The organism is Companilactobacillus bobalius (assembly GCF_002179915.1).
Classification (GTDB): domain Bacteria; phylum Bacillota; class Bacilli; order Lactobacillales; family Lactobacillaceae; genus Companilactobacillus; species Companilactobacillus bobalius.
The window spans coordinates 1-56563 of sequence record NZ_MYFM01000009.1; the positions used below are offsets into that span (position 1 = coordinate 1).

66 protein-coding genes, 1 tRNA gene and 1 other annotated feature (1 of these 68 cut by a window edge) are annotated in these 56563 nt (G+C 34.8%); of the genes, 22 read left to right on the plus strand and 45 right to left on the minus strand.

The features are described from left to right. Positions 1–198 precede the first annotated feature (198 nt). The 11 genes from LKACC16343_RS12600 to LKACC16343_RS14635 all read right to left on the minus strand — a co-directional run bounded on the left by LKACC16343_RS12600 (position 199) and on the right by LKACC16343_RS14635 (position 8170). A complete protein-coding gene (locus LKACC16343_RS12600; protein WP_056950138.1) occupies positions 199–669 on the minus strand; it encodes a helix-turn-helix transcriptional regulator in 471 nt (156 codons plus the stop codon). A 21-nt stretch (positions 670–690) separates the two neighbouring features. Further along, positions 691–999, minus strand: a complete 309-nt coding sequence (locus LKACC16343_RS12605; RefSeq protein ID WP_056950141.1) for a VRR-NUC domain-containing protein — start codon at positions 997–999, stop codon at positions 691–693. A gap of 316 nt (positions 1000–1315) precedes the next feature. After that, positions 1316–3643, minus strand: a complete 2328-nt coding sequence (locus LKACC16343_RS12610) for a phage/plasmid primase, P4 family (protein ID WP_056950144.1) — start codon at positions 3641–3643, stop codon at positions 1316–1318. Positions 3644–3653: 10 nt separating this feature from the next. Then, a complete protein-coding gene (locus LKACC16343_RS12615; RefSeq protein ID WP_056950147.1) occupies positions 3654–4178 on the minus strand; it encodes a DUF669 domain-containing protein in 525 nt (174 codons plus the stop codon). Further along, positions 4179–4430, minus strand: coding sequence for a hypothetical protein (locus LKACC16343_RS12620; protein WP_056950151.1), 252 nt, complete (start codon positions 4428–4430; stop codon positions 4179–4181). 17 nt (positions 4431–4447) lie between these two features. Continuing rightward, complete coding sequence (locus LKACC16343_RS12625) at positions 4448–5803, minus strand: DEAD/DEAH box helicase (RefSeq protein WP_056950153.1); 1356 nt, start codon at positions 5801–5803, stop codon at positions 4448–4450. Further along, positions 5790–6380: a hypothetical protein gene (locus LKACC16343_RS12630; protein WP_056950156.1), complete on the minus strand. Its 591-nt coding sequence runs from the start codon at positions 6378–6380 to the stop codon at positions 5790–5792. Before LKACC16343_RS12630 ends, LKACC16343_RS12625 begins: the two co-directional genes overlap by 14 nt. After that, positions 6355–7080 (minus strand): AAA family ATPase, encoded by a 726-nt coding sequence (locus tag LKACC16343_RS12635; protein ID WP_056950159.1) that lies wholly within the window; start codon positions 7078–7080, stop codon positions 6355–6357. Before LKACC16343_RS12635 ends, LKACC16343_RS12630 begins: the two co-directional genes overlap by 26 nt. Beyond that, a complete protein-coding gene (locus LKACC16343_RS12640) occupies positions 7081–7557 on the minus strand; it encodes a siphovirus Gp157 family protein (protein ID WP_056950162.1) in 477 nt (158 codons plus the stop codon). A 240-nt stretch (positions 7558–7797) separates the two neighbouring features. Further along, complete coding sequence (locus tag LKACC16343_RS12645) at positions 7798–8055, minus strand: hypothetical protein (protein WP_056950165.1); 258 nt, start codon at positions 8053–8055, stop codon at positions 7798–7800. Next, positions 8042–8170, minus strand: a complete 129-nt coding sequence (locus LKACC16343_RS14635; RefSeq protein ID WP_256970566.1) for a hypothetical protein — start codon at positions 8168–8170, stop codon at positions 8042–8044. The genes LKACC16343_RS12645 and LKACC16343_RS14635 overlap by 14 nt, the downstream gene beginning before the upstream one ends. Positions 8171–8219: 49 nt before the next feature. Between LKACC16343_RS14635 and LKACC16343_RS12650 the strand changes: the two genes are divergently transcribed. Continuing rightward, positions 8220–8540 carry a hypothetical protein gene (locus LKACC16343_RS12650; protein WP_056950168.1) on the plus strand — a complete coding sequence of 107 codons (321 nt, stop codon included), beginning with the start codon at positions 8220–8222 and terminating at the stop codon, positions 8538–8540. A gap of 84 nt (positions 8541–8624) precedes the next feature. Here the strand turns inward: LKACC16343_RS12650 and LKACC16343_RS14385 are convergent, their stop codons facing one another. Genes LKACC16343_RS14385 through LKACC16343_RS12655 form a run of 4 tightly spaced genes read right to left on the minus strand, consistent with a single transcriptional unit; the run spans position 8625 to position 9337 of the window. Next, complete coding sequence (locus tag LKACC16343_RS14385; RefSeq protein ID WP_156638734.1) at positions 8625–8786, minus strand: hypothetical protein; 162 nt, start codon at positions 8784–8786, stop codon at positions 8625–8627. Continuing rightward, on the minus strand, positions 8783–8926 hold the full coding sequence (locus tag LKACC16343_RS14390; RefSeq protein WP_156638735.1) for a hypothetical protein: 144 nt from the start codon (positions 8924–8926) through the stop codon (positions 8783–8785). Before LKACC16343_RS14390 ends, LKACC16343_RS14385 begins: the two co-directional genes overlap by 4 nt. 11 nt (positions 8927–8937) lie before the next feature. Then, entirely contained in the window at positions 8938–9072 is a 135-nt protein-coding gene (locus LKACC16343_RS14640) for a hypothetical protein (protein ID WP_256970480.1), read from the minus strand. Positions 9073–9100: 28 nt separating this feature from the next. Beyond that, positions 9101–9337 carry a hypothetical protein gene (locus tag LKACC16343_RS12655; protein WP_056950171.1) on the minus strand — a complete coding sequence of 79 codons (237 nt, stop codon included), beginning with the start codon at positions 9335–9337 and terminating at the stop codon, positions 9101–9103. A 67-nt stretch (positions 9338–9404) separates the two neighbouring features. On the opposite strand from LKACC16343_RS12655, the gene LKACC16343_RS12660 reads away from it, so the two are divergent. Continuing rightward, a complete protein-coding gene (locus LKACC16343_RS12660) occupies positions 9405–9761 on the plus strand; it encodes a hypothetical protein (RefSeq protein ID WP_056950174.1) in 357 nt (118 codons plus the stop codon). 102 nt (positions 9762–9863) lie between these two features. Here LKACC16343_RS12660 and LKACC16343_RS12665 read toward each other — a convergent pair whose 3' ends face one another. Next, positions 9864–10640 (minus strand): phage antirepressor, encoded by a 777-nt coding sequence (locus tag LKACC16343_RS12665; RefSeq protein WP_056950178.1) that lies wholly within the window; start codon positions 10638–10640, stop codon positions 9864–9866. Positions 10641–10658: 18 nt separating this feature from the next. After that, positions 10659–10862 carry a helix-turn-helix domain-containing protein gene (locus tag LKACC16343_RS12670; RefSeq protein ID WP_054642070.1) on the minus strand — a complete coding sequence of 68 codons (204 nt, stop codon included), beginning with the start codon at positions 10860–10862 and terminating at the stop codon, positions 10659–10661. Positions 10863–10923: 61 nt separating this feature from the next. Between LKACC16343_RS12670 and LKACC16343_RS12675 the strand changes: the two genes are divergently transcribed. Further along, the gene (locus LKACC16343_RS12675) at positions 10924–11142 is read left to right on the plus strand and encodes a hypothetical protein (protein ID WP_056950181.1); all 219 of its coding nucleotides are present in this window, start codon (positions 10924–10926) and stop codon (positions 11140–11142) included. Here LKACC16343_RS12675 and LKACC16343_RS14395 read toward each other — a convergent pair. Further along, a complete protein-coding gene (locus tag LKACC16343_RS14395; RefSeq protein WP_156638736.1) occupies positions 11105–11251 on the minus strand; it encodes a hypothetical protein in 147 nt (48 codons plus the stop codon). The genes LKACC16343_RS12675 and LKACC16343_RS14395 overlap by 38 nt on opposite strands. Before the next feature lie 238 nt (positions 11252–11489). Here LKACC16343_RS14395 and LKACC16343_RS12680 point away from each other — a divergent pair, with 238 nt between their 5' ends. Beyond that, entirely contained in the window at positions 11490–11783 is a 294-nt protein-coding gene (locus LKACC16343_RS12680) for a hypothetical protein (RefSeq protein WP_056950184.1), read from the plus strand. Here LKACC16343_RS12680 and LKACC16343_RS14185 read toward each other — a convergent pair. Next, complete coding sequence (locus LKACC16343_RS14185) at positions 11743–11967, minus strand: hypothetical protein (RefSeq protein ID WP_143444271.1); 225 nt, start codon at positions 11965–11967, stop codon at positions 11743–11745. The genes LKACC16343_RS12680 and LKACC16343_RS14185 overlap by 41 nt on opposite strands. 258 nt (positions 11968–12225) lie before the next feature. Between LKACC16343_RS14185 and LKACC16343_RS12685 the strand changes: the two genes are divergently transcribed. From LKACC16343_RS12685 to LKACC16343_RS14400, 6 genes are all read left to right on the plus strand, one after another. Next, complete coding sequence (locus LKACC16343_RS12685; protein ID WP_056950188.1) at positions 12226–12561, plus strand: helix-turn-helix domain-containing protein; 336 nt, start codon at positions 12226–12228, stop codon at positions 12559–12561. 3 nt (positions 12562–12564) lie between these two features. Then, on the plus strand, positions 12565–12963 hold the full coding sequence (locus tag LKACC16343_RS12690; protein WP_056950191.1) for a M48 family metalloprotease: 399 nt from the start codon (positions 12565–12567) through the stop codon (positions 12961–12963). Positions 12964–13024: 61 nt separating this feature from the next. Next, positions 13025–13516, plus strand: a complete 492-nt coding sequence (locus LKACC16343_RS12695) for a hypothetical protein (protein ID WP_056950193.1) — start codon at positions 13025–13027, stop codon at positions 13514–13516. 18 nt (positions 13517–13534) lie between these two features. Then, a complete protein-coding gene (locus tag LKACC16343_RS12700) occupies positions 13535–13741 on the plus strand; it encodes a hypothetical protein (RefSeq protein WP_056950196.1) in 207 nt (68 codons plus the stop codon). Positions 13742–13815: 74 nt separating this feature from the next. Beyond that, positions 13816–14181, plus strand: a complete 366-nt coding sequence (locus LKACC16343_RS12705; protein ID WP_056950199.1) for a DUF805 domain-containing protein — start codon at positions 13816–13818, stop codon at positions 14179–14181. A gap of 89 nt (positions 14182–14270) precedes the next feature. Beyond that, on the plus strand, positions 14271–14414 hold the full coding sequence (locus tag LKACC16343_RS14400) for a hypothetical protein (RefSeq protein WP_156638737.1): 144 nt from the start codon (positions 14271–14273) through the stop codon (positions 14412–14414). Here the strand turns inward: LKACC16343_RS14400 and LKACC16343_RS12710 are convergent. Further along, on the minus strand, positions 14411–15022 hold the full coding sequence (locus LKACC16343_RS12710; protein ID WP_056950203.1) for a hypothetical protein: 612 nt from the start codon (positions 15020–15022) through the stop codon (positions 14411–14413). The genes LKACC16343_RS14400 and LKACC16343_RS12710 overlap by 4 nt on opposite strands. Before the next feature lie 141 nt (positions 15023–15163). Here LKACC16343_RS12710 and LKACC16343_RS12715 point away from each other — a divergent pair, with 141 nt between their 5' ends. Then, positions 15164–16312 carry a tyrosine-type recombinase/integrase gene (locus tag LKACC16343_RS12715; protein ID WP_056950206.1) on the plus strand — a complete coding sequence of 383 codons (1149 nt, stop codon included), beginning with the start codon at positions 15164–15166 and terminating at the stop codon, positions 16310–16312. 78 nt (positions 16313–16390) lie between these two features. Here LKACC16343_RS12715 and LKACC16343_RS12720 read toward each other — a convergent pair. Both LKACC16343_RS12720 and LKACC16343_RS12725 read right to left on the minus strand, forming a co-directional pair. Continuing rightward, positions 16391–16462, minus strand: a tRNA-Gln gene (locus LKACC16343_RS12720). Between the two features lie 165 nt (positions 16463–16627). Continuing rightward, positions 16628–16909 carry a hypothetical protein gene (locus tag LKACC16343_RS12725; RefSeq protein WP_056950210.1) on the minus strand — a complete coding sequence of 94 codons (282 nt, stop codon included), beginning with the start codon at positions 16907–16909 and terminating at the stop codon, positions 16628–16630. 268 nt (positions 16910–17177) lie between these two features. Between LKACC16343_RS12725 and LKACC16343_RS12730 the strand changes: the two genes are divergently transcribed. Continuing rightward, the gene (locus LKACC16343_RS12730; protein ID WP_056950213.1) at positions 17178–18092 is read left to right on the plus strand and encodes a hypothetical protein; all 915 of its coding nucleotides are present in this window, start codon (positions 17178–17180) and stop codon (positions 18090–18092) included. Between the two features lie 15 nt (positions 18093–18107). On the opposite strand, the gene LKACC16343_RS12735 is transcribed toward LKACC16343_RS12730, so the two are convergent. Next, positions 18108–19139, minus strand: coding sequence for an SDR family oxidoreductase (locus tag LKACC16343_RS12735; protein WP_056950217.1), 1032 nt, complete (start codon positions 19137–19139; stop codon positions 18108–18110). Positions 19140–19263: 124 nt separating this feature from the next. Here LKACC16343_RS12735 and LKACC16343_RS12740 point away from each other — a divergent pair, with 124 nt between their 5' ends. Beyond that, on the plus strand, positions 19264–19833 hold the full coding sequence (locus tag LKACC16343_RS12740) for a TetR/AcrR family transcriptional regulator (protein ID WP_056950220.1): 570 nt from the start codon (positions 19264–19266) through the stop codon (positions 19831–19833). Positions 19834–19876: 43 nt separating this feature from the next. On the opposite strand, the gene LKACC16343_RS14405 is transcribed toward LKACC16343_RS12740, so the two are convergent. From LKACC16343_RS14405 to LKACC16343_RS12760, 4 genes are all read right to left on the minus strand, one after another. Further along, positions 19877–20017, minus strand: a complete 141-nt coding sequence (locus LKACC16343_RS14405) for a hypothetical protein (protein ID WP_087721299.1) — start codon at positions 20015–20017, stop codon at positions 19877–19879. Between the two features lie 11 nt (positions 20018–20028). Continuing rightward, positions 20029–20274, minus strand: coding sequence for a GlsB/YeaQ/YmgE family stress response membrane protein (locus LKACC16343_RS12750; RefSeq protein WP_025084941.1), 246 nt, complete (start codon positions 20272–20274; stop codon positions 20029–20031). Positions 20275–20349: 75 nt separating this feature from the next. Then, positions 20350–20937 carry a type 1 glutamine amidotransferase family protein gene (locus LKACC16343_RS12755; protein WP_056950223.1) on the minus strand — a complete coding sequence of 196 codons (588 nt, stop codon included), beginning with the start codon at positions 20935–20937 and terminating at the stop codon, positions 20350–20352. Positions 20938–21073: 136 nt separating this feature from the next. Further along, positions 21074–21790, minus strand: a complete 717-nt coding sequence (locus tag LKACC16343_RS12760) for a GntR family transcriptional regulator (protein WP_056950226.1) — start codon at positions 21788–21790, stop codon at positions 21074–21076. Positions 21791–22017: 227 nt separating this feature from the next. Between LKACC16343_RS12760 and LKACC16343_RS12765 the strand changes: the two genes are divergently transcribed. The 4 genes from LKACC16343_RS12765 (at position 22018) to LKACC16343_RS12780 (ending at position 26123) form a co-directional block, all read left to right on the plus strand. Then, positions 22018–23340 (plus strand): PTS sugar transporter subunit IIC, encoded by a 1323-nt coding sequence (locus tag LKACC16343_RS12765; protein WP_056950229.1) that lies wholly within the window; start codon positions 22018–22020, stop codon positions 23338–23340. 11 nt (positions 23341–23351) lie between these two features. Beyond that, positions 23352–24266 (plus strand): DUF7916 family protein, encoded by a 915-nt coding sequence (locus tag LKACC16343_RS12770; RefSeq protein ID WP_056950232.1) that lies wholly within the window; start codon positions 23352–23354, stop codon positions 24264–24266. 178 nt (positions 24267–24444) lie between these two features. Continuing rightward, entirely contained in the window at positions 24445–25629 is a 1185-nt protein-coding gene (locus LKACC16343_RS12775; RefSeq protein ID WP_056950235.1) for an acetate/propionate family kinase, read from the plus strand. Positions 25630–25853: 224 nt separating this feature from the next. Beyond that, complete coding sequence (locus LKACC16343_RS12780) at positions 25854–26123, plus strand: SemiSWEET family transporter (RefSeq protein ID WP_411762970.1); 270 nt, start codon at positions 25854–25856, stop codon at positions 26121–26123. Positions 26124–26230: 107 nt separating this feature from the next. On the opposite strand, the gene LKACC16343_RS12785 is transcribed toward LKACC16343_RS12780, so the two are convergent. The 5 genes from LKACC16343_RS12785 to asnS all read right to left on the minus strand — a co-directional run bounded on the left by LKACC16343_RS12785 (position 26231) and on the right by asnS (position 33292). Continuing rightward, positions 26231–27556, minus strand: coding sequence for an FAD-dependent oxidoreductase (locus LKACC16343_RS12785; protein WP_056950238.1), 1326 nt, complete (start codon positions 27554–27556; stop codon positions 26231–26233). Positions 27557–27567: 11 nt separating this feature from the next. Continuing rightward, a complete protein-coding gene (locus LKACC16343_RS12790) occupies positions 27568–28800 on the minus strand; it encodes an oxalate decarboxylase family bicupin (RefSeq protein WP_056950242.1) in 1233 nt (410 codons plus the stop codon). Between the two features lie 192 nt (positions 28801–28992). Next, on the minus strand, positions 28993–30519 hold the full coding sequence (locus LKACC16343_RS12795; RefSeq protein WP_056950245.1) for an ABC transporter permease/substrate-binding protein: 1527 nt from the start codon (positions 30517–30519) through the stop codon (positions 28993–28995). Then, a complete protein-coding gene (locus LKACC16343_RS12800) occupies positions 30519–31451 on the minus strand; it encodes an ATP-binding cassette domain-containing protein (RefSeq protein ID WP_056950248.1) in 933 nt (310 codons plus the stop codon). The genes LKACC16343_RS12795 and LKACC16343_RS12800 overlap by 1 nt, the downstream gene beginning before the upstream one ends. Before the next feature lie 449 nt (positions 31452–31900). Then, complete coding sequence (gene asnS, locus LKACC16343_RS12805; RefSeq protein WP_056950251.1) at positions 31901–33292, minus strand: asparagine--tRNA ligase; 1392 nt, start codon at positions 33290–33292, stop codon at positions 31901–31903. 60 nt (positions 33293–33352) lie between these two features. Further along, positions 33353–33585: a binding site (T-box leader), on the minus strand. A gap of 75 nt (positions 33586–33660) precedes the next feature. On the opposite strand from asnS, the gene LKACC16343_RS12810 reads away from it, so the two are divergent. From LKACC16343_RS12810 to LKACC16343_RS12820, 3 genes are all read left to right on the plus strand, one after another. Further along, complete coding sequence (locus LKACC16343_RS12810) at positions 33661–34377, plus strand: alpha/beta hydrolase (protein WP_056950254.1); 717 nt, start codon at positions 33661–33663, stop codon at positions 34375–34377. Between the two features lie 83 nt (positions 34378–34460). Then, entirely contained in the window at positions 34461–35156 is a 696-nt protein-coding gene (locus tag LKACC16343_RS12815; RefSeq protein ID WP_056950257.1) for a hypothetical protein, read from the plus strand. Between the two features lie 79 nt (positions 35157–35235). Then, a complete protein-coding gene (locus LKACC16343_RS12820) occupies positions 35236–35778 on the plus strand; it encodes a nucleoside/nucleotide kinase family protein (protein ID WP_056950259.1) in 543 nt (180 codons plus the stop codon). A 244-nt stretch (positions 35779–36022) separates the two neighbouring features. Here LKACC16343_RS12820 and LKACC16343_RS12825 read toward each other — a convergent pair whose 3' ends face one another. Beyond that, positions 36023–37258 (minus strand): acetate/propionate family kinase, encoded by a 1236-nt coding sequence (locus tag LKACC16343_RS12825; protein ID WP_056950262.1) that lies wholly within the window; start codon positions 37256–37258, stop codon positions 36023–36025. 213 nt (positions 37259–37471) lie between these two features. Between LKACC16343_RS12825 and LKACC16343_RS12830 the strand changes: the two genes are divergently transcribed. Next, positions 37472–38275: a hypothetical protein gene (locus LKACC16343_RS12830; protein WP_056950265.1), complete on the plus strand. Its 804-nt coding sequence runs from the start codon at positions 37472–37474 to the stop codon at positions 38273–38275. A gap of 76 nt (positions 38276–38351) precedes the next feature. Here the strand turns inward: LKACC16343_RS12830 and LKACC16343_RS12835 are convergent, their stop codons facing one another. The 9 genes from LKACC16343_RS12835 to LKACC16343_RS12875 all read right to left on the minus strand — a co-directional run bounded on the left by LKACC16343_RS12835 (position 38352) and on the right by LKACC16343_RS12875 (position 49637). Further along, positions 38352–39518, minus strand: a complete 1167-nt coding sequence (locus LKACC16343_RS12835; RefSeq protein WP_056950268.1) for a MalY/PatB family protein — start codon at positions 39516–39518, stop codon at positions 38352–38354. Between the two features lie 13 nt (positions 39519–39531). Continuing rightward, positions 39532–40383 carry a DUF3737 family protein gene (locus LKACC16343_RS12840; RefSeq protein ID WP_056950271.1) on the minus strand — a complete coding sequence of 284 codons (852 nt, stop codon included), beginning with the start codon at positions 40381–40383 and terminating at the stop codon, positions 39532–39534. Positions 40384–40496: 113 nt separating this feature from the next. After that, positions 40497–42296 (minus strand): ABC transporter ATP-binding protein, encoded by a 1800-nt coding sequence (locus tag LKACC16343_RS12845; protein WP_411762964.1) that lies wholly within the window; start codon positions 42294–42296, stop codon positions 40497–40499. Then, positions 42283–44046 (minus strand): ABC transporter ATP-binding protein, encoded by a 1764-nt coding sequence (locus LKACC16343_RS12850; RefSeq protein WP_056950276.1) that lies wholly within the window; start codon positions 44044–44046, stop codon positions 42283–42285. The genes LKACC16343_RS12845 and LKACC16343_RS12850 overlap by 14 nt, the downstream gene beginning before the upstream one ends. Positions 44047–44221: 175 nt before the next feature. Continuing rightward, a complete protein-coding gene (locus tag LKACC16343_RS12855; protein WP_056950278.1) occupies positions 44222–45322 on the minus strand; it encodes a lactate oxidase in 1101 nt (366 codons plus the stop codon). Positions 45323–45761: 439 nt separating this feature from the next. Continuing rightward, entirely contained in the window at positions 45762–46376 is a 615-nt protein-coding gene (locus LKACC16343_RS12860) for a TMEM175 family protein (RefSeq protein ID WP_056950280.1), read from the minus strand. 13 nt (positions 46377–46389) lie between these two features. Then, entirely contained in the window at positions 46390–47556 is a 1167-nt protein-coding gene (locus LKACC16343_RS12865; RefSeq protein ID WP_056950283.1) for a cation:proton antiporter, read from the minus strand. A 347-nt stretch (positions 47557–47903) separates the two neighbouring features. Then, the gene (locus tag LKACC16343_RS12870) at positions 47904–49052 is read right to left on the minus strand and encodes an MFS transporter (RefSeq protein ID WP_056950360.1); all 1149 of its coding nucleotides are present in this window, start codon (positions 49050–49052) and stop codon (positions 47904–47906) included. A 54-nt stretch (positions 49053–49106) separates the two neighbouring features. Then, positions 49107–49637, minus strand: coding sequence for a PadR family transcriptional regulator (locus LKACC16343_RS12875; RefSeq protein ID WP_056950286.1), 531 nt, complete (start codon positions 49635–49637; stop codon positions 49107–49109). 157 nt (positions 49638–49794) lie between these two features. Between LKACC16343_RS12875 and LKACC16343_RS12880 the strand changes: the two genes are divergently transcribed. Further along, positions 49795–50475, plus strand: a complete 681-nt coding sequence (locus LKACC16343_RS12880) for a dihydrofolate reductase family protein (protein WP_056950289.1) — start codon at positions 49795–49797, stop codon at positions 50473–50475. 117 nt (positions 50476–50592) lie between these two features. On the opposite strand, the gene LKACC16343_RS12885 is transcribed toward LKACC16343_RS12880, so the two are convergent. The 3 genes in view from LKACC16343_RS12885 to LKACC16343_RS12895 are tightly spaced (at most 56 nt apart) and all read right to left on the minus strand, a layout consistent with a single transcriptional unit that may run on beyond the window. After that, positions 50593–52881: a glycoside hydrolase family 3 N-terminal domain-containing protein gene (locus LKACC16343_RS12885; protein ID WP_056950292.1), complete on the minus strand. Its 2289-nt coding sequence runs from the start codon at positions 52879–52881 to the stop codon at positions 50593–50595. Positions 52882–52886: 5 nt separating this feature from the next. Continuing rightward, positions 52887–54185, minus strand: coding sequence for a glycoside hydrolase family 125 protein (locus tag LKACC16343_RS12890; protein WP_056950296.1), 1299 nt, complete (start codon positions 54183–54185; stop codon positions 52887–52889). 56 nt (positions 54186–54241) lie between these two features. After that, positions 54242–56563, minus strand: the 3' portion of a protein-coding gene (locus tag LKACC16343_RS12895; RefSeq protein ID WP_056950299.1) for a glycoside hydrolase family 38 N-terminal domain-containing protein. 291 nt of this gene lie beyond the right edge of the window; the window shows 2322 of its 2613 coding nt (coding positions 292–2613); the start codon falls outside the window, past its right edge — the gene reads right to left on this strand; it ends in the stop codon at positions 54242–54244.

Here is a 56563-nt window from a genome sequence, read left to right on the forward strand (position 1 = left end):
AATGATATCGGCAACGCTATTTTGCTTACAAAAATCATTAACTTTATTCAAAACATTAGTCTCAGCCCAAATTGCTTGATCAGGAATAAATTCTTTTACTAATTTCATTTTTCCACCTCATAGCCGTATCGAATGGTGTAAATACACTTTAAATACTTGTCAATGTCTTTATTCATTGTTATTCCTCTCTCTCATTCCTTATTTAACTTTTACTAATTTGTAAACATGTTCATGCTTGTATTTTTTATAGCTGCTTAATGTACATCCACGAATTGTACTGGGACTTTTGCCTAGCTTCATAGCTATTTGATTAATCGTGCCTTCGGCAATTAGTTTGTCATCACAAAAATATTTATAATTATGAAGGTGTTTTCGATTGATATACCACTTGCTATCATCCAGGAAGCCATCTACACATAATGCTCCAAAATAATCTTTGTTATAACCAGCCTTTTCAGCAATTTTATATTTAGGAAGGTTGGTATTATCAAGTAGTCGTTGTGCCTTACGTAGTCGGTCACTTTTATATACCTTCTTGGGATGCTCAATCGGATCAGAGAAACGTCTTTGTAATGCTTTCAAGCGAGGATCATTGGAAGCTTCTTTGCAGTTAACTGTCCCATAATCAGCTTCAATAGCTTGAACCATCTTTATTACCGAATTAGTCATTTTCTATTTCCTCCACAATCATTATGATTCGAATCCATACCCGACCAGCTCCTCATCTATTATTTTCAATGCATCTTCTGAACTTCGTGCTATACCGTGAATAATCCCATGATTAGCTAACATGTAATGAAACTGTTTCTGATCTTCACGTGCACGGCCACTCGGTCGCTTTACTTCTATAAAGAATATTTTTCCATTGCTATCTTTAAATCCAGTTAAGTCTGGGAAACCGCTGGGTGGTCCAGCACGGAAATATCCGCCCCTTTTCATCTCCACGGTACCTGTATTAGTTCTAAAGATATGACAGTGATGTTTACTTACATCAATCATAATTTGTGACTGAATTTCGTGTTCTTCTGCTTTATTTATAAAATCACCTCAAATGTGACGTGTTTAGTGACGGGTAGTCAAACGTCCACGAGCCTTACGGCTGTAAGGTTTCAGACCATATTTTTTTATATGTGACGGGTGACTCAAAAACTTTTTATTCTATGCTTATATATACGTGTTTCTTATATATATATATATATTATTTTCTTTATTACTTTTAAAGAAGTAACCCGTCACAGTATATATATAGCTGTGAAACACTTACAGTACCAACCGATAGCCTGTGAAACATACACATCACAATCCCGTCACATATTTATTTTTGATCCATCCAGTTCAATCTGGTGTCACTTTTAACTTTTAGTCCTTTGTATATTGCTCCTGCACGGGTATGAACTTTCTTAAAGCGATTAGTCATTTCTCTACCAAACTTCGTATTACTCATTTGATATTGAACGTTGTCTTCAGCCCATGACTTATAAAGTTTGTATAACTGACTAGCGTTTATCGTGTATTCGGTACCTGTATCACATGATTCTGATACAAACTGACTTAATACATCCATTTCTTCACGATAACCTTCACTTGCACTCTCTATCACTCTTGGAGTGTGGAGGCCATGTTGTTGCCACTTCAATGCTCCGTCAACAGCCCAGTTGAGTATTCCAATTGATTCACGAGCTAATTTGTACTTCAAGTCTTTATCAACTTGATCATCAGGAATCTGCACCGTAAATGGAATCAATCTGATACGTCTCCATATACCATCGTCAGTACCACGGATAATAGGCTTGTGGTTAGTTGCTAACCAGAGTTTAAATTCAGGTTCAAACTCAAATTCCTTACCGTACAATTGACGTGCTACAACTTTATCTCCACCAGTCAATTGCTTAACTAATCCTTCGTCCATTCTTAAACCTTCATTTGGTTCAGAACTGGTTACCAGTCTAGCTCCCGCCAGTCTGGCAATGTCCGAATTCGGACCACCAGAGTTTTGCTTGACCATGATTGAACTTGCTTGAATAGTCTTTGCATATGTTCCTAAAATATTGCTGATCGTTTCTAGGAATACTGACTTACCATTTCGACCATTCCCGTAAAGGATAAACATAATTTGTTCTTTGATTGAACCAGTCATTGAATATCCGACAGCCGTTTGAACGTAATCAATTAGTTCTTGATTGTGGTCGAATATTTGATCTAAAAACTTAATCCATTCATCACAACTTGCTTTATCGGAATACTCTACATTCGCTTCTTTGCTAAACAATTTATTTATATCATGGTCATGTAGCTCTCCACTTGCTAAATCGATATAACCGTTACTTGCGTTTAATAGTGTTTTATCAATATCAAACTCATTCGGTGCGACTGGCACTCTGTGTTTTAATTCGTCCATGACAGCCTTTTTAGCTGAATTACTACGTGAGTGCTTAACGAATTTATCGAATGCTTTTTTGATAGCAGCTTCTTCTTTTTCCTCTGCATTAGCTGGGATTTCAATTTTTTCTTTTCCAATGCTTTCTGTCATAGCATCAATTAATTGATGTATCTTGCCTGATTGGTCAACTTCCCAATAACTGCCATTGAATATGTACCAGCACTTGTTGATATAAGAGTATTTAATTAAATCACCAAACTGATCAATTACTCTATCGGCTTCACCGGTATCGTCCCATGAACGTCTTGGCAATTCCTTGTCAGGTTCTTTCATGAATTCAAGGTTGTAATGTTTAACTGTTCTATGTTCAGGATTGGTGAAAACATTGTTTGTATCATTGATAGCTTTGTTCAGAGTTGCTACGCCGTATGTAGTTTTACCGTGTTTCTCGTCCCACTTCTCTCGATACAATACCGATTGACGGAATATAGCATCCATCTTTCCAAAATCTCTACCAGTCCAAAATGCTAGGTAGTTTGCTAGTGCCAAGTCCGCTTCTGATTGAGAGCCATATAGTGGTTCCCAACCGCCATACATTAGAGCTTTGAAATTCTGACCGCTTTTACTATCGATAGCCTTTTTAATGATCTCGAATTCCGATAGATTATTAGGCTCTAAATCTGTGGAAGTTCTTAGTGGAACAATCTTCTTCTCAGCTAAATATCTGTCGTACAGAGCGTTTATATTAGCTTTGCTTATAGTTTTACTACTACCAAAACTATTGCCTGTGAGAGCGAAGAAACGACCATTATCGTACATCTCAATGTTATTCTTACGTCTTCTGCTCCCAGGTATCTCACCCTTGATAATGATGTGAATTCCTGCGCCTGATTGACTGATTTCTGTATACGATCTGGTGGCGTTCATGAACTCTGCAACGATGTTTTCTTCATAGTCACCTTGTCTGTATCTGAGAATGTCGTCTTCCACATGGTCAATATCAATTCCGGCATATCCGTTAGCAAAAAAGAAACTCAATCCGTCAAAATCCTTATTCAATTCCAACTCTGCTCTAGCTTGATCAAAAGTGGTCCACGTGTCTGCATTATTGCTCTGGGCTTTTTCACCATTGATAGCGTTGTAAGGAATTTTAGTATTTTTCTGACGTTCGGGAACCCACTTTAGTTTGAATAGTCCCCATTGTTTTAAGTCGCGTATTTCTTGTGGTATTTGGTCATAGTTTGTTACTAACTTCTCTGCCATTAGTTACCTCCTAGAATGGAAGGTCGCTGTCTGACACTTCCGGTGCTTTCTCATTTACTGGGTTAGGATCTTTAAATTTGTGTTGAACGTCTGGGAACTTAGTTTGACTGATTCCCCATGGTGCAATTTGATTGATTTCTCGTTCTTTACCGTTGTACGTATCGGTTGTCTTTTCAACATGAACAAGTACCGGCTTTCTTGAAATGATATCCATGAAAGACTGAACATCTGGAATATCTGTACCTTCTGGAATCTTGCAAGCGTCTAAGATATATTGGAAACCTTGCATATCGTATTGATTGGTTGCTTTACGTTTCCAGTTATCCATGAATACGCTTCGGTTATGATGTTTCTTTTGCAATTCACTTGCACCATCAAGATCGTTACGAACAACTAGTTTTAATTGAAGTGATTCCGCACCGTTCTTAGTTGCTCTTTCTTGTGCTGACTCGATAATCATTTCATAATCGCCTGTTGGCAGCGGTGTATATTTCTTTTCTTGGTTCTTTGAGTAATTTGTTTTGATAAATGACATTTAATTGTTTCCCCCGTTATATTGATCGTTTAATTTATTAAGAATGAACTTTAATCCATCACGCAAATTTTCAAATTCTATTGTTCCGCGAAATACTAAATGTGTTTTTCCTTTTGAATCAACGTATGACCCAAAATTTCCGCCATCACTATCTATTGTAATTTCAGTTAAACAGCTGTCGCCATCGGATGGATATTCACTAAGTACTTCATACCCGATTTTTACCCCATTCTCTATATCTATTCTGGACATTTAATTTGTCTCCTTTGTTATTGATGTACGAATCCACGTACCTTTGCTTGAAAGAATGACCAACCAGGCTTATAACCACGGGCTTTGCCAATCTTCTGTAAATCTCTAAAACTCGTTGCATCTTTCGGGTCCATCTTGCTGTATCGGACCTTTTCATAATCAGTTTTAAAGTGAAAATCTTTACCAATTTTTTCAACTTTCACTGACTTGTCTACTTTTAATTCTTTGTTCTCTACTCCAATTTCATAGCCACATATGGGACAAGTGCTATAAGCTGCTGATATTACGGCAAAGCAATGTGGACATGTTCTGATAGCAATTGAACTATTCCCACTATTTTTCTTCTTGTCTCGTCCCTCTAAGCTCCATTTTCTAGGAGTATCAGGTAATCCGAATCTTGTATAGTTTGCAACGTGATCAATAATCGTTGCCGTTTTATTTGGACGATATCTCATGCAACGCATTGATTGTTGGATGAATAGTGATAGCGATTCGGTGGGACGTAGCATTATTACTGTTTGACAATCTGGAACGTCCACACCCTCACCGTATAGCTCAGCATTGACCAGGATTGTTACTTTGCCACTTCTAAAATCATCCATGATTTGCTTGCGTTTATCTTTTGGTGTCTTACCATCAACTTGTAATGCTTTAAAACCGGCATCATTAAATTCCTTTGCGACCTTGATACTTGATTCAACGTTGTGTGTATAGATGATAGTTTTAGTATTGCTAGCGACTCGCTTGTATGTTTTGATGACATCCCCATAGATAATATTTTTAGATGCACTATCCATAGATTTAGAACTAAAATCTCCAGTTGAATTTTTCTTCAATTTCTTATCATCAATTAACTTGACTGAATAGTATTCATAAGGCGCCAAGAAATTATTATCAATTAACCAATCAATCTGTGGACCTAGTATTAAATCATCAAACACTTTTGATAATCCTTGTCCGGATAATCTAATAGGTGTAGCTGTGAATCCCACAACGTTAGCTTGCTTAAAATAATCAAATATTCGAGTGTATGATTTAGCTAGTGCATGGTGACATTCATCAACAAGAATTAACTGCGGTTTGTCTAATTTTTCCAATCGCCTTGTTACTGTCTGCACCATACCCACATAGCAGAGAGTCATATCAACTCCGTATGCTTTAAACGTCTGCTTAACTTGTTCAACAATCTCTCGTCTATGAACAACGAATAGAACGTTGTTGTGCTTGTCAGTAGCACTCTTAGCAATAGCAGCCATTGTTACTGTCTTACCTGAACCAGCTGGGGATTGAACCACTACATTGTGATTACCGTGAACTAAGGAATTCTTTAAGTCATTGATCAGTTTGTTTTGATAGTTTCTAAGAATGAACATAATTGCCTTTACGTGGTGGTGTTAACACTGCTTTTACGGGATTCCAACCACGTTCAATTCTTGAGGGTATCAGTCCCCGTCTATATCCCTTTATAGCTCCCCACTCTTTTAAGTTGTGTGTTTCGCCATTAATAGTTATAAACTTTGGATGCAAATTGCCTTTTGTTATAGCCTCATTAACACTCATTCCGTTTTTAATTCTTCTAGCCAAAGCCACTTCGGTTACTTTTGCACTATCAGCCCATTCTGCTAAGGTTTTTGTAACTCCATTCTCATCTGTAATTAAATGGTTGTTACTTCTATTGTTTTGCTGTACTTTTTGACTGACCCATCTACAATTGTTTGGCTCATAATTTCCATTCACATCAATACGATCAATGGTTAACCCGTACGAATATCCGTTTAATATTGACCAATTGAAGAAAGTTTCAAAATTATTTTGCCAGTTCTCACATAAATGAATTCCTCTAGCACCGTAATTTTTATATTTAGTTTGATTGGGATTATTGCATCTCTGTTTCATTCCATTCCAAACTCCATAAAGTGGATGCTTACTCTTTAGATGTGTTTTCGTCATCAGTTGTTTCACCCCACTTAAACAAATCACCTTGTAATGCAAATGAACGATTATCAATTTGATTCTTAACGTAATAAGCTGGTGTCGGTGCTAGTAAGTAACCACGTTTCTTTGTCTCATCATTGATAACTAATCTAGCGACGACGTTCATAAGTCCCATGATTTTATTAACTGACTTTTCTCTAATATCAGGAATCAGTTGCGTGAACGATTGACCTTCTGGGGAAATAATTTCTCGATTGCCTTCCCAAGCTGTGTAAATCTTATTAACATTTTGCCAACTGTTAATATACTGAATCATATCGTGGAGATAATATGTGTATTGGTTGTAATCTCCTTTCTGTGGAGTTCCCATATCTTTACCAGACTTAGTTTTACTTTCATTAGCCTTTTCACCGAACCATGATTGTTCAAATTCCGAAAGGTTATCAAAGAAAATATTGTCATACTTATCTAAGTAGTTATCATGAATGTCTTTCAACAATTGCTTTGTCTTAATTGCTGGATGAATTGTATCAAGGTAAACAATATCAATATTTGGTAGTCCAGATAGGACATTGGTTGTTCTATCCACATCGATTACAAGTGTTTTACCAGGCAAATACTTAGCAGTGGTTGTCTTACCAGTTCCTGGTTGTGCATAAATCAACACTGAAAAATCTTTTCCTTTAGTAATATCTGCTGCTTTTACTATTTCCATTTATCTAATTGTCATTCGTAACGATTTAACTAATTTACCGTCACCAACAACTTTTCCTTTCAACAAGTCTTCTTTGATCAATGCATTATCAGTTTGTGGTTTCATAACGAAATAAGAACTTGGTAATGTATCTTTATTAACTACTACTTCGTATTTGAATGTTCCCGGAACACTGTAAGTGTGACTAGCAGTTTTAACCTTAGTCTGGCCACTTGCGTTAATACTTTGTGCAATTATGTTACGTAGATATGCAATGTTTTTGTTAATTGCATTTTTTCGTAATGTAAGACGTTTTTTCTCGGAGTCAATTCCATCTACATCAGATTTGAGATTAGTAATTAAATTCATTACGTCATCGTATTCACTGCCTAAGTTAAGCTTGATTGAATCAGCAGTGTCATCAAATGTGGTGGGATCAATATCATCAGCATGATTTTGTAAATCTAACAATTTTCCTGTTAATTTATAAACGCTCATTTTCGTACTCCTTCTGTGGTATAATTTAACTAAATGTTAGTTAATGTATGCGCCCATTCTGATTGCCGTCAGACAGGCGTTTTTTTGTTGCTTTAATTTTCTAGCAGTTTCGTGGTATTTCTCACGATTACGATCAGACATAATCCAATGAAACAATAGTTGCCTGTTGCGGTAGTGGATGGATGCCATAATTACACGATTTACGTGCTCACTGATTGTTACCACACTCTCACTTCCCTTCTATGAGTAGTAGTGCTCAAAAGCCCGTTTGACGTCTTCTCGTGCTTTAGCCTGGTCGTCTTTGATCATTGCTTTCATGGCGTCTGTACGTTCAATCATATTTGAATACGCTTCTTTATCGTCTAGATTATTAGCATTGTCACGTTCACTCATTACTTCAGCAATCGAACCATCAGCATATCCAACGGACTCGCTTGTGTCCTTATATCGGTTCAATGCCTCATTGATATCTAAAACATCTTGATTAATTTCTGTCATCGTTTTCCTCCATTTTTTCGTCCTCTAAGTAGTCGTATGGTTCACAGTCACCTACTTTGTCGTATTCTTCTTCTGGCAATGGCTCATTTCTTAGCCACGCATCGAAGTTATCCATGTACTCATCTTCTTTGATATAATTTTCCTTGAGAAAGGAAGTGATAATAATGGAGCTTTCTAAAGAACAAATGAAATTGTTAAAACAAGTTAAAGAAAATAGTATTAATACTGATCCGGACTACTATTACAACAATCAAATACTTCAAGATTTAATGTATAAAGATGAATTAATCCTTGCGACAATGGAATGGGATGATAATAAAGAGACACTGTATCCCACATCTTATGTACTAACCGTAGATGGTAAAAATGAATTATCTAAAGCGATTGAAAAACGTAAGAATCATTGGAAGGATAAAATTCTTTATCCAATAATAACTGGAACAGTAACTGGTGTTATTGGTTATTTACTTGGTAAATTTGGCTAGTAGATAGCCTAAAATCAACCATATTATTCCCGATATTATGCTTGGTAACACTTTGCTTAATTTATTTTTCATATGGTTACCTCCTCATAAGTGAATTTCAATTCTTTGAGAACCATCGCTTACCACGAGATCAATGGAGTTCGGAAAATGATGAAACTCCTTCTCATATGTTTTCATAATATATTGACTAACTTTATCCCAATCGTCATTGAATTCCTTACTACTATCTATTAGTTCTTTCTTCATTTAATACTCTCCATTACGGCCACTGCAATCCAGCAAAGTACTGATATTCCTTGTAAAATCATTCCTACTACTTCCCAGTCAAAATCAAAATCTCTAAGCCACTCATGTATTCCTGTGATGACTTTTTTTAATGCACTCATAACATCCCTCCTTACATATAAAAGTCTGTATATTTATGTAAAAACTTACTGAAATTATCGCCAATCATCATGTATATGGTTAAACTGACAATCGCAATTATTGCTACTGGCACCCACACGATTGCTGGTATTGATATGCTTCTCATAAAACTCGCTCCCACACTTGTTTTTTTTTTATAAATCTTTAATGTAATCGTCTATTTCATTCGGATCATAAAGCTTGATGCCATCTATTACATGGAATGGTAGCCCTGGTAAATTCTTGCGAATCGTACTGTCAGCCATGCTTAAATAGTTCGGTAAGTCTTTAGTTCGTAGCCATTTACGTGTTAAAGCTTTAATGACTTGATCTATCAATATTTGAAACTGTCGTTCGCTTAGCAACATTTCAATTGGTCTAATTTCTCCCATTGTTTAGACCTCCTTTTTCTCAATGCTATAATTTTATTAATTAACCTAAATATGAGGAAAAATAATTATGGAACAAAAATTAGATATAGCATCTATTAGAATCATGAATTACATCGTTTCTGAAACCAAAAATGGAAATAAACCTAATGCACTTGATATTAGAAAAAAATTTCCAAAATATGATGATCAATTAAATTTGGAATATTTATATAGACTTGGTTACATTGATTCCATTAACGGTTTTTTTTCTGGTTTTATGACAGCAACTGGGATATACGGGTTTCGTCCAACTGCTAAGTTAATGAAATTTTTTGAATCTTGGAAAACTACATTAGTTCTTTTCTTTTTAAAAAGTATTCTTGTTCCAGTAGCGGTAACTGTAATTACTACACTTCTTATTCTTTTATTGAATTTAAAAAAATAAGAAAAACATCATCAAAAGTAAAATTATTATTATTCCTATTTCAATAAACGGATAAAATACTATGAAAATTGCCCATATCCAGCCTTTAAGGTTATCCATTGGTTAGACCTCCATAAGTTGTTCAATCATAGGATAAATATTGTGCTGCTTAAGAACTTCATATAGTCCTAAACGACCTTTTTGAGTCCACTTAGTGTTTAAAACAGCCTTTTCAGTTCCATCTTTTCGTTTAACCATCGTTGTATCTGAATGAGTCCAACCATTATGTTGATATTTAGAATAAAGCAACCACGTTTTACCTTGTTTATATTGAATTCCAAGTTCATGAAGTTTAGCGTTCATTTCTCTACCACTCATCCCATAATCTTTAGCAATGATAGTTATAGTTACTAATGATGGATTAGCAAGAACTTTGTCATAATAAGTAACTTTTGGTCTGTCCTCTGCTACTTGTTGTTCAGCAATCAATCTGCCTTCGCGTTCAGTTTTTAGCTGTGTGGCTAATTTGATTAAGTAATCAGGATCAGTCAACGTTTGCTCAATTGCGGAATCAGTTAAGTAAGCACCATGTTTTCTGATAGTTGGTAGGACTTCTGATGTAACCCAACGTTTGAATTCTTTTGCGGCTGGTAACTTGCTGGAAAGAATCAAACTGTAAAGTCCTGATTCATTAATGACTTTCATTTTTTGAATACCAGAGGGTGTAACGATTCGTTCCTCCCTCACATCTTCGACATCAACGTGATCGCTTATGGCTTTACGTCCATTTTTATATTTCAAGGTATTTGTAATGTCGTTACCAACAAAATAAGGTGCGTTATCAATTTGTACCGTTCGTACATTGTTTCCTTTAAAATTAAACTCCTGTAAGTTATTCATTATTTACTTCCCTCTTTTTTATAGATTTAAAACTCGTGCTACTTGTTCACGTAGTTCACGTGATTTAGGTGTCATGTCACCTTTAATAGCTCTATTTAGTTGCTGTGGATTAGCATGAATCAATTCAGCTAACTCTTTTTGAGTCATATCTCGATTAAGCAATGCAATCTTAATTGATCGTTCAATGTCATGTGCTACCTTTGCAAATTGTTGTTCTGGCATGTAATCAACTCCTTTCTATTGTTATAATTTGTTTATTCCATATATATTCGAGGTGAAAAGTATGACTGAACAAGAATTTGATAAAAAATTTGATGAATTCATAAAGCAATTTAATGAATCATTTGATTCAAAAGATAATATGGATCAAATAGGTAAAATTGCTTTAAAAAATACTGATAGTGAAGAGGATATCGCCTTTAATACTGAACACATCTATCAGCAACAACGTGTAGATAACCTAGTTAGACTTGCTTTAAAGAACTTTTTAGAGCTTGATTAAGGGCCTTTATTGATTTTTCTGATTGTTTCTCATCAATCAATATATCCAAATTAAATTTGTTGAAGCTTTGACTATTAATGGTAGTTAAAGCTTTTTCTTGTTCTTCCATCTTTCTCACTCCTTTCTATTGTTATAATTTGTTTATTCCATATATTCGAGGTAAAAATTGAAACCGATTTCGAACCTTATGAAGTTAACCTATCAACTGCAGAATGCCTAACACCAGAGCAAATATTGAAAGAATGGTAGATATTCCTAACATGAACCAATACTTTTGATCATTCATCTTTCTCACTCCTTTCTATTGTTATAATTTGATTAATTCATATATATTCGAGGTGAAAAATATGACCGATTCAATATTAGATTCTGTTGCATTTTTTCAAAAAGATGCATTGAAAAAGAACAAAAGAATAATTATTGGAATTGATTCAACCTTTGTTACTGGGCTGCCATTGAAAAATGATTTAGAAAAAATTGATAACCCATTAATAAAAGAGTTTTCTGAGATGCGTGCTAAAAATTCAAATTCTAAAGATTTTATAATCTTGAACGATGTATCTATACTTGGTACTGAAAAACACTTAGATTTTCTAGTGATTAGAATCCAAAAGGTTTCTGCGATTTCTCTTGATGACTAGTATCTCGTGTATTTGAATTAACTAATTCATAGAAAAGCATTTCATTTACCAGATGGAGTGCTTTTTCTTTTGTCTCATATGATTTACCAGATCTGTTTACCACTGTTAGTAGCTGATCAACTAAATCTTTATCAGAGAACATTTCGTATGAAAGGTATGGATTCATCTTTTGATATGAATACAATTTCTTTTCCCCCTTTACTGTTATTTTTTCATCAAGTTATTGACCTCAATTAGCACAGGTGCTAATATGAAGGCATACCAAATAAGCAATTTAAACCCTATTACTACCGCAATTCTCGCCAAAGCATTGTATCGGTGGTCGTTTGTTTTTGTTGCTCAATTACTTGATGAATTAATTATTACGCACAAATGCTAATTTTGCAAGTGTATTTACGCATTTGTGCTAATTAAATTCGTCAAACTTATGGAGAACATTGTTATGACAACGTTTGAACGAATTAAAAAAGTTTCAAAAGAACAGGGGTATTCCCTAACAAAACTAAATGACAAAGCTGGCTTAGGCACAAATTCCATATATCATTGGAAAACTAAAACGCCTAGTACTGAAAGCCTATCTAAGGTTGCTAATGTTTTACACGTATCTGTAGACTACCTATTGGGTAAAACCGATGATCCGGATGTTAACACTAAGTCTAAGAAAGTAGATATCAAAGATGCGATGCAAGACGATTACACTGTTATGAGTTATGGTGGTAGAGAAATACCACCGGAGGAATTAGAAATGATTAGGCGTATCTTAGACGGGGGAAAATAATATATGAGTGATGTTACAACTTACTTACTGAATTACGCACTAGATCATCACATAGGATTCGAACTACTTAATGGAATAGATTCTGATTGGCCTTCCTTAGCTATACCAGAACGTAACATGATGTTTATTAATACGAATTGGTACAAGCAAAAGGAACTACCAATGGTGGTAGCTCATGAGATTGGTCATATGCTTAATGGTGATTCTTGCTATATGTATGACAAGTCTAGTGTGGGAAAAATTAATGCTGAAAGTGCTGCTAATAAGGTAGCCATAGATTTACTACTACAATATTGTAAAGATTATGATATCCACTTCAATAGCTATATTATGTTTCTACAGCAATTCTGTATTCCATTGAGATATGAATACATTGCCAAAAGAAAAATGGCTGTAATGTGATTTTTAATCCATCCCTTCTGATATACTTATACTGATTAAATATATATTTATGGGGGAAATTATGAATAAGTATAACAAACTATTAATCACTGGTATGGCTATATTAATGAGTGCGACGGCTAGTTTAGAAACCATATCGACAATAAATGTTTATGCATCGGATGATACTAAAACGGTTAAAAAGTTGTCACCAAATTCTGATTATCCAAATATTAAATCTAAATTTGATATAACAAACATGTCTCAATATTCAGACAATGACTTATTTGGCACTGTTACATTGAATAAGTTCTATGTAAAAGATGTAGGTGCTGATTCAATGAAACAATATCATGTATTGTTAACGCCCACTAAACATAGTAGTCAATACTTCTTACTAGTTACAAAATCCAAGAAGAAAATTCGTTTACATAATAAATTGACCGCTCAAGTTGCTTTGAATGGTTCAAGTAAAATTAACGATGCTCAAATAAATTCAGGTATTAGTGAAAGCTATTCGGACAAACATGTTATTTTAACAATGCCTGATAAAATTGCTGTCTATCACAAATGATGTTAAGGGGAGATTATTGTGAATGATGATGAAAAACGAAAATATGAAGTAACAAAAAAGGCATATAAAGATGGTCGTGCTGAATATGAAAACAAAATAAATCGCGGTGGATGCTTTCTTGTGATTGCAATATTTGCTCCAATATTTGCAATTACGATGTTCCATAGTGGACTTCTGGCGTTGGCTATATTTGTTATTTTTCTTTATCTAGCATTTAAAAAATAAATCTAAGTCTCAAGTAGGCTTTCAGTCCAAATACTGAACGACATTAAAAGCTGAAAACAAAGGGGACATTTATAATGATAAGCTCATATAAAAAATTCTGGAATAATATTTTTAATTTTTCAAGCACTAGTTCTCGCTCTGATTATTGGTGGCCAGTAATCATAAATTATATCTTGTCTGGTTTGATTATTAGCATCATTCAAAAAATGATGGGGCACCCAATTGAGGACATATATAACCTCACCGATTTGACAGCAAACTGGGCGCTTTATATTATAAGTATCATCGTTTGGATAGGAACATTTACAGTAAAGGTTCGTAGATTACATGACACCGATCGTTCAGGCTGGTGGTTATTAATCGATTTGATTCCAGTAATCGGTACAATTTGGTTCTTTATATTAATGATATTACCTTCAAAAAGAAGCCGTTGGAACTAAATAATTGTAAATAAGTCTCATGTAGGCTTATTTATTTTTACCAAAATTAAAAAAGCCACGCCATTAAGCGTGACTGGAAGGGCTCTATTATGAGCGATGATAATAATTTAAGAAAAGATATGAATACTCGCCACGACGATGTGGAGAAAAGAGCTAACTTTGGTATCAAAAGCAAGGTACCAGATAACGTAAAAAATAAACCAAGTATCAATGATCCAAAGAAAAAGGACTAATACAAATCTATTATTTTTAGTCCAAGGTCGGCATTAAATAGCTCTCTCGATTTATACTTTCTAGCATCCCTTTTTACTTCAGCATAATTCTTTTCATAATCTTCATTTTCAAAAGGAACCAATACCAAACTATTTTCTGAGAAATCTGTACTAGGAGAATACTCCAAGTATCCACATGTTACTAATTCATTTTTTAAATTAAATACATAAATTCTTTGAACCTCACTAGACTGGAAGAAATAATCATTAGCTGAAAGGGTGTCTATTTCACCGATACCCTTTCTATCTCTAATTTTATTTATAATATAATTAGCAAGCCGAACAATCCATGGGGCAATTGCAAAAGAAATTAAAAGACTTACTAAAGCCACATATAAGATATTCAGTGATATCGCTAAATAATCACCTTGTCTTACATTTGAATTAAAACTACCTATTAACAAATACAAAAAATAGTTCATTCCACCAAAGAAGACCAGTAGTATCTTCTTCTCGTCGTTATTATTTTTATAATAATTTATGGTTCCTTGTTTGAGTAGAATAACAAAATTTAAATACCCTAAACTACCAGAAACTATAAGTGATGATATTAATGATGTTAAATTCATATAGTCCTCCTAATATATTCCATATAATATTATATCACGTATAGCATGATGACTGTGTATATTTAACATCAAAATTAAGGAGGTGATGCCCTTACTTACTCTCTTAAACTCTGCTCCCACGCAAACTTAGGAGAAAATAAAATGAGTGAAATAACTAAATATAAAAAGAAAAACGGAACCACAGCATATAAATTCAGAACATTCCTTGGCTATGATGAAGTCACTGGAAAACAAGTACGAGTATCTAAAAGCGGTATTGCAACAAAAAAAGAAGCTTTAAAATTATTAACCCAAGCACAATTGGAATTTAATAATAGAAGCTTCTCTCAATATAGAAATTTATCGTTTAAGGATATTTACCTTAAATGGTTCGATCAGTACAAGTTAACAGTCAAGGAATCTACCTATTCCAAAACTGATGAACATTTTACACTTCATATTTTACCAGAAATTGGTAAAACAAAAATATCGAAATTGACTACTGTACAAATCCAACTAGCAATAAATAAATGGTTTAAGCAAAGTTTAACACGATATAAAAGATTCTATAACTACATTAACCGTGTTTTAACATGGGCTTACAAGATGCAAATAATTGAAAACAACCCAGCTGATAGAGTTATCTTGCCTGTTAATACCTCTCAAATAAAAACTATGGCTGAAAACTATTATGATCTACCCGAACTCAAACATTTCTTTGAATGTCTTCATGATATGGATAATAGTATTGCAGAAGTTTACTTTAGAGTTCTTGCGTTTACAGGTATGCGTAAAGGTGAATCTCTTGCCCTCTTGTGGACTGATGTCAACTTTGAAACTAACCAGATTAGTATCAATAAAACTCAGTCACAGGGCGAACATGGACGTCTGTTAGTTAATACTCCTAAAACACCCACAAGTATCAGAACTGTGGATGTTGACCCTAAAACTATGGAGATACTAAAGCATTGGCGTAATGAACAAAGAAAACAATTGTTGATGTTAGGATTCAATGCTACTGGCAATAATCAATTAGTCTTTTCAAACACAAAAAATGAAATGTTCGTACCAACCACACCACGTAAATGGTTAGTAGATACCATTGATCGTTTTGATTTGAAATACATTACAGTTCATGGATTTAGGCGTACTTTTGCTACACTGGCTTTTGAAGCTGGTGCAACCATTAAAGAAGTACAATCACAGTTAGGCCATAAAAACTATAAAACAACCATGGATATTTACACGGAAGTTACTTCAAAGCAAAAAAAAGAAACCGCCCAGAAATACGCGAATTACGTAAATTTCTAGCTGTGCCACAATTTGTGCCACATTTTCGGTTTCAAGCGCTGAGACCCTTGATATAATAAGGGTTTCTTGGTGTATACATTGGGCATATTGGGTTCGAACCAATAAATTGCGGATTCAGAGTCCGCTGCCTTACCATTTGGCGAATGCCCATTAATGATTAAAAGTATTAAACAACAATAAAATGTTATAAAAAAAACGCTGTAATGTCAATAGTAATCAGCTATTCCTTATAAATATAACCGTATTTTTCCCGAAAAAAAGAACATCCCTACTGAAACAACAGCCAAGATGTACTTTTTTCGGTCAAGCTCATCCTTATTTACTTTGTTTCTTAACGTTAGATTCCAAAATGTCGATGGATTTATCGATTGATTCAAAAATCTCAGTATTCAAAAGTTCGATGATCGGACTCAGTCGTTGATATTCATGCGACACCATATTTTTGTTGATTTGATCATCATTAATGCGCTTGATTTTCAAATTGTAATCCATCAAAGCATTGATTCTGATCTTCGAGTCATCCAGTTCGCACAATAAATCGTCGATATCGTCCATATCATAAGTTCTAGTTAAATCTTTCTCCTTACATTCGTCCATAATAAATACTCCCTTCAAATTTCAAGTGAATTGACATAGTTTCTATTTCCTATATGTAACTCACTTCTTTGACCCCCATTCTAATAGCTTTAAAATTTAAAACTAGTCAATTATCCAGAATGTAAAGTTTTATTTTGGTGAAGCCGTTCTTCTTCGATATTCCAAAATTATATACTATTTATTTTAAATAATTATAATTGTATGTTAAACTAATCTCGTTTTGCTGAAAAGATATCAGCTATTTACATTACGGAAGGACGAAACAAACATGCATTTAAGTACTATTGAGAAGAGAAATTATCTAATTGGATTTTCATTCATTATTATCATGGTAGCCAGTGCTACTTTACTTAACGATATGGAGATCATTTTACCCGAAATTGGAGCATTAACAGCTGGAACATGGATTTATCAAAATGGTGGCTGGATCAATCAACCATTGAAGATTTTCTTAGCTCCGTCAGGAACGGCCATTATTGGTTTTCTAATCAACCAGTTAGCTATCGGTTATGCACAAAAAGTCCTTCTGGGTCTTCTCTTGATGCTAATTTTGTTACGAGTTCTTCACTCAAATTTGGCTCCATCATTTGCCACTGGACTATTGCCGATCATCATTAACGCTACCCATTGGTCCTTTATCGTTGCTATCCTACTATTTACACTAGTTTTGACAACCGGCGTCTTCATTCAGGGTAGTTATAAGGAAACAACTCCTAGCTCCATTATCAAAAAACATCACATGCTGATTTTTGCCATCATGGCCCTTATCTGGGTTGGTGCTGTTTGGTTCTTTGGCTTTTCACAAATGGCTGCCATTCCACCGGTTATGGTCGTTTTCTTCGAAGTCCTACAAAAACCACAATACAGTTGGAAAATGGCCATTAAACATTTCATTGCTTTAGTCGGTGCAGCCAGTATTGGTGTTTTAGTTCACACCTTCATCAGTTCTTGGTTGATCTCGGCCATCATTGCTTTACCACTAGTTTTCGTATTACTACAACTTTTAAAAATCAAATTGCCAGCTGCCTTTGCTTTTCCACTATTGGCCTTAGTTTTACCTACTAGTATGTTTCACATGTTGCCACTGACAGCTGTTCTAGCAACTACCTTTTTCTTAGGTTCGATCGTTATTCTCAAAAAATATATTGCTCCTCTAAAAGTCGAAAATGACTCTCAAATTTAATTGAGAGTCATTTTTTTATTTGACGATGCCAAGATCAATCATAGATTGTGCTGTTGCAATGATAGCTGTTTTAGCAGAACGAGGGTTCCAACCTAACAACTCCTTAGCCTTCTTATTGCTAGTACCAGCGTACTTACCAACAATGGAAGCAATCATCTTAAGTTGGGGATTAGTTAAAGCAGCAGCTTTTACAACTGCATTCGGTATAGTTCTAGTTGGAATTTTACTTGCATAATCAGGAAAAGCTTCACGTAAAATGTCGGCTACACCCATCATTGATAGAGTTTCACCTGTTGTAGCCAAGAATCTTTCGCCATCAGCCTTAGGTGAAGTCATTGCCAAAATATGTAAGCTAGCGACATCACGAACATCGACGTAACCTGAATCAACTTTAGGCAAGGCTTTGATTTTTCCTTCTAACATTTCTTGAATTTGAACATTAGAGTGGGAATATTTAGCTGACAAAACTGGTCCCATAACGCCAACCGGATTAACCGCAGCTAGTTGCAAACCGTCGCCTTCCTTTTTGATGAAGTCCCAAGCGGCCATTTCTGACATAGTCTTTGATTTTTGATATGGATGTATATTTTTAGCGGAAAGATCTGACCAATCCTTTTCAGTATATGGTGTTGTACGATTCTTGTGACCTGCAAAAACGGCACCATAAGCTGATGTCAAAACAACTCGTTTAACTCCAGCATCTTTAGAGGCTTTAAGGACACGCAAAACTCCATCTACAGCTGGACGAATCATCTCATCCTCATTTTTAAAGTTCAATTTAGGAGTTGGTGAAGCCACATGAATAACATAAGTTGCTCCTTGCATCGTTTCTTCCCAATTCTTATCGGAAGTCAAATCTGCTTGTGAGAAGGATAAATCAGAAAAATCTTTCACTCCACCCGTATATAGCATTTCTTTAATAACATCTTCTTTTTTGGCTGATCGAACCGTTGTTCTAACCGCATACCCTTGTTGCAGTAATTGCAAAATAATGTGTACTGCAATAAAACCACTACCACCTGTAACGACTACTAATTGTTTTTTCATAATTGATATCTCCATTTTACTTTAACTGACGTTTCACTTGTAACGCTTATGAATGTATCCTACTATGTAAGAAACAGCTTCTCAAGCAAATCAGAAGCATCTGTGACAGAATGGAGAAAATGTAATGGCAGCGACCGAACATTCACAAAAAATTAAACAAGATTCCCAAGAATATCTCATCACCGCATTATTACAGCTATTGGAAACAAAGGATTTCAATGATATCACGGTTACCCAAGTCGTCAAACGAGCTGGTGTTAGTCGTATGGCCTTCTACCGAAATTTTGATACTTTAGAGGATGTCCTAATTGCCTATATTCAACCAAAAATAAGTGCTGGCTTTGATAATATCATTAACAGAATTCCACAAGATCAAAAAATAAATGCCTTAGGCTCCTTATTTGAAGAAATATCCTGTACCTTAAAAATGGCAGTCGACAAGCATTATGAACTGATCATCCAAAATATTTTTAACGAGAACATGGCAAAATTTTATGATCAAACAATGGATTGGAGTCAATTCACAACCATGCAACGTAAGTACTGGATCAAATTCATGGGTGCCGGTGTCTATGCCATTTGGCGTGAATGGCTAATTAGTGGCCAAGTTGAAACCATCAACGATATCCATGTCCTTTTGGCTGATTTTCAAATTTCGACTTTAAAAGCTCTGAAAAATGAAACGACAAAATAAAAGACACTATCAATTAAATAAAAATTGATAGTGTCTTTTATATTTATTCATGTAATTTTGCTTGAATTTTATCGCCGGCCTTATCGATGCCCTTTGCAGTTAAAATAGTTCCACCTACAAGAACACCTCCGACCACTAATGTACTAACAGCCATGAACTTAAAAATTGATTTAACAGTATCCATAATTATTTACCTCACGACATTTTTTTGACAACGAATGATACCACTAAGACTAAAATAATGGCTCCGATTAATGAAGGAATAATTGCCATTCCTGCAAGTTGTGGACCCCAGGCACCTAAGATTCCCTCACCTAAGGCTGATCCCACAATACCAGCTAAAATATTGCTGATCCATCCCATTGATTTACCATTATTAGTAATTGCACCCGCAAGTGCACCAATAATAGCTCCGACAATAATTACCCATAACCAATGCATAATGTTAATCCTCCTTAATAATATTTATATTCTATATATTATTAAATTCCAGTAAACTATGCACGGAATATGCTGTTAGAATGGATTACCATATTTTTTACAGTATTCGTAAAAACCATTGTCATACAATTCAATCAAAGGCTTCAGTTGTTTATCAGGTAGAAATTGAATTAATTTTAAAACAGCCTCAGTGAATTCTAAAGCGGCAGTACCGTTAGCAGTTACTAAGTTCCTATCACTAACCACTTGTTGAGGTAGGAACTGATCAGGATTATTATATTCTGAATAATTTTTCCAAATTGCTTGAGAGTTCCCCGTATGTTGGTAACCTTCCAATAAACCATTGCTAGCCAAATAATCGACAGCACCACATATAGCGCCAACCGGTTGACTATTTTTCAATCTGTCAGAAATTAATTTTTTCAATGTTTCATTCTTAACATCCCAAGAGTTACCACCAATCAGAACTAACAAATCGATCTTTTCAGGTAATTTATCGATTCGATAATCAGTTACCGTCTTAAATCCACCAATAGAAGTCACTTCATCGGAAAATGAGGCGGTCTTAACCGTCCATTCAGAGTTTTGATTCAGTTGACTAGACAAATAAGGGCCTTCCCAATCTGCATATTCGTTTAATATAAAAAATATTGCTGTTTTCATTAATAACTCCTCTGATAATTAAATTTTCATATAGCAGTTATTTAACTGTAATATAATCTCTTGTCCTTAAGCAAGGATTTACAAAAGATTTTAATGTAATACTTTTTGATTAATAACAAGGCACATACTTGATTAACTATAATGTAATATCGGCAATTAATTCACTATTTTCAAATGGAAAACGTGATTCAGACAATTCAAACGGTTGACCATCATCTAAATAACTTAATTGAATAATAACTAACACAGGATCCACTTTGTCTTTAGCTATTCCAGTTTCAAGATCAGTTTTATCAGCTCTATCAGCCTTTACTATTCGATGAGATCCTTCAATATTCAATCCCAAATTCTTCAAGTGGTCATAAATAGAATGTTCTAGTACATCCTCATTTATTGGTGCTATCGTAGTTGGCATAATTGTATGTTCGTAAGCAAAAATTTTTCCATCCATATATCGAATTCTTTGAATATCATATACAGGCGCATCAGATTCAATTAGTAACTTTTCCATTTCTTCTTCTGTTGGAAGTCTAGCCGAATAACTTAAAATCTTGCTAGTTACTTTATTAGCTTGATGAGTATAAGTGGCACCTAATGGTTTTTCTAAAGCTGAAACACTTTTATATTTTGTATCTAGATTAAAATCTTTTCTGACAAAAGTTCCAGCACCCCGTTTAGAGTAAATCATTCCTTCAATGACTAATAAATTCAAAGCTTTATGCACCGTACTTCTCGTAGTATTGAAATCTTTAGCAATTTGAGATTGATCAGGTAAGATATCCCCCGCCTTATATTGTCCATTTTTTATTTTTGATTTAATATTTTCAGCAATCTTTTTATATTTGTACTCCATAATTTTTCTCCTATATCTTATAAAAGATTTTATCATCATTTAACATTGACTTCATTTTTATTTTAAAAGACTAGTCTTATTTATAAAATGATGTGGACATATAATTACAGTGATGATATATTGTAAGCGGATACAAGAGAGGTGAATTTAAGGGAAGAATTATTAGTAAATAATCTTCAATTTACTAATTTAAATGATTATTAATACATATTCTGGGGGAATATAAAATGAAAAATGGATTTTCTGAATTTTTAAACAAGAAAATCATGCCATTTGCTAACAAATTAGCCGCGAATAAGGCTTTAATGGCCATTCGTGATGGTGTTGGATTTGCTATCACCTTAATCATTATTGGATCTGTTCCACTTATTATTAATAGTTTACCTTTTGACAATTGGACACAAACTTTACAAGGAATCAAAATTCCATACTTTGATAATTTAAGTAATCTTTTAAATATGATGACCAACATGACTTTCGGAATTATGGTAATTCCAACTGTCTTCGGTATTGCATATAGCTTTACTAAAAGCCATATTCACGATGAATTAAAGTCGATTGGTTCAGGTTTCGTTGCTTTAGGTTCATATTTAACAATTACACCCGTTATCACAAATAAAGCTGGACAAACAGGTGTCGATTTAACTTATTTAGGAAGTAAGGGACTTATCGTTGCTATTATTCTTGGCTTGATTTCTGCTAAGATCTTTTCGATGTTCATTGAACATAATATCGAGATTAAAATGCCTGAAAGTGTTCCACCTGCAATTTCCAAAACTTTCAGTGCTCTATTACCGGGATTCGTAATCATTGCTATGTGGATTTTAGTTGCTATTATTATCGGTATGTTTGGATTTAACAACATACATGAAGTTATTCTGAAATTATTAAATAAACCACTATCATTTTTAGGTGGCACTCTAGCTAGTACCCTGATTGCTGTTGGACTAAACAGTTTAGTTTGGAGTATTGGTGTTCATGGTACTGTTATTAATTCAGCTATGAATCCTATTTGGTTGATGAACTCCGATGCCAATAGGTTGGCTCTACAACATGGTAAAGAAGTACCAAATATTGTAACCAACTCATTTATGGATAACTTTACTTATATGGGTGGATCAGGTGCTACTGCCTGTTTAATTCTTGCTTTATTCATCCTTGTTCTTATGAAAAAGGCAAGTGCCGAAAGTAAGGCCATTACTTCAGTAGGTGCAGCTCCAGCTATCTTTAATATTAATGAACCCGTTATGTTTGGATACCCAGTTGTATTCAACATAGCCATTATCATTCCATTTATTCTTGTACCTATGGTTTTTGCGACAACTACTTACCTAAGTATGAAATGGGGATTGGTAGCTAAGCCAACTGGCACTGTCTTAAATTGGACAATGCCACCCATTATTTCAGGATACTTAGCAACCAATAGTATCAGTGGTGCTGTCATTCAAATTATTAATTTAGTGATTGGTACTCTAATATATTTACCGTTCGTTGCCTCAATCAACAACAAGCAAGTTTTAACTGAAAAATTAGACGAAGAAAAAGCATAGGAGAATTATAAATGTCGACAAGATTAATTAGTGCTACTGCAAGTGAAATATCTAAAATGAATAAAGAGGAACTTTTAACTTCAATTAAGGCTAGCGAAGGACGTGTAGTTTTAAGTGAAAATGTCGTCATGCATGAGCCCGTTGAAGATGGAATAACCATCAGTGAAATGACTAAAGCTTCAGGTGCCGATATGATTCTTTTAAATACCTTTGATACATTAAATCCCATTATTTTAGGAATGCCTGATCAAGAAAACGTTCAAAACGCTATTCCTAGAGACTCTGTTGTTAAGGAATTAAAAGAATATGTTGGAAGACCTTTAGGATTAAACCTTGAACCAGTAGATTTAAAAGCTGAAATGTTAGAAACAAGATTAGAAATCCCCAAGGGTCGACAAGCAAACGAAGAAACTTTAAAGCGTGCTAAAGAATTAGGCTTCGACTTCGTTTGCCTAACCGCTAATCCAGGAGTTGGAACTTCTAATAAAGCTATTACCCATGCGATTGAATTAGCAAAAAAGTATTTTGGTGGTGTTATTATCGCTGGTAAAATGCATAAGGCAGGCGGAAATGAGCCTATCTTTACAGAACAAGTTGTCAAAGATTACATTCAAGCAGGAGCTGACATTCTTCTACTTCCTTCAGTTGGAACCGTTTGGGGTATAAGAAAAGAAGATTTGAAATTGGCTGTTGATTTAGCTCATGATAATGGAATCTTGGCTATGAGCGCCATTGGAACATCTCAAGAATCTAGCCAACCAGATATTATCAAAACAATGGCACTAGAAAATAAAGAAATCGGTTTTGATATTCAACATATTGGCGATGCTCAGAGAAATAGATTTGAAAATATTTCCGAATTGAAGCAAGCTATTTCAGGTTACCGTCACTACATCGCCGGTATATCTAGAAGTGTTAAGAGATAAATATGTACTTAAATCTAATATAAAAGGAGTAACTCTTAGGTACTTAAGGGTTACTCCTTTTTAAAATTAAATTACAATTCCATATTTATTAGTCCCCATGTTATTGCAATGACACGATTCTTTATATAACATATTTAATGATGAAAGCTTCATATTAATAGAAAAGAGTGATTTCGTAATGGAAAAAACGTTGATCGTCAACGCCGGCAGTTCATCATTAAAATGGAAATTGTTTGAAATGCCATCCGAAAAAGTTTTGGCAAGTGGTACTGTAGAAAGAATTAATGCCCCCGCTTCCTTCTTCAAAATGAAATATAATGGTAAGAAGTTCGAAAAAACACAAGATAATTTAACTCAAAATCAAGCTGCTCAAATGGTCTTTGAAGAGTTACAAAACTTAGACATTATCAAAGATCTATCAGAAATTACAGCCGTAGCACATCGTGTCGTTGCGGGAGGTCAAGTTTTCAAGCATGCTGTTGAAATTACACCTGACGTGTTGCAACAAATCAAGGATCTTAGCGATTTTGCTCCCCTTCACAATCCTATGGAAGCTAAGGGAATTGAAACAATGGCCGAAACTTTGCCTAACGTTAAGCAATATGCCGTTTTCGATAGTCAATTCTTCACTGATCTACCAGAGAAAAATGCTATTTACAGTTTGCCATATGAGTTAACTAAGAAATATCAGATTCGTCGTTATGGCGAACACGGCATTTCTCACACTTACTTGACCAAAAGTGCCGCTGAATTGCTCGACAAGCCACAATCAGATGTCAACTTGGTAACCATGCATCTGGGCAGTGGTGCATCACTCGCCGCTGTTAAAAATGGTAAAGCCTTTGATACTTCAATGGGATTCACACCTCTCAATGGTGTAACAATGGGAACACGTTCCGGGGACATCGATCCAGCCTTAGTGCCCTTTTTGATGAAAGAATTAAAGCTTGATGATCCTAATAAAGTTCTAGACATTTTCAACCAAGAATCCGGCCTTTTAGGAATTGCTGAATTCTCTTCCGATATGCGTGATATCAAAGCTAAAGAAGATACTGACAAACAAGCTAAATTGGCTATTGATATTTTCGTTAACCGTGTCATTAAATATGCTGGTAGTTTCTTAACTGAATTGCATCGTGCTGATGCTCTAGTCTTTGCCGGTGGTATTGCCGAAAACAATGCCTGGTTAAGAAAACAAATCATCGATGAACTTTCCATTTTTAACGTAAAATTGGATGATAAGTTAAATGAAGCCGCTCAAGAAGGACTTATCAGTAGCCCTGATTCTGCTATCAAAGTTTTCTTAATTCCTACTGATGAAGAGTTAATGATGGTACGCCAAGTTGCTGAAATTCACAATTAAAATTTACTATAAAAGACGTTAGTCACACGGACTAACGTCTTTTTGTTTCTCAGCCTTGTGAAACATCGTATTGATTGACAATACATTTTGTCTGGTTTATTTTGTAGTTATGGTCAATTGGTGCAAATTAATTATATCAACAATGACTTTTTTTTAAGCATACATATTTTACTAACAGTAAGAATAGTTTGTAACACGAAGGGAAGTTAATTCAATTGAAGAAAATCAGTTCAGAAAAGGTAGAGAGAATCGGAACAGTCGCGAGCGCTATGTCTGTTCTAATGTACGTTTCATATATTCCCCAGATTATATCCAACCTATCTGGTAGTAAGGGAAATCCTATACAACCACTCGTTGCTTTTATCAACTGTACTATTTGGACAGCTTATGGATTACTCAAGAAAGAAAAGGATTGGCCAATTGTTTGGGCTAATATTCCCGGTATTTTTCTCGGAGCAGCAACCTTCATCACTGCAGTATTTAATTTTAGTTAAATCTAAAATTTATGACATACAATAACAATTCAAATAATCAAGTAAAAATTCACAAAATAAAAGCCAGAGCAGAAAATTCTGTTCTGGCTTTTATTACTTATCAATACCTATCTTGATTGCCAGATTCCATATAAATCACTAGCTTGACTAGGATAAGCAAATAGTTGCTGTTGTAAATCATTTGCAGTGACGTGTTGTTGGATTAGCAATGATAAATAATCAACTAATTGATCCGCATCTTGACTCAAAACCTCTGCTCCAACGATTTGTTGACTGCCTTTATTAAAGACTATCTTTAATTCAGCTAAATCATCACCATTACGAGCGTACGTTTGCCAATTCTTTATATCAATTGTTTTAATTTCTAATTCTGGTTTATTAGAAGCCTGCTGCGTACTAATTCCAACTTGTCCCAACTTAGGTATACTAAACACGGTTAAAGCTGGTGTTGGATACTTAATAGGAAATTGCACTGGTTTTTCCAAACTATTACCTAAGCATTTGCCTTGATAGATAGCGTAATTACTTAGTTTAGGAACAGAAGCATCACAGCAATCTCCAAGCGCAAAAATCTGAGGGTTACTAGTTCTTAAATTTTTATCAACCTTAATACCTTTCAAACCAACCTTAACGCCAGCAACAGATAAATTTAAATCTTCCGTATTTGGTATTCTTCCAGCTACACAATAAACTGCACCCGTTTTAAACTGACTCTGATTTGTAGTTACCTGATAAGAACCATTTGACAGTTCAGTAATCTTTTGAATAGTATTATCAAATTTGAATACTACTCCAGCATTCTCCAAACGTTTAATTAAAATTTGGACTAATCCTTGGTCAAGTATTCCTAGGGCACGCTGATTATGTTGGACAATAGTAACTTTTGTTCCTGCTTCAGTAGCTATACTAGTTAACGCAAAAGCAATAATTCCCGCACCAACAATTGTTATATTATCAGGTAAATTCGATGTTTTTAAGAAACTAGCACTATGTTCCATGTACTGACTTCCCGAAAATTCTAATTCTCTGGGACGTGCACCAGTAGCTAGAATAATTCTTTTAGCCTGATATTTTTGCCCATGGACTAAAATTGTATTTGAATTTACAAAAGTCGCATGACCCTCGATAGTAGTTATTCCTGCTTTAACTAAGTTATTGCCATACCGTTGATTAGCAGCCAGAACTATCTTGGCACTGTGATTGGCCATTTCTGACCAACTGAGTGGTGCAACATTTTCAACTAACTGGGCCATTCGGAAATGCGTTTCGGCACTGGCTAATAACGCACGTTTAGGAGTACTTCCACGATTGATTGTTGTTCCGCCCCAATCGCGTTCTTCAACAATTGCTACTTTAAATCCACGAGCTGCCAAATTCAAAGCGGTGGAGCCACCACCTACTCCTCCTCCAACAATTAGAACATCATATTGCATTTAATCACTCCCTATTTGAATACTTGTCCAGCCTTATATTGAAGATCTTGTGGCGTTTCTTCAATGGTACTTTCGTCATTCTTTTTTGAATGACTTTGATCATACCAAACAACTGCAGCTTCTTCTTTAGGGAATTGATCAACTGTTTCAGGACTAATATTCAAATGATCAGAAACCATTTGAGTTGGTAAGGTAGCCAACCACTTGTTTAGAGAAATATCTGAATAAACAGGATTCTTGAAAACTTCTAGGAAAATCAAAGGTTCATCACCGATGTTCTTAATATAGTGTCCTGCAACAATTGGAATTACACCGACATCTCCGGCTTGGAAATTAAATGTTCTTGCAAGTGAAGCTGAATTGAAGACACCAACCTTAGCATGGCCTTGAACAAAATAATCCCATTCTTCTGATTTTGGATGCCAGTGAAGCTCACGCATACCACCTGGTTGAATTTCTACAATTGCAGCCGAAATGGTTTGTGCAACAGGGAAGACTTTTGAATCAACAATCCAAACTTTACCAGCCTCAAATTCATGTGGTTTCAAGTCACTCATATGGAATGTAAATGGTGATGGCACATCCCCATTAGGATTGTTCTTTTTAACTTCAGAAATTGGACCAGGAACCTCACCATTAAAGATATATTTCTCTTTACCTGGCAAGTTAGCTAACACACTTTCGTCAACCTTAAAATTAGCGGCAATAATATCTTTTGGAGTATGTGCCAACCAATCTGTTAATAAGAAAGTATTATTTTCTGAGAAATCAGGTTCACTAAAGACTAGTAAAAATTCACAACCCTGGTCTAAAGCTTGAATTGAGTGAGGAATTCCAGCTTCAAAATTCCAAAGATCACCAGCATTAATATCATCAATAAAACTACGACCTTCAGCATCCAAAGCTGTTACTCTAGCATTTCCAGCAATCATAAAGGCCCATTCTGCCTCTTTGTGCCAATGAAGTTCTCGATATGCTCCTGGTTTCAAGCACATATCAACTCCTGCTAAATCATGTGAAGCTGGTAATTCACGATTAGTAACTTCACGTGTCCAACCGCCCTCTTCAATTCTCATATGCGCATCAGAAAAGCTAAAACGTAAGTTAGATACCGTACCATGATCCGTTATTGGTGGTACAAGTAAATCGGGATTCTGCAAATCACGTTCGTAATTTCTAGGACCTCGATCAATCCAACCTGCGTTATCAACTGTACGTTCCGGTTCAACTTTTCTATTTGACATTTTGTATACCTTCCTTTTTTAATAAATTCATGGTATAGCAAGCGATTACAAAACACAAATATAAACACATAAAGTACAAAATTATTTTATAGTTTTTATTTATTAATAAAAATAAAATAGATAAGAATAATCTATAACAAAAAAATCCCGATATAATAGCAATCAAAGGATAGCTATTATATCGGGATCTCTTTATTTCAATAAACCTTTTTTAACTAAATAATCATGAGCCACTACACTGGCCTTCTTATTCTTAACGCTGACTTGATAATTCATCTTCTGCATATCTTCCGCAGAAATCTTACCAGCTAACTTATTCAAACTCTTAACAACCTCAGGATTCTTCTTAGCAAAACTTTCATTCATCAAAGGAGCCCCTTGATATGGTGGGAAGAAATGCTTATCATCCTTCAAAACTACTAAATGATATTGTTGAACTTGCGGATCTGTCGTATAACCATCTACTAAATTAACACGATCATTAGCAATCGCCTTGTAGCGTAAAGATGGTTCCATTCGTTTAACATTACCAAAATCTAAATTATATTTCTTCTTCAATCCTAGATATCCATCAGCTTGATTGGAAAAATCAGGATCAAATCCGGCAATAACTTTATCACTTACTCGTTGTAAATCACTTAACTTTGTAACGTGATACTTCTTGGAAAATTCCTTGGTTACAGCCAGATCATAACCATTTTCGTATTCCATTGGTTTTAAGAAACTCATATTTTCTTGTTTCGATAATTCTTGTTTAGCAATTTGATAAGTTTTTTCCGGATTCTTAGGCGTCGGTTTATCGTATTTTACTAATGCTTCCAAAACCGTTCCTGTAAATTCTGGATAAATATCAACATCTTGTCGTTTCAAAGCCTTATACAAGAAAGTTGTGGCACCAAAATTAGGTTTCAAAGTAACTTGTGCTTTAGGATTATCTTGCTTGATTAAATCCTTATACATATTAATTAAGATTTCTGGCTCACTACCTAATTTACCGGCAATCGTAATTTGAACTGGTTGTGGCTTTACCATTTGATAAACCTTATTACCACCAAATCCTAGTAGTAACAACAGTATCACCACGCCACCAGTATAAATCCGACGTTTCGATGAACCAATGAATTTCAGGAGACCACTGAAGATAAAGGCTAATAGGGCCGACAAAACACCACCGATAATTAAGTAGTAATTATTATTTTGTTGAATTCCCAACATAATATAATCACCCAAACCACCAGCACCAATGAAAGCGGCTAATGTGGCTGTACCAATAATCATAACTAAAGCAATTCTAATTCCAGAAATAATCATCGGTAAAGCTAAAGGAAATTCCAAACGTTGCAATCTCTTCCACTTAGATAGTCCAAAGGCAACCGCAGCTTCCTCCAAATTAGGATCAATATTGGTCAATCCTGAATAAGTGTTTTGATACAACGGCATAATGGCATACATAGTCAGTGCTACTACTGCTGGTACAGTTCCAATTCCCACGATTGGAATCAACAATCCTAACAAAGCTAGACTGGGAATAGTCTGAATAATCCCGGCAATTTGCAATCCTACTTCACCAAAGCGACGATGGTTTCGTAATAAAATAGCCAACGGAATTGCAATTAACATGGCAATCAACAGTGAAATGAAGGAAATACCAATATGTTCATATAACGATTTTAATATTTCAGCACGTTGATTAATAACAGTCTGTAATAACATTTGCATTATTGATTGTCCCCCTCTTTTTCAAAGTAAGCTAACAATTGCTGAGGGGTCAATGAATAAGCTTTATCCTGATATCTAAATTTTATCTCAGCATGATCTTTTAAACTGTTAACTAATTCGCCAAAATGCTCCACCTCAGGATAATCAGTCGAGTTGGGAATTTCTGTTAAAACTTTAGAACCAATCAAGAAGTCCATGTTCCACCAATGCGGTGTCTTAGTACCAAAGAACTTCTTAACGAAATCATTGGCTGGGTTTTGCATAATCTCATGTGGTGTCCCTACTTGTTGAATTTCGCCTTGATTTAAAATAGCGATCTTTTGGCCCATTCGTAAGGCTTCTTGCATATCATGAGTTACAAAGACAACCGTCATTTTGTATTTATCGTGCAATTTCAAAACTAGATCCTGTGATTTACGTCTCAAAACAGGGTCCAAGGCACTAAAAGATTCATCCATCAATACTAATCTGGGACTAGTTGCCAAGGCACGAATTATAGCAACACGTTGTTGCTGTCCACCGGATAATTCATCTGGCATTCTTTTAGCGTACTTTTTAGGATCAAGTTCAACTGATTCCAATAATTCGGCAGCACGCTGATGACGTTCCTGTTTGGAAACACCTTTTTGTTCCAACTGAATAGCAATATTATCTTCAACATTTAGATTGGGAAATAAACTACTATCTTGCAAAACATAACCCATATCTAATCGTAACTTTTGTACGTCGTAATCCTTAATTCTCTTATCATCGAAATAAACATCCCCATCAGTAGGAACTGTTAATTTGTTCAGCATTCTCAATAAAGTAGTTTTACCACTACCACTGGGACCAACTAAAACAAACAGTTCACCATCATCAATCGTTAAATTGATATCATGTAAAACGACGTTCTTCTCGTATTTCATTCCAACATCTTTATAGGTAATCAATTTATTTCCCCTCTCTAAAATTGACTTACTTTAATAATAAATATCTTCCAACCTTTAGACAAAAAATTAGCATAATAATATTTATTTAAATAGCAATAACTTTCCATTTCTTTACTTTTCACAGAATAAACTATACATACACGTTACAGTCAAGCTTTTCATATATTTATAATTTTTGGGAGACCACCTATAATAGTATTCTTATAAAAAGATAAGTACATTTATTTAATTAAGTCTTCTAATCAAAAAACATTATTTTTTTAAGTGACCAAAAAAGACCAACACCATAATCATTTTTGATTATAGTGCTGGTCTTCATAATTTTTATAGTAGAAACGAGCTACTCAAGCCAGATTCCTGTGCTTTGCCTGATTTCACAAACTGTCTGCTTCGCAGCTGATTCGCAAAATCCTGCAAATTCTCAAAATCTAAACAGTTTGTTCCACTCTCTAAAATTCGGCATTACCTGGTGTTCTTGGGTAAGCAATGACGTCACGAATATTTTCCATACCTGTGATGTACATAACTAATCTTTCAAATCCAATACCGAAACCTGAGTGAACTGTACCACCATACTTACGTAATTCTAAGTACCACTTGTAGTCTTCTTCGTTCATATCAAGCTCTGACATTCTCTCTTCAAGCTTATCAAGACGTTCTTCACGTTGTGAACCACCAATCAATTCACCAATTTCAGGAACTAACAAGTCAGCTGCAGCAACGGTCTTACCGTCTTCGTTAGCACGCATGTAGAAGGCTTTGAATTCCTTAGGATAATCAGTAATAAAGACAGGCTTCTTGTAAACTTTTTCTGATAAGTAACGTTCATGTTCTGATTCAAGGTCAAGTCCCCAGTAAGGTTTAACTTCGAATTCAACATCAGTAGCTTTTTCAAGAATATCGATTGCATCAGTATAAGTAACATGAGCAAATTCTTCGCCAGCAGTAGCTTTCAAACGGTCAATCAATGTATTATCAACGTTTTCGTTCAAGAAATCTAATTCTTCTTTGGCGTTGTCCATTACATAGTTGATAACATATTTAAGCAACTCTTCTGAACAATCCATCTCATCTTTAAGATCAGCAAATGCCATTTCTGGTTCGATCATCCAGAATTCAGAAGCGTGACGTCCAGTATGTGAATTTTCAGCTCTAAAAGTTGGTCCAAAAGTATAAACATTTCTGAAAGCCAAAGCGAATGGTTCAACTTCTAGTTGTCCACTAACAGTTAGGTTAGTTTCTTTCTTAAAGAAGTCTTCATTATAATCAACTTTGCCATCGTCAGTCTTTGGTACGTTATTCATATCCAATGTTGTTACTTGGAACATTTCACCGGCACCTTCAGCATCAGAACTAGTGATGATTGGCGTGTGAACATAAACGAAACCATTGTGTTGTAGATATTCATGAATAGCAAAAGCAGCTAGTGAACGAATTCTAAATACTGAATAGAAAGTATTTGTTCTAGGACGCAAGTGAGCTACAGTTCTCATGAATTCATATGAGTGAGCTTTCTTTTGTAGTGGGTAATCTGAATCTGAAGCACCCTCTTCAACTACTTCAGTAGCATGAATTTCAAATGGTTGTTGTGCCTTAGGAGTAAGAGCAACTTCACCAACAACTTTAATTGTTGTACTGATTGGGAACTTAACAACATCAGCATAGTTGTCCATGTCACTAGTAATAACAACTTGAACATTCTTAAAGAATGAACCATCATTTAATTCAATAAAACCTACTCGTTTTGAACCTCTAATTGTACGGATCCAACCATTAAGTGTTACTTGATCACCGTCAGCAAATTCTTTTTTATATAAATCTTTAACTAAAACGTTTTGCATTGATTTCTCCTTTTCACATTTGGAATACTGTAGACGAAAAAAAGATCCTCCATCCCCAATAAAAGGGACGAAAGATCTTTCCGCGGTACCACCCAAGTTTTTTAAAAAACACCTCAAAAGTACATTAAATACTCTCCAATTATAACGTACTGGGTCACGTCTAAACCTACTCTCTAATGATTTCAGCTAGAATAACAAAGATGTTCTTCCTATATACCGACACGTTAAGTTCTCACTTGCCTTAACTCCCTGTGGATAAAGTATACAGTACTCCTTCTTTTAATATCTTTTGATATATTAATTTTCTTAAATGTAGCATAACTTTGACCAAATTGTAAAGTAGAATATAGATATTGAGGAGGAAGATCATGAAAAATTTTTTTAAATGGTTAATTGGTATCATCATCGCCCTTGTCGTCGTAATGTTGATCTCCGTTGTTGTTGTTAAAAATAAGGAATACCAACCTTCAACAGCAGCAATGTCAGCCAGCAAAGTTAGTACCACAAGTAACAACATAACTGAGTTTTCAGGAAACAGTCAAAATCCTAAAGTCATTTTCTATCCTGGTGCTTTAGTAGAACCCAAGAGTTACAGCATTTGGGCTAAGAAAGTTGCTCAAGCGGGATATTCGGTTTACATCGTAAGATTTCCATTAGACTTAGCTGTTCTAAAGGCCAACATGGCTAATCAAATTTCTAAAAATAACGGATACGTTATCGGAGGCCACTCACTAGGCGGAACTATGGCTAGTCGCTATGCTCATAATAATCCTAAGAATCTAAAGGGAGTCTTTTTCTTAGCCAGTTATCCTGAAAAAAAAGGTGATTTACGGAAAACTAAGGTCCCAGTTTTATCAATTACCGCTTCAAATGATGGAGTTTTGAAATGGAAGAACTACAATAAGGCCAAAAAGTTACTACCAAGTAATACACTTTATGAACAAATTTCTGGTGGTAACCACGCTGGCTTTGGTAGCTATGGCAAACAGAGTGGCGATAAAACGGCTTCCATTAGTAATCAGAAACAACAAAATATTGTAAGTAAATTATTAATAAATTGGCTAAATAAAAAAATTAGCAAATAAATTAAAACGTTTTCATAATTTCCCACAAAAGCGCATACATCTTTGTTATACTGTCACTAGTCGCTACAATTTTTGGGGGAAACATGACTATTTTATTTGATAAGAAATTAACCTTAAACGAGGATTCAACAACTTTTATTGAGAATTATATTAATTATGTAAGAACTATCAATCCCGAAGACCTATATGAAGGTAAAAAGGATAAAAATATTCTAAAAAACAAATTTATTTTTCGAATTCATCAATTAGCTAATCTTGATTCGGCTATTGTCAGCTTAAATATACTTGATAAGAAAATTAATGTCCTAGCCCGTATTCCCGGTTTTGAAACTGTCGTGATCGGCTCCTATCCACTAAATTCTCATCTTAAAAAGATTATGTCTCAAGAAGTTTATCCCACAATAAAAATAACCGGTGGTAGATACAAAAAAGTTGTTCCGACTGATTTTGATAAAGATATTATAAAAAATGGTTTTGAACCATATGGAATAATCCTTCAGCTTCATCAAGTTGAAAATGTTGTATATAAATCAAGAAAAATCGATGTAATTTACAAATATGTCTTTAAAAGTGAACGTAGTCTTGTCAATGTTTCAAAAATCTTAATGTTATGTTTTGCCCTCTTCGGCCTTGCATTAGGATTAGGCTTCATGTTCTTAGGTTTCTTCATGACCGGATTAATGGTAATTGTCGCCTTCTTCGGTGTTAACTCCTATACCTTGATCCTATCCGATACTTATAAACCTAAACAAGAATTGAATCAAACCCAAACAAATTAATATAAAAAGGTGTTCATATTTTGAACGCCTTTTTATTTTCCCAATAGAAGAGTTATATTACTTTTAGGAAGTGAAAAAAATGTTGAAAAGTTATGTCATTGTCATAAGTGGTGTCACTGCCAGTGGAAAAACCACATTAGTTCAAGAACTAAATCATAAACTACCTGATAGTACCGTTATTTCTTTTGACGACTACAGTATAGATGCCTTACCCTCTGCACCACCTATTGACACACCAATTCAGGAAGCTGTTAACCAGTATGATATCAGTATGTTAATGGATGATTTCCTTAAAGTTTACAATAAACATCATTTCATACTAGTCGACTTTCCATTTGGTTATAGGCATGACACATTGAAACCCTATATCGACAAAGTTATCTATGTTAAAACACCCCTAGATGTTTGCTTTGCCCGTCAAATCCTACGTGATTACACAAACAATGATGGTGAACAGATACGTGATTGGGCTAAAACTTATTTAGATTTTGCTAGACCAATCTTTGTTAATCACGACAAATATATTAGTAGCGATGCAGACTTGGTTGTTGACGGTCTCTTGTCACTGGACAAAAAAGTTGAACTAATTCTAAATAAGTTTAAACTGTATAATCTTTTCTAAGCTCTTTAAAAAATAATAACTACAATCAAAATAATTTTCTTCTTCAGAAACTAAAACGGCATCCATTTAGGAGTGTAATTATATACACTTATTCTAAATGGATACCGTTATTTTTTAAAATTCAGAAGGAAATAATAAACAGAACCGTTTACCAGTCTGGAACAAAAGTTGAAAATGCAGTCAGCCGCGCCCACAGCGTTCCACCAGCATTTTCAACTTTTGTGGAAGACGGAATTTCTTACTATTAAAATGTGCTTACTGTTTCTTGATACTTATCATTATGAACATCCTCATTACCAGTTAAACGAACCACGTCCCTTAAAATCATTAACTCCTCATTAGTTGGAATAACTAATACATCACTTTGAGAGTCTTCTGAACTGATTTTACGAGTTCCTTTACTATTTCTATTGGTATCATCATCTAACTTAATACCCATATAACGGAAATGTTCCATAATCATTGATCGAATATCCGGATTATTTTCACCAGTTCCTGCAGTAAAGATAATTGCATCTACACCGTCCATCAAAGAAATATATGAACCGATATACTTAACTATTCGATTTATATACATATCTACAGCTAATTTAGCTCTTGGATTTTCATCTTTAACTGCCATTAAATCTCGAAGATCAGGTGATATACCTGAAATGCCTAATAAGCCGGATTCGTTATTCAAGATGTCTGTCATATCATCAGCGTTAGTAATATTTAGCTTCCTCATAAGGTATGTTACTAGTGATGGATCAATATCCCCTGCACGTGAACTCATCATTAAACCTGACTCTGGAGTAAAGCCCATCGATGTATCTATTGATTTTCCATTTTCAATAGCATCTATAGAAGCTCCACTACCTAAGTGGCAAGAAATAATTCGAAGTTTATCTATTGGCTTTCCTAAAAATTCAGCAGCTTGTGTAGATACATATCGGTGACTAATACCTTGTGCCCCAAACTTACGAACGCCGTACTTCTCGTAATATTCATAAGGAACTCCGTACAAATAGTTTGCCGGTTTTAGTGTTTGATGGAATGAGGTATCAAACGCTGCAACTTGTATAGCATCTGGCAATAATTTTTCAAATGCTTCAATTCCCGCAACTTGACTAGGATTATGTAATGGTGCCAATTCCGATAATTCACTAATTTGCTTTATAACTTTAGAATCAACTACAACAGAATCCTTAAAAATAGTACCACCGGCAACAACTCTGTGTCCGACACGTGTGATCTCATCATAACTTTTAATTGCTTTTATTTTAAGCAAAGTATGCAACGTTTTCGTCACGGCAGATTCATGCGTTGGCACATATTTATTTTCGCTTAATTTCTTTCCATCAAATTTTATTTTAAATACGGAATCTTCTTTACCTAAACGATCGACCATACCCTCAGCGATACATTTCTCATCTTGTAAATTAAATAGCTTCCACTTAAATGTTGAACTTCCTGAATTAACAATTAGTACCTTTGACATTTATATCACCAACCAATTACTAAAATATTATATTTATTCATCAATTAATATATTATATATTGTAACCGTTGTCAACGATTGGAACGTACCATTTAATCATGTGGTTATAACCATAGTTAATTTATACTTATTATTCCAAATATACATTTAATATATATTCTCTTGATAATATTTAAGAATACTAAGCGTTCTTATTAACGAAGGAGCAACATATTGAAAAAAAAGTTTGTTTTGAGTTCCATTCTTTTTATTTTACTTATCACCGGCTTGACTCCTTTTTATATCCACAATAAAACGAATAACAGCGGCCATAGCACTTTAATCAAAAACAAAATAGTCAATAAAACTAAAAATAAAGATGCTAATACTTTAAAGAATGCAAAAGAAATCAATGACAAATTTTATAGTCATAAAAAGATTAATCAAAGTGCCGAAAATGCTTTAGTTGGCTATCCCTCGACATTCTCAAGATTGATTAACATAAGTCAGTTAGTCGTTGTTGGTCAAGTAACTAACCTCCATAGTTTTGTAGACCGAAATATGCCCAATACTATCGCAGATACAAAAATTAAATACGTTTTAAAAGGCGACAAAGATCAAACAAATAAAACTATAAGAGTAATGTTTCCAGGAGGAAATATAACACGTAAGGCTTTATTATCCACCGTTTCTGATAAACCATTTATGAATATTTCACCTGAAGAAGCTAATTCTGAAGAAATTGTAACAGTAAATAATCCTGACATGCCTCTACCAAAAGTTGGTGAAAATTTTGCATTCTTACTTACTAAAGAGCCCTCCGAAGCCGACAATATCCCAGGTGAATTCTGGTCAATTGATTTCGCCAGCAAAGGATTATTTCCTGAAAATGCACAGGGAAAGTATGAAAGAATTGTAAAAGAACCTTCTATCAAGGATTCTTCTGGAAAACCATCTAGAGACCTTTCGCAAGAGGACGATATTAAAATGAACCGTGGAATGAACGAATTGATTAATAAAGTACGTACTGACAAATAACTTATTAGACATAGAAAAAGCTACTCCGAAGAATACGGGGTAGCTTTTTCTATTAACTGAATATTAAATACTTTTTCTATTTATAATCATTTATACCTTTTTGCAGACGATTCAAACCATCCTGAATCATTTCTGTTGGACTTGCAATATTCATACGAATAAAGTGTTGTCCGTCTCCACCATAAACATCCCCAGGCGTAACGATCAAACCAGTATCCTTACGAATGAAGTCAGTCAATTCATCAACATTTTTCGTAATTTTAGAAACATCGAACCAAAGTAAATATGTGGCATCGCCTTGAACCCATTTGATGTCTGGAATATTCTCAGCTAAGAAATCTAAAACTAACTTTCTATTTTCCAAAACTTTTTGTTTCAATTGTTGTAACCACTCATGGCCTTTTGTATAGGCCGCAATTGTTCCAGGAATGGCTACCAAGTTAGGTTCTGCTAGTTCTTCACTATTCAAGCCGCGGCTCACTTGAGCTCTTAAATTAGCATCTGGCACAATTACCGTCGAAGCATGTAAAGCAGCCACGTTGAAAGTCTTACTTGGTGATACAGCGACAATAACATTCTTGAGATACTTTTCTTCTAATCCGAAAACAGGATTATAGCCTTTTTCATTGAAAGTAACATCCCCGTGAATTTCATCACTGAACAATTTAACATCATACTTCAAAGCTAAGGCTGCAATCTTAGTTAATTCATCAACTGTCCAAATTTTTCCTACCGGATTATGAGGATTACATAGAATCATCATATTAGTTAGCGGATCACTCATTTTCTTTTCTAAATCATCGAAATCAATCGAATATTGATGAGTCGCCTGATCATAAACTAAATCATTTGAAACCACATGACGACCGTTATTTACAATCGAATTATAGAAGATATTATAAACCGGTGCTTGTACCAAGACATTGTCACCTAACGAGGTTAACCGACGCACTGCCGAAGAAATAGACGGTACTACTCCGGTTGCAAAAATCATCCAATCCTCTTGTGGACGCACATGGTGCTCTGCTTCGTACCAATCAGCTACAGCTTTACGATATTCATCAGGAATCTCTTCATAACCGAATAATCCCATCGAAATCTTATCTTGCAAAGCTTGAATGATTTCTGGAGCTGTCTTGAAATCCATATCAGCAATTGTCATTGGCAATTCATTTTGTCCGACATCCCACTTAGCCGAATTACCAGCGCGTTTTTTATTCAATGTTTCAAAATCGTAATTCATCAGGCCACTCTCCTTAAACTTTTTGAGTTACTTTGATTGAGGTCTTAGTCTTATCAATTTCAGGGTCATCAAAAATAATATTGTCTACAGATTTAACTTGGATTGAACCACTGATTGGATTCTTAATACTCATAACATCAGTTGTAATTTCAGCATCGATGTTTGAACAATATTCAAAGGCCAGATCAGTTCTGAGCAATTTACAGTTAACCATCTTTAAGCCATCGATATAACAAAGGCCTTGATCACTCTCAATTGTACAATTAATCAAAGTAATATTCTTAGTGTTCCAAGCTAAATATTCACCACTAATTTTTGAATCATAAATTGTAACGTTGTCACAATTCCAGAAGGCATCTTTTGATACAAAACTGGAATTGTGGATTTCAACATTCTTGGCACCATCGAAAACATAGTTACCGACAACATTTAAGTTTTCAGCATATATATTTTCACTATCTTTACCAAAGTAATTACCGTTTACTTCAACGTCTTTCATCTTGATATCTTTACAAGTCCACATTGTTTCCTCAGCATCAGCAAAATGAACATTGTTCAATCTAATATCAGAAGCACGACGGAAAAGCTTTGGTGCTTGCAAAGCTGAATCGTTGATTTCAATATCATCGGTATACCAGATACCCGAACGTGACATTGTTTCAAAAATAGAATCATCAACCTTAACATGTTTAGCATACCAAAGTGGGTACTTCCACTTGAAAACGACATCGTTTAAATCAATATTGCGTGCTTCTTTTAGTGGAGATTCACCTTCACCAAATGTTGTATCTGTTATTTGAGCGTCGTGTTCTTTGAATAAAGGACGTTCACCATCAAAATAACCTTCATTTATTTGTTTCTTCATTTAATTGCCAAACCTTTTTGTAAAAAATTTTTCTAACGATAATAATTATTATCCATCGTCATTGATATGTTAAATACTTATTCTAAATACATAACTATACCTTTTTGTTATGACTAACTATTTTCTACTGATTGTAAGGCATATAGTTCAGCATATTTACCACCTAAAGCCAATAGTTCTTCATGTGTACCTCGTTCAACAATCTTACCTGCACTCAAAACTAAGATTTGATCAGCATCTTGAACCGTCGACAATCTATGAGCAATCGAAATAGTCGTTCGATCATCACGCATTTTTTTCAAACTCTTCGTAATACTTTGTTCAGTTTGAGGGTCAATATTAGCAGTCGCCTCATCCAAAATCAAAACTTTAGGATTTCTAACAATCGTTCTTGCAAAAGAAATCAATTGTCGTTGTCCTGTTGAAAAACTACCACCACGTTCAGTTACTGGCGCATGGTATTTTTCGGGCAATTTCTCAATAAATTCATCTGCATCAACAAACTTGGCTGCTTGTTCAACTTGTTCATCGGTAATTTTGTCATCAAACATTCGAATATTTTTGGCAATATCACCATAGAACAAATATGGTTCCTGAATAACCAAGCCTAATTGTCGACGTAATTCTTTAGTCGAGTAATCACGAATATCATGATCATCAATCAGAATTTGACCTTCGCCGAATTCATAAAAACGCAGCATAATATTGATAATTGAACTTTTACCACTACCAGTGTGGCCAACAAAAGCAATATTTTCACCCGGTTCAACCGTAAAGGAAATATCTTTCAAAATTGGTTCATCTGGATTATAGCCGAAAGTAACATGACGGAACTCGATTTTACCTTCAACAATTTTTTCTTTACTATCCTCATTTTGCTTAGGAGCATAAGAATCATTGTTGAACATTCGCATAATTCGATAACCGGCAACCAAACCATCTTGGAAGAACGACATATAATTCATTACGTTAGACAAAGGATTGAAGAAGTTTTGTTGGTATGACAAGAAGGCATAAATTACACCCGCTGCTACCAAACTATTCATACTCTTCATTCCAAAGCCTAATAACGCAACTAATTCAGCCAAAGTAAACATCAGATTGATCATTGGATTCAATAAAAACGAATTGACATTGATCATCTGCGAACGCATTTGATAATAGGCATTATTCTTATTTTCAAATTCAGCCGTTTTACGTCCCTGTTGACCAAATTGTTGAATAACACTGATACCCATCAAGGATTCATTCAATTTAGTATTGATTTGACTCAAATACTCACGTAAACGTTGATAAATTTTTGAACTAATATGTTGATAAATCCAAACAACTAAGTACAAAAGTACAACGAACAACGCCGTAAAGATTGCTAAAGGTACACTAACTGATGCCATAGCAATAAATGACGATACCATTGAGAATAACGCGATGATGATCATCAAAAACAAAGTCCAAAAGTTGTACAACGTTTTAGTATCATTAGTTACTCGTGAAACGATTGAACCAGCTGGAGTAACATCAAAATACTTCAAACCTAAAGTGTGTAGTTTATGAAAAAGTTGACTTCTAATTTTTTCCAAAGTCCGCTCCGCACCCATTGAGAAGAAAAAATTCTGAATGAATTGCACGATGGCTTGAATAATAGTTCCAATCGCATAAAGAATTGCAAAACCGATAATCAATTGCACACCGGTACTCTGGTTAGTCAAATAATGATCCATGTAATACTGCAACATTCTGGGCAACATAATATTAATAACACTCAAAACAATGGCAAAGCCAATAGCAATCCCAAATTGCATTTTAAATTCCCAAGCAAATTGAAAAAGCCATTTCAGAATCTTATTTCGATCCTTGTGCGACAATGATTGTACAGTTTTTAGGATATTCTCTTGTTCATTATTTTTCATCATTCAGCCTCCCCTCTAACTCGGCTGTCTTTTCTTGTAAATGGAAGGTATCGTAATACCAACCTTTTTGAGCCAACAACTCTTGATGAGTACCCTTTTCAAGAATAGTTCCATGATCCATAACCAATATCTGGTCAGCTGCCTCAACAGAACTCAAACGACTGGCAGCAATAATAGTTGTCGCATTCTTACGATTATGAGCAATTCTTTGTTCAATATTACGTTCAGTTTTAAAATCGACCGCAGACAAAGAGTCATCCAGAATCAACAATTTAGGATCACTCAAAATAGCTCTAGCAATTGCTAAGCGTTGTTTCTGACCACCAGACAAGGACACTCCTAATTCACCGACCTCTGTATCGTAGCCATTCGGCATCTTTTCGATATCAGCATCAAGATCGGCTACCCGACTGGCATCCTCAACTTGAGCTTGATTAGCTTCCATATTGGCAAAACGAACATTGTCTCTAATGTCAGTTGAGAATAAGAAATTAGTTTGTGGCACATAACCAATCGTGTTTAAATAATTATCAATATCATACTTACGAATATCATTTTCGCCCATCTTGATTGAGCCATCATAATGATCAAAATCACGCATCAATAGACTGATAATGGTTGATTTACCACCACCAGTTGGACCCACAATCCCTAAAGTTTGCCCTTCTCTTAATTCAAAATGAACATCATGCAAAGCTGTGGCACTATCATCGTCAGGATAATGGAAAGAGTGAACATTAAAGTCCAAATTACAATCTGTAATTGTTTCAATTGCATGTTTAGGACGAATTAGTGAAGATTTTTCACCTAATAAATCACTAATACGATCATAACTAGCTGAACCACGTTCCAAGACATTGAACAAACTACCAACAGCGTACATTGGCCATGTTAATTGAGTCATATATGTAATGAATGAAACTAATTGACCAATTGTGATCTGCTTATTCAATACTGCTAGACCACCGAAGATGATCGTAATCACGTATGAAATCCCCATGATCAGTGTCGTCAACGGATCAAATAAAGCATCCAAACGATAAGAACGACGATTGGCCTTGATGTTATCATCAACATAATTGTTGAAATCAGCCTCATCTTCACGTTCTTGACCAAGAGCCTTTAAAACTTTAATACCAACAATACTTTCCTGAGTCTTATTATTGATACTAGAAAATTCTGCTTGTGATTTAGAAAAGGCATCATGAACCTTGCCTCCTAAAATATTAGCCATAATTCCCAAAAGAATAAGTGGCAATACCGCTAGAATTGTTAACTTCCAACCAATGAATAACCCCATAGCTAGAATAGTAGAAGTTCCGGTAATTATGGAGTCGGCCAAAGTTAAAATACCTGGTCCTGCAACATCACGTACCGCATCAATATCATTGGTAGCATGCGCCATCAAATCACCAGTACGCCATTTCTTATAAAAAGTAGCATCCATCTTCATAAATTGACGATAAAGTCGACTTCTTAAATCCCTCTCTAAAACGAAAGAACTTCCAAATATCATTTTTCGCCATAAAAATCTTAAAAGATATTGTGCAATCGCTGTCCCCAAAAAGATCAACATACTTACTAATAGAAAATTACCCGTGACGTTACGTTTACTAACCGCGTCAACGACATTTCCGATAATCTTAGGAGGAATAACATTTACAATTGCGACAATGATTAAAGCTATGACTCCGATTAAATATTGTTTCCATTGGTTTTTAAAAAACCATTTGAGTCGTGAAAAAATCCCCATGTCATCTCACCTACAATCTAAAAATTACATTATTAATACCTTACACCCTCAAGTTAACTTTAAAGCAACTCAGAAAACGTTTTCTGGCTATAATTTTAATTTTATTATAAAAAAATAGCGGTATTCTCATAATTAAATAAGAATACCGCTAATTAACATCAAATTAAACTATTATCTACCAAAGCAATTCAGTGTTTTTAACATCGTTAATTGTCTTTGTACCAGCCAATTGCATAGTAATGGATAATTCCATGTTCAAGTGTTCAATTACATCTGTTACACCTTGAGCACCACCGAGGTTCAATCCATAAATGATTGGACGACCAATAGCAACTAAATCAGCACCACTAGCCAAGGCTTTGAAGACATGTTCACCACGACGAACACCACTATCAAAGATAACTGGTACACGTTGATCAACTGCATCAGCAATGTCTGGTAAAACTTCAAATGAAGCTGGACCACCATCTAGTTGACGGCCACCATGGTTAGATACCCAAACACCATCGGCACCAAACTCAATAGCTAATTCAGCGTCGTCAGGTGATTGAATACCTTTAACGATAACTGGTAGACCAGACATATCCTTAATCTTTTGAATGTCTGTAGGTACGATTCCTTGTTTAGCTGAAGCATAAATTTCAGAGATTCCCTTACCTTCACCGTCACCAGCTGAATATCCAGCTAAGTTAGGCATTGGAAGTGGGAATTGGAACTTATTAGCAACATCAGCTTCACGATAACCACCTAAAGTAGAATCAACAGTTAAGACAATAGCTTTAGCACCAGCAGCAACAGCCTTTTTAATTAGGAATTCGTTAAAATTATCATCCTTACTCATATATAATTGGAAAAATTGTGGAGCATCAGGAGCAGCGGCTGCAGCATCTTCAATTGAAGTACTTGCATAAGTACTGATTGAGAAGATAGAACCGGCAGCAGCTACACCTTTAGCTGTGTCAGTTTCACCTTTAGCATGTGCTAATCCTTGAGCAGCTGAAGGTGCTTGAATAATAGGAGTCTTCAAATCAATATCCCATAATTTAGTACTTAGATCTGCATGATCGATACCTTGAAGTACACGTGGTTCAATCTTTCTCTTATTAAAGGATTCAGTATTTTGTTTCTTAGTCCATTCATCCTCAGAACCACCACTGATATAACCAAAGGCGCCCTTTTCATTACTCATATGATCCTTCACACGAGCCTCTAGACCAGCAATATTTAGAATATCTACATGATTTTCAGCAGTACTTGCTTCATACTTCTTTTTCATTAAAAATCCCATCCTTTTTACTTGTATTTGTTCAACAGGATCAGTTTAACCTACATTTGTAAATTTTGCTGATATTTGTTCCGAAAATATCAATTTTTCTTTTAATATTGATGAAATAATTTATTTTATATTAGTGTTAAATGCCGTCTTCCACAACAAGCCCGATTGGTCTGGAACGCTGTGGACACTGATTTGAGCCAATTGAAGATCACAATTGTCTCAAATACAGGTCTTCTACTAAGTGATAAATCACTAAGTAGAATCTCACGGCTGAGACCAATCGGACTTGTTGTTCCAGACTAAATCTCTATTTTTCAATTATCGTGGAATCTAAATAATAAATAAGAACAGTCTCTATTAAGAGATTCAAATTCATTTTGAATTCCTAATGGAGACTGTTCTTTTAATTTAAAATTTCTATTTGATTGTAATCTCAAGTTTACCTATGTCCTAAAACATTACTTAATCGTAGATAAGCCACAAAATGGAAACCAATTCCTGCTAACAGGAAAAACGCTCCTAATGGAACAAAGAATAATGAGCTAATGATAGCCAAGATATAAAGACTAACACTGACTAAAGGATCATATTTATTCTTAGCAAAAGCACTATTTTCCATCCGATTCGATTTTAGTTCGTGATGTTTTCCGATATACGAGTACAAAACGTAAAACATAAACGAAATAATAAGCGCTACTAAGTCATATGTAATGAATGCTACTCTGATATCATTTAAATTTCCACGGCTCAAGGTGTCCGCCACTAATGCCATTGGATAATTAATCAATGTAATTGTGAATAACATCAAGAGATTGATCAAATTCAAATTGCGATTGATGGCTTTGAGTGCATTGAAGTAATCATGATGAAATAACCACAACGTACCCACGTAAAAATATGAAACTATATAGGCTATCAAAATTGGCCATTGATGAAACATGGCGGTTAACAGATGCCCAGATTTAAAACTTGGAACCGTGAATTCCAAAACCAAAATAGTAATCAAAATGGCAAAAACACCATCGCTAAATGCTAATAATCTATCTTTTGTCACTAAAAATTCTCCCTCACTCTATAGCTTCATCGTCTGAACTAAGAATCTTATTAAAGACAATTGGACAGACTAAACAAGTAATAATGGCCGCCAACGTGATTGCTCCTGACTGAGCAGTAGTAATCAATTTCAAATTGCGTCCAACTTGTAGAATGGGCAAAACTAAAGTAATCGTTGTGGACGTAACAATTGCAGCGGCACTGGCATATCGTCTGCCAAATCGTTTACGAAAGACAAAGTAAACAATTGCCTTTGACACGATGAAAGCTACCAAAAATACTGGAATCAACAATAGAGCCTGTTTGTTAGTAAACAAAGTTCTCAAGTTTAGATTTACTCCTGTAGTAATGAAGAAAACTGGTATAAAAAATCCATAACCCATTGAGCTCAATTTTTCTTCAGTGTCAGGCTTTGGCTTCAACAATTTCATCACAGCACCTGCCAAGAAGGAACCCAAAATACTTTCAGCACCAATTTGTTCAGCAAAAGTAACCAAAGTGAAAATCAAGAAGAAAGCTAAACGGATATCTAATTGTGTCGTTGATTTATCGATTTTATCAAAGAAGACATAGATTCGATTGAAACGATGCAACAGAACAATTGCAATAATAAAAATAACCGGCAAGCCTAATACGGAAATGTAATGCTGTTGCTTAACAGCTGAATAAATTGTCAAAGCCACCAAAGGAATAAATTCCCCGAACGCTGATGTTAACAAAATCGTTTGCCCATAATTAGTATTCAGCAATCCAGCCTCTTTTAAGAGTGAAATGATAACACCTAGAGCAATCGTACTGAATAAAATGACTGCCAAAATAAATTCACTGAAAATTCCAGTAACGTACAAAATGCCACTTAAAATCATCGACATAATAAATATCGATATGAAACCAGCAAATGAATTACCCAAAGGCGAATAAACCGATTTATCCTTCTTAGGCTCCAATAGAGAAAAATCAATCTCCATCCCACCTAAAAAGATCAGCATGATCACACCCAAATTAGCAATGTATTGAACACTGACATCTGGATGAACAATATTGAGACCAGTCTTACCAATGATGATCCCCATAATAATTTCTGAAATAGCCGTAGGCATCCGTTGCAAATGAAACCTAGCCGTAATAAGAGGCGTAATCAAAGCAGCGAATAATACGATCAATAAAGCAAATTTTCCCATAACAAAACCTCAAAGAGCGAAGCAGGCCCGCTTAGATTCTGATCATTTGCAGGACTTTGCGAATTGGCTGCGTAGCAGACAGTTCGTGAAGTCAGGCAAAGCACAGGAATCTGGCCTGCGTAGCTCGTTTCCACTATAAAGTATAGAACCATAGTTATTCTAAAACAAAACACAAAATTATCCCAAAATAAAAAATCAATTAACAACAAAAACAATAATTATCTATCAATAAAAAGTCAAAAAAACCAACTTGAAACAGAGCATAGTTTTTCCCATCTAAAAAAGTCCAGCATAGCAACCACAAAAAATGATAACTACACTAGACTTATTTTTTGTTAATTGATTAATTACTCTACTTCAGTATTCAATTTTTCAGGTTCACCAATAACAAAATGATCAACAATAGCGATAACTAAGAATGCTAAGGCTACTAGACAGACACCGATCCAACCGATACGACTCCAAGCCCAAGTTGCGGCTAAAGTTCCGATGGAGCCGCCTAAAAAGTAACTAAACATAAAGATTGAATTATTACGACTACTCTGTTGATGATTCAATGACTGTACAATTGCTTGATTAGAAACTTGACTGAATTGTGTTCCCAAATCAAGCAATACGATACCAACTATTAGACCAATCATCCAGAATCCCACTAGCCAGAAAACTACAAATCCTAAACCAGACAAAATCATACTTAGACCGATTGTTAATTTGGGAGATTTCTGATCAACTAAGTTGCCGACCCATGGTGCTACCAAGATACCAGCAATACCTAGTAACCCTAATAGTCCAGCAATACTACTGCCTAAATGATATTGAGCTGCTAAATAGAATGCCAATGTAGACCATAAAACGTTAGACATCCCAAACATACAAAAACCATTTATAGCTGAACCACGTAATTCCTTTTGTTCAATGAAAAGTTTAGGCAAAGTCTTGATTACAGCAAAGTACTTCAAATCACGATGTCCTCGTTTATCATGAGGCATGAAAAGATGCACTATCAACAAGAAAACCAAATCCACTCCGGCCGCAATTAAATATATGTACTGCCAAGGCATGATACTACCAAGCAAACCACTAAATGAACGTGACAATAGAATACCTGTTAACAAGCCGCTCAACACGATACCCAGAACCTTACCACGTTGCAATACTGGAGCTAAATATCCAGCATATGGAATAATAATCTGTGGTGCCACAGAAGTTATCCCTATCAAGGCTGTTGCCACTGCAAATATCCCAGCATTCGGTGCCCAAAACGCTAATAATAACGAAATAATCGATAAAATCATCATGAATTGAATCAAATGATAACGATCAAAAATATCCCCTAAAGGAACAATCAGTAACAATCCAAAAGCATAACCCAATTGAGTGATCATGGCTAACATCCCCACAACCGATTTAGAAATATTGAAATCAGTCGCAATCAAGTTTTCAATTGGTTGAATAAAATTCAAATTGGCAACAATAACTCCAGTCACCACCGCCATCAATAAAATGGTCTTTTTTGACAAAGTCTCTGTCTCTTCCAAACTAATATCTCCCTATTCTGCAAATTTCTTCAGTGACGAATCAACCCATTGTAAAGCAGCCTTCATCTGTACTTGTTTTAATGAAATCACCCATTGAGCATTCTTTAAATCAGGAGCTGAGATAGGTGTCTCTTTCATATCAACTATCTGTTGAGATAACGATTTCTGATTTTCTAACAAATAATTTTTATATTCATTTAAAATTTCTCGACGCAATTCAGGTTCTATTTGATGAAAATTACGAAATTTAACACTGTAAGTGAATTCCAAATTAGGATTCAAAGGTACCTTTTGTATCATTAATTCCTTAAAACGAATCCGACCGCGATCAGTAATCGTCGCCACTTTTTTCGATCGTTTCCCCACATCGACTTGGTCATTCAAAGTAATATAGCCAGCTTCATTCAAACGTTTAAACAATGGATAAATCATTCCAAAACTGATTTTTCGTTGCCGACCCACAATTTGTTGTAAAATCTGCCGCATCAAATAACCACTCATCGACTCATCCATAAGTTGTCCTAAAACAAACAAGTCATACATTATCTCACTCCCCTTCAATATATCAGTCTGATATATAATCAACTTTTCTAATATATATCAGCTCAATATTGTTGTCAAATTGCAATTTAAGCTTGACCTCAAGTCGACTTTAAGTAATAAGGTTAATTTATCAACTAATTTACTAAGGAGAATAGACATGACTAAACCCTATATTATCTGTCATATGATGACATCAGTTGACGGTCGCATTGATTGCGATATGACCGTCCAACTTCAAGGAACACAGGAATACTACTCAACTCTCAAAGATATCGAAGCTCCCACTACTCTAAGCGGTCGTGTTACTGCTCAATTAGAATTGGCACAAACTGGCGAATTCGAATCAAAAACTAACGAAGCTCTTAATAAAGAAACCTTCAATAAAAACAATGACGCCGCCGGATACGAAGTAATTGTCGATACCAAAGGAGTTTTGCTCTGGGACGAAGATTATAACTACAGTAAGCCACACATCATTATTACTAGCGAACAAGTAAAAAAAGATTATTTAAATTACCTAGATTCTAAACAAATTTCTTGGATTGCAACCGGAAAAACTCAAATTGATTTAGCTAGAGCCGTAGAAATCTTGGCAGAACAATTTAATGTCGAAAGAATGGCAATTGTTGGTGGTGGACATATTGATGGATCATTTTTAGATGCCGGTCTGATTGATGAAATCAGTCTACTAATTGGACCTGGAGTTGATGGACGCCAAGGCATGCCTGCTGTTTTCGATGGTCGTCCCCAAGACCGTAAACCAATGCCATTGAAATTACAGAGTGCCCAAACGTATGAAGACGGTGCTGTTTGGTTACGATATTTAGTTAAAAAATAACGTTGAAAACAAAAAAGAAACGAATAAATAATCGTTTCTTTTTTGTTTTACCTAAAGTTTTAATACATCGGTAATTCAATCGTAATACCACTTTCATCAATAAAAAAATCAAATTTGTTATAGTTCAATTAATCCACTTAATTCCTTTATTGATAGCTTAATTTTTTTCGGCTTTTTGCGTTGCATATCTTTATCTACGTACAACAATCTATTGCTCTCTATCTTAAAATGAATTGTTTTTATTTGATTGGGTTCTAAAGAAACCTTCTTATAGTCCATTAATTGCTTTTGACGTGGGAGTACATCGGTTCCAAAGAAGCTTGAAAATAATAATATTGTTTCCTTACCATCCTGATTAGAGATATTTTTTACATCCACGGATACACGAGCAATATTATCTTTATAATTTACTTTTAAATTTTTATAATCAAAAAATGCATAACTAAGTCCATAACCAAATCTCAAAAGAGGGGATCCGGTTTCATCAAAATAATTCTCATTTTTTAAAACTCGTCTCTGATAATAGTAGACAGGTAATTGTTCTGCATTTCTAGGATAACTGATTGGCAATTTACCATTTGGATTCATTTTTCCAAATAAAATATTCGACACTGCTTTAGGACCTTGCTGTCCAGGATACCACGCTAATAATACGGCATCCGCTAATTGTATTATCTCAGTAATATCATAAGGACGCCCCTGAATCATAACTACAATGATCTGTTTCCCAGTCTTCTTTAATGCTTTTAATAAATCAATTTGATTACCTCCGAGACTAAGACTTGCAACATCTACATTTTCTCCAGTATCTGTGTTTCTCAAAATACTTTCGTCGCTCATAGCACCATTATTTAAAAAACTCATATCAAAGTTTCTCATCGATGAACCACCCATCGTTAGTACCACGGCATCAGCGTTACTGGAAATATTCACTGCATCATTAATCAATTTTTTATCTTGAGTAACTTCTCTAATATTACTTCCTTTAGCATATGTAATATCTGAGGTATATTCACTCAAGGAATCGATGAATGAAGTGTATTGACTATTTAATTGAGGTGCAGTGTAGTCACCTAACCAATGATAAATATTTTTTACATGTGGACCAATTACAGCAAGCTTGGTTCCCTTTTTAAGTGGCAGTACGCTGGAATTTTTATCTGATGGTACTCCATTTTTAACTAAAGTTATACTTTCAGATGAAAGTTCTAAATTTAAATCATTACTTTCATTTATTACTTCTTCTATATTTGTATCATCCTCATCAACGTACGGATCATCAAAAAGTCCCAACAGAAATTTTATTGAAAGCACACGTTTTACTGAATTATTTAAATCTAGTAATAATTGAGGATATTTTTCTATTGCATCCCCGATGTGCGTATATACGTCGTCCCAAAGGCTCAAATCAACTCCAGCATTTAATGCGGCAAATACTGACTCACTATAATTGCCATAAAGATCCACTAATCGGTCCAAAGCAGTACCGTCAGCCATGACAATTCCCTGAAAGCCATTTTTCTTACGTAATAAATTATCTAACAAATTACGATTTGCATGACAAGGTACCCCATCAATATCATTATATGCGGCCATCACTCCGACAGCTTTCTTGAGACTAGAAATAAGTGGACCATACACTTCCAAGAATTCCCTTTGTCCCATTGGAACTGTACCGGAATTATGCCCACCTAATGCTTCACCTTGACCAATAAGATGTTTAATTACAACCCCAACATGTTTACGAGCATTTTTTGATACCTTCTCATCTAAAAAATTGGTATCACTAATGAGATCACCTTGAAAGCCATCAATTATTGCCTTCGTGTAGGATCCCGTTAAGTATGGACTCTCACCAAAAGTCTCTTCCGACCTCCCCCATCTAGGATCCTTCAATAAATCCAGAGAACTTACAAGTGCCAAATTTCCACCTTTAAGTTGAAGCTCTTCAGCCTGTAATTCAGCCGACCTCTGTAGAAGCTCTGGATCGAATGTATTTCCTTTACCAATATTGGTTGGATATGTTACGGAATCCAATGCCTGATGTCCATGAGGCATTTCTTCGACAATTAAAGTTGGTATTCCTAAACGAGATTTACTAATGACATATGACTGAATCATATTTGCTAACTGTGCGCTTTCATTAGCACGAATACCATTATCATAATTCTTTTTAGACCATGGATCAGCTCTAAACAATCCATAAAGAGCACCTAATCCTTGTCCCCAATTGACATGATTTTTGAATTTATTAGTTAAATTAATACCTGATGAATCCTTATAATATGATTGCCATCCATAAAGATGTTGATTAACTTGTCCAATTTTTTCCTGTAATGTCATTCTAGAAATCAAATCATTGACCCGTTCTCTAATAGTTAGATCTTTATTCTGATAAGGAAACAAGAGCGCTACCTCCCTACATTTTCATTAATGAAATCTAATGCTAACTGACAATATGTCATATTCGACCAAGAAAACCACTCTCTTGTATACTTGCTTTGATCATTCATATCAACACTTTCATGGCATTGGGACGTTTTATTATTTGTTTCCGAAATAACATCAAGTTGATGAACCTTTTTATCTAAATTATCTGAAGTCAAACCTTCTATAGCGATACTAATCGGCCAAACATAATTAACTGGTGTATGGTTACTTCCAATTCCTTGCAACACTGTTCCCGAATAATAATAAGGATTTTTCGAGCTTAGAACGAATTCACGCGTATTTTCATATAGCGGGGCATCTTTTGAACAATACTTAATAAACGGAAGCGACAAAAGGCTCGGTACATTCGCATCATCCATTAACTTATAGTTCCCCATTCCATCGACCTCATAAGCATATCCAGTCGTATCATCTGATAATTGTACAATTGCATAACGATTTATTCCTGATTTAATTTCATTCAATAAAGTTAATACTTCATTCTTTAAAGTTGCAAATCTTTCGGGAACCTTATCCAATAATGGCGTTAAAACAGAAACAACAAACATATTAGAAGGAATATGATAACCATAAACACATGCATTGTCACTTGGTCTAAATCCATCCCAAATCATACCTGTGTACTTGACTGGTGTTCCTTTTCCATCATTTGATAAAGTATCATTCGAAGGACAATCCTTGCGTTTGAAATAGTATGGTGAAGTATTATGATGCTGCTCAGTTTTGAATACATCTATAATTATTGAAAGATTATTCCAAAATTCTTCATCAAAAATATCAGTATTTCCTGTTTTTTCATATAAATTATTTGCTAAAAATAATGGTGCACATAACGAATCAATTTCAAATTTTCTTTCCCAAACGTGATCTGAAACAGGAATATTCGAATCATCATCACTCCAATGTGCTCCCGATGAAGTTTGATTAAACGCATTTGCATAAGGATCCATTTTTACAAAACGTAATTCTCTCTTTAATACTCCTGTTAATAAATCATATAAATCTGGTATTTCATTGATTAATGATACATATGGAAGAACTTGAAATGTAGCATCCCTTAACCACATAGCAGGAATATCTCCCGTTTTTACAAAATATGATCCATCGTCTTCATACTTCGTTGCTTTGGTTAAAACATCGGTTAATAGATCTCTAAACAATCTTGTGTTTCTAGTATTGTTTAATTCATGATTAGATGAATATTGATTAAGACTAACAATTACTGATTCAAGCACATTACCTTTTACTTTTTCCCTCATAATTATTCTCCATAACTAACTAAAACACCCTATATGAATAGAGTGTTTTAGTTTTTTTATTCAATTGGATATATTCCAAAAGTTCTTATTTCACCTGGACCAAATGATGATAATTCATATTCTTTGACGTTATCAACGCCATTTTCAATCACTTGATTATTGAGGTCTAAAATTTTGATGTTGCAATTGTCATACAATGAGATACTACCGGGATTTTTAAGCGTGTTTTTAAATGGATTATATAATCTTACAACTAGGCCTGTCCCATCTGTTGTTGATGTAAATGAACTTTCTACCAAATTATCAGCTTTTACATTAACCAATGATTTATGATTTAACGTTTCAATATTCTTATTAATTCTGAAATATTGAACACGCATCGTAAACTTGTCTATATCCTGATTTTGGTAGAACAAATCATCAACACTTAATAAGTTATGTTCTCTTTGTAGTTTGGAAGGATCAAATTTCTTATCAACAATGATTCCGCCTCTGAATGTCATATCTCCTTGAAGTTGACTATCAGGTGTCGGAACATATTTAGTTTGCAGACCAGATGCATCACTCGGTCTCCTTAACAGATCAGGTCTACCTAAGAATCCGACTCCTCTAAATAATGTCACAGCAAGGCTACTGAACGAATCACCAATAACTTGAAAATCCTTTTCTCCCAATCCAATAAATGAAACACTCGATTCAGAATTATGTATGTTAGTAAAATGAAGAAATGGTCTAATTGAGGTTGGCTCTTCATGATAGCCAATATCCTTCCAATCTTTCAAATGTGGATCAATCACCGGACGCTCAATTGTTCCAAATGGTGTATCTGAATAGCTATTCTTAGCATTTATATCAGTATTAATCACCATTCTTAATCGATGATCTAAAACATTATTGGCTAGATTTAATGCCACACCAATTACTGGGTTATTTTTCTCCAAAGTAAGTTGTAAATTATATTTTAACTTCTTACTCTTTTGTTTCTTACTTCTTTCTTCTAAATCCGCTGGTAATGACCAATCTCCCTTAATGGAAAGTGAACTGTAGAGCTCACCTTTAATTCCCTTAGTCTCAGAATCATTGAAATTCAATGACAGAATCCAATCCTTATATGCAGGTGAATAATCGTACGTGTCTCCTTCATCTCCACCATCTTCAACAGTAAGAAAATCATGATAAATTTTTCCGCTATTCTTATCAGTCAATGTAAGACCAGAATGATTCATTGAAATTAGATAATATTCGTTTTCAATTACATCAGAATTTTTAGGTACAATATTTTTATCAACAACATTCTCTTTTATTAAGATTCCAGTCCAATCAGTAGGCTGAATGGTTAGCACTACAGCAATTGTTGTCTTGTAATAATAATCTGGTACCATTTCTTTTTCATTATGACGCAATACTGCTCTATTAATCTTATCTTGCTTAATAACTTGATATTCTACTTTGTCCCCTTTTTCGTTAACAAGTTTGAAATCAGGATTTTGGGTAATAACATATGTTCTATGAACTTTTGTAATAGGCGAAACGGTAGGATTCCAGAAGAACAAATCCATCTTATCGGTAACATTGCTACTCAATTTGCGAAGAAGATAGCCTTTCAATGACAATCCTAGTTGTAAGGCGACTTCTCCTCTATGATAAATGTCACGATTAGTTTCATCACTATTGCATCCCCCCGCGGAATCGTGAGCCTGACCTCTAAAAATGGTCTTCCAAATTTGAGAAATTATTCCTGGCTTTGTTTCAATACCATGATATTGTGCCATAGCCATTAATGGTTCTACCTCATACGTCATTAACCTTTCTAATCTGTCATACAACATCTTAAGATCGGCTCTGGAAGAATAAATTCCTCTATGTATTTTAGAGGTACTAGGATCTACAAACTCACCAGAATAAGTAGGTAACTCCTTTTCCTTAGAAAGTTCTTTAAAGTATTCGGGGTATGTTCCTTCTACCAATTTAAATTCATTTTGTGAATCGTTGGCTTCCTTTATTCTTTGCTTTAAATTAAAATCAACAGGTCTTTGATCGCCACCTACAGGAAGTACTAAATTATTGACGTTAGTATCTGTACTAATCTTATGTAACAAGTCAGAATAGTTTGGAGATTCCATTAAATCAACGCCAACAGGATATCCATTTCTTAGATTGGCAACTAGAACCTTTGAATTATCATCACTTGTCCAATAGAAGTATCTAACCGATTTTTCTTTAGGCATTCCTCTCCAGAAAACAGCATTCTTAATGCCAAACCCATTATAAATTTTTGGTATATCATGATTTTGACCAAATGAATCGGGCAAATATCCAATAGGAACACTTCTACCCAGTTCAGATGAAAGTTTAATTCCTTGCTGTAAATTACGGAC

What these genes read in the sequence shown, in the direction of transcription:
- LKACC16343_RS12600 (WP_056950138.1), bottom strand. Translation starts at nt 669, where the DNA reads ATGACTAATTCGGTAATAAAGATGGTTCAAGCTATTGAAGCTGATTAT.
- LKACC16343_RS12605 (WP_056950141.1), bottom strand. Translation starts at nt 999, where the DNA reads ATGATTGATGTAAGTAAACATCACTGTCATATCTTTAGAACTAATACA.
- LKACC16343_RS12610 (WP_056950144.1), bottom strand. Translation starts at nt 3,643, where the DNA reads ATGGCAGAGAAGTTAGTAACAAACTATGACCAAATACCACAAGAAATA.
- LKACC16343_RS12615 (WP_056950147.1), bottom strand. Translation starts at nt 4,178, where the DNA reads ATGTCATTTATCAAAACAAATTACTCAAAGAACCAAGAAAAGAAATAT.
- LKACC16343_RS12620 (WP_056950151.1), bottom strand. Translation starts at nt 4,430, where the DNA reads ATGTCCAGAATAGATATAGAGAATGGGGTAAAAATCGGGTATGAAGTA.
- LKACC16343_RS12625 (WP_056950153.1), bottom strand. Translation starts at nt 5,803, where the DNA reads ATGTTCATTCTTAGAAACTATCAAAACAAACTGATCAATGACTTAAAG.
- LKACC16343_RS12630 (WP_056950156.1), bottom strand. Translation starts at nt 6,380, where the DNA reads ATGACGAAAACACATCTAAAGAGTAAGCATCCACTTTATGGAGTTTGG.
- LKACC16343_RS12635 (WP_056950159.1), bottom strand. Translation starts at nt 7,080, where the DNA reads ATGGAAATAGTAAAAGCAGCAGATATTACTAAAGGAAAAGATTTTTCA.
- LKACC16343_RS12640 (WP_056950162.1), bottom strand. Translation starts at nt 7,557, where the DNA reads ATGAGCGTTTATAAATTAACAGGAAAATTGTTAGATTTACAAAATCAT.
- LKACC16343_RS12645 (WP_056950165.1), bottom strand. Translation starts at nt 8,055, where the DNA reads ATGACAGAAATTAATCAAGATGTTTTAGATATCAATGAGGCATTGAAC.
- LKACC16343_RS14635 (WP_256970566.1), bottom strand. Translation starts at nt 8,170, where the DNA reads ATGGATAACTTCGATGCGTGGCTAAGAAATGAGCCATTGCCAGAAGAA.
- LKACC16343_RS12650 (WP_056950168.1), top strand. Translation starts at nt 8,220, where the DNA reads ATGGAGCTTTCTAAAGAACAAATGAAATTGTTAAAACAAGTTAAAGAA.
- LKACC16343_RS14385 (WP_156638734.1), bottom strand. Translation starts at nt 8,786, where the DNA reads ATGAAGAAAGAACTAATAGATAGTAGTAAGGAATTCAATGACGATTGG.
- LKACC16343_RS14390 (WP_156638735.1), bottom strand. Translation starts at nt 8,926, where the DNA reads ATGAGTGCATTAAAAAAAGTCATCACAGGAATACATGAGTGGCTTAGA.
- LKACC16343_RS14640 (WP_256970480.1), bottom strand. Translation starts at nt 9,072, where the DNA reads ATGAGAAGCATATCAATACCAGCAATCGTGTGGGTGCCAGTAGCAATA.
- LKACC16343_RS12655 (WP_056950171.1), bottom strand. Translation starts at nt 9,337, where the DNA reads ATGGGAGAAATTAGACCAATTGAAATGTTGCTAAGCGAACGACAGTTT.
- LKACC16343_RS12660 (WP_056950174.1), top strand. Translation starts at nt 9,405, where the DNA reads ATGGAACAAAAATTAGATATAGCATCTATTAGAATCATGAATTACATC.
- LKACC16343_RS12665 (WP_056950178.1), bottom strand. Translation starts at nt 10,640, where the DNA reads ATGAATAACTTACAGGAGTTTAATTTTAAAGGAAACAATGTACGAACG.
- LKACC16343_RS12670 (WP_054642070.1), bottom strand. Translation starts at nt 10,862, where the DNA reads ATGCCAGAACAACAATTTGCAAAGGTAGCACATGACATTGAACGATCA.
- LKACC16343_RS12675 (WP_056950181.1), top strand. Translation starts at nt 10,924, where the DNA reads ATGACTGAACAAGAATTTGATAAAAAATTTGATGAATTCATAAAGCAA.
- LKACC16343_RS14395 (WP_156638736.1), bottom strand. Translation starts at nt 11,251, where the DNA reads ATGGAAGAACAAGAAAAAGCTTTAACTACCATTAATAGTCAAAGCTTC.
- LKACC16343_RS12680 (WP_056950184.1), top strand. Translation starts at nt 11,490, where the DNA reads ATGACCGATTCAATATTAGATTCTGTTGCATTTTTTCAAAAAGATGCA.
- LKACC16343_RS12685 (WP_056950188.1), top strand. Translation starts at nt 12,226, where the DNA reads ATGACAACGTTTGAACGAATTAAAAAAGTTTCAAAAGAACAGGGGTAT.
- LKACC16343_RS12690 (WP_056950191.1), top strand. Translation starts at nt 12,565, where the DNA reads ATGAGTGATGTTACAACTTACTTACTGAATTACGCACTAGATCATCAC.
- LKACC16343_RS12695 (WP_056950193.1), top strand. Translation starts at nt 13,025, where the DNA reads ATGAATAAGTATAACAAACTATTAATCACTGGTATGGCTATATTAATG.
- LKACC16343_RS12705 (WP_056950199.1), top strand. Translation starts at nt 13,816, where the DNA reads ATGATAAGCTCATATAAAAAATTCTGGAATAATATTTTTAATTTTTCA.
- LKACC16343_RS14400 (WP_156638737.1), top strand. Translation starts at nt 14,271, where the DNA reads ATGAGCGATGATAATAATTTAAGAAAAGATATGAATACTCGCCACGAC.
- LKACC16343_RS12710 (WP_056950203.1), bottom strand. Translation starts at nt 15,022, where the DNA reads ATGAATTTAACATCATTAATATCATCACTTATAGTTTCTGGTAGTTTA.
- LKACC16343_RS12715 (WP_056950206.1), top strand. Translation starts at nt 15,164, where the DNA reads ATGAGTGAAATAACTAAATATAAAAAGAAAAACGGAACCACAGCATAT.
- LKACC16343_RS12725 (WP_056950210.1), bottom strand. Translation starts at nt 16,909, where the DNA reads ATGGACGAATGTAAGGAGAAAGATTTAACTAGAACTTATGATATGGAC.
- LKACC16343_RS12730 (WP_056950213.1), top strand. Translation starts at nt 17,178, where the DNA reads ATGCATTTAAGTACTATTGAGAAGAGAAATTATCTAATTGGATTTTCA.
- LKACC16343_RS12735 (WP_056950217.1), bottom strand. Translation starts at nt 19,139, where the DNA reads ATGAAAAAACAATTAGTAGTCGTTACAGGTGGTAGTGGTTTTATTGCA.
- LKACC16343_RS12740 (WP_056950220.1), top strand. Translation starts at nt 19,264, where the DNA reads ATGGCAGCGACCGAACATTCACAAAAAATTAAACAAGATTCCCAAGAA.
- LKACC16343_RS14405 (WP_087721299.1), bottom strand. Translation starts at nt 20,017, where the DNA reads ATGGATACTGTTAAATCAATTTTTAAGTTCATGGCTGTTAGTACATTA.
- LKACC16343_RS12750 (WP_025084941.1), bottom strand. Translation starts at nt 20,274, where the DNA reads ATGCATTGGTTATGGGTAATTATTGTCGGAGCTATTATTGGTGCACTT.
- LKACC16343_RS12755 (WP_056950223.1), bottom strand. Translation starts at nt 20,937, where the DNA reads ATGAAAACAGCAATATTTTTTATATTAAACGAATATGCAGATTGGGAA.
- LKACC16343_RS12760 (WP_056950226.1), bottom strand. Translation starts at nt 21,790, where the DNA reads ATGGAGTACAAATATAAAAAGATTGCTGAAAATATTAAATCAAAAATA.
- LKACC16343_RS12765 (WP_056950229.1), top strand. Translation starts at nt 22,018, where the DNA reads ATGAAAAATGGATTTTCTGAATTTTTAAACAAGAAAATCATGCCATTT.
- LKACC16343_RS12770 (WP_056950232.1), top strand. Translation starts at nt 23,352, where the DNA reads ATGTCGACAAGATTAATTAGTGCTACTGCAAGTGAAATATCTAAAATG.
- LKACC16343_RS12775 (WP_056950235.1), top strand. Translation starts at nt 24,445, where the DNA reads ATGGAAAAAACGTTGATCGTCAACGCCGGCAGTTCATCATTAAAATGG.
- LKACC16343_RS12785 (WP_056950238.1), bottom strand. Translation starts at nt 27,556, where the DNA reads ATGCAATATGATGTTCTAATTGTTGGAGGAGGAGTAGGTGGTGGCTCC.
- LKACC16343_RS12790 (WP_056950242.1), bottom strand. Translation starts at nt 28,800, where the DNA reads ATGTCAAATAGAAAAGTTGAACCGGAACGTACAGTTGATAACGCAGGT.
- LKACC16343_RS12795 (WP_056950245.1), bottom strand. Translation starts at nt 30,519, where the DNA reads ATGCAAATGTTATTACAGACTGTTATTAATCAACGTGCTGAAATATTA.
- asnS (WP_056950251.1), bottom strand. Translation starts at nt 33,292, where the DNA reads ATGCAAAACGTTTTAGTTAAAGATTTATATAAAAAAGAATTTGCTGAC.
- LKACC16343_RS12810 (WP_056950254.1), top strand. Translation starts at nt 33,661, where the DNA reads ATGAAAAATTTTTTTAAATGGTTAATTGGTATCATCATCGCCCTTGTC.
- LKACC16343_RS12815 (WP_056950257.1), top strand. Translation starts at nt 34,461, where the DNA reads ATGACTATTTTATTTGATAAGAAATTAACCTTAAACGAGGATTCAACA.
- LKACC16343_RS12820 (WP_056950259.1), top strand. Translation starts at nt 35,236, where the DNA reads ATGTTGAAAAGTTATGTCATTGTCATAAGTGGTGTCACTGCCAGTGGA.
- LKACC16343_RS12825 (WP_056950262.1), bottom strand. Translation starts at nt 37,258, where the DNA reads ATGTCAAAGGTACTAATTGTTAATTCAGGAAGTTCAACATTTAAGTGG.
- LKACC16343_RS12835 (WP_056950268.1), bottom strand. Translation starts at nt 39,518, where the DNA reads ATGAATTACGATTTTGAAACATTGAATAAAAAACGCGCTGGTAATTCG.
- LKACC16343_RS12840 (WP_056950271.1), bottom strand. Translation starts at nt 40,383, where the DNA reads ATGAAGAAACAAATAAATGAAGGTTATTTTGATGGTGAACGTCCTTTA.
- LKACC16343_RS12845 (WP_411762964.1), bottom strand. Translation starts at nt 42,296, where the DNA reads ATGATGAAAAATAATGAACAAGAGAATATCCTAAAAACTGTACAATCA.
- LKACC16343_RS12850 (WP_056950276.1), bottom strand. Translation starts at nt 44,046, where the DNA reads ATGGGGATTTTTTCACGACTCAAATGGTTTTTTAAAAACCAATGGAAA.
- LKACC16343_RS12855 (WP_056950278.1), bottom strand. Translation starts at nt 45,322, where the DNA reads ATGAAAAAGAAGTATGAAGCAAGTACTGCTGAAAATCATGTAGATATT.
- LKACC16343_RS12865 (WP_056950283.1), bottom strand. Translation starts at nt 47,556, where the DNA reads ATGGGAAAATTTGCTTTATTGATCGTATTATTCGCTGCTTTGATTACG.
- LKACC16343_RS12870 (WP_056950360.1), bottom strand. Translation starts at nt 49,052, where the DNA reads ATGGCGGTGGTGACTGGAGTTATTGTTGCCAATTTGAATTTTATTCAA.
- LKACC16343_RS12875 (WP_056950286.1), bottom strand. Translation starts at nt 49,637, where the DNA reads ATGTATGACTTGTTTGTTTTAGGACAACTTATGGATGAGTCGATGAGT.
- LKACC16343_RS12880 (WP_056950289.1), top strand. Translation starts at nt 49,795, where the DNA reads ATGACTAAACCCTATATTATCTGTCATATGATGACATCAGTTGACGGT.
- LKACC16343_RS12890 (WP_056950296.1), bottom strand. Translation starts at nt 54,185, where the DNA reads ATGAGGGAAAAAGTAAAAGGTAATGTGCTTGAATCAGTAATTGTTAGT.